The following is a 43,674-nucleotide window of genomic DNA, read 5'->3' on the forward strand; positions in this document are numbered from 1 at the left end:
TATACAGCAAGCACTGAACTATTGTCGATGATGGCGAACCATGCACCCGCGACCCAGCAGCGGCACTCCCGCCCCCGCGGAGCCCTCACGACACCCGCACCGGCGGGCGCGGTACAGTCGCAGAGGAAGCAGTTCCTCGAACATCCACCCGCACCCACACCAATACAACGGCACGGGCGGAAGTTCCCGCCAAAACCGTCAATATTCACCGGAACATCTAGGTTTTCTAGAGCATCCGGGCGCGGGTGTCGAAGAGTGCCAGCTCGTCGGGGTGGAGCTGGTGTTGCACTACATAGCTGGATTCCTTGATCCGCCACAGCCCCTGCCCGGTGCCCAGCGACGGGAGCAGCTTCTGCTCGGTGCCGGTGAGGCCCAGCGTTTTCGCGGTCACCCCGATCTGGTCGGACTCCTGCCGGTAGATGATCCTGGACTCCGCATTCGCCAGCAGCGAGTTCGCCAGCGACCGCATCGCCGACCCCTGATCGCCGACATTGTCGAGATCGGTGAGCTTGTGGAAGATCAGCAGGTTCGCGATCCCGTAGTGCCTCGCGAGCCGCCAGTGCGCATCCATCCGCTTCAGCAACGCCGGGTGCGACATCAGCCGCCACGCTTCGTCATACACCGTCCACCGCTGCCCGCCGTTCGGATCCAGCAGCGCGGATTCCATCCACGCACTGGAGCAGGTCATCAGCACCGAGATCAGTGTCGAGTTCTCTACCACCCGCGAGAGATCCAGGGTGATCATCGGCAGCGTCGGATCGAACGTCACCGTCGACGGCCCATCGAACAGGCCGGCCAGATCCCCGGAGACGAGGCGCCGGAGTGCGTGCCCGACCATCCGCCCGTCCTCCGCCAGCCGGTCATCCCCTCCCGGGTCAGGGGTGAGGATGTGGTCGACGACCATCGGGAGGATCGGCACCGACGCGTGAGACACGACCGCCTGCAACGCGATATCGATCACCGTGTGCTCCAACGGCGACAGCGACCGTTCGAGCACGGTCTCGGCGAGCGCCCCGATCAGATCCCGCCTGCGGGAGGCGACCATCGCCGCCCACTCGCTATCGGTCACCCCGCCCGGCCGGTACCCCTCATCCAAGGGGTTGAGCCGGTTGCGGAGGCCGTGACCGAGGACGATCGCTTTCCCACCGACGGCTTCGGCGACCGCGGTGTGTTCGCCTTTCGGATCACCCGGGACGTAGACGCGCCGCCCGAACGGGATCGACCTCGTGTAGAGCGATTTCGCGAGCGATGATTTGCCGCTGCCGACGATTCCCGCCAGCACTAGGTTCGGGGCGGTGATGATGCCCCGCTGGTAGAGCACCCACGGGTCGTACACGAACGAGCCGCCCGAGTACATGTCCTGCCCGATGAACACGCCGCGCGAGCCGAGCCCGCCCTCCGCGAGAAACGGGTACGCGCCCCGCAGCGCCGCTGACGTGTCCTGATGCGCAGGCACCCGGAACCCGCGATACGACCGCAACGCCGCAGCCCCCGCCTCACCGCCCTTGGGGAGGTAGTTCGTCGAGCGGGCCTCGGCCCGCTCCGCCGCGAGCTTCTCTTTCACGGCCCGGCGCTGCTCGGCGTGGTCGCGGGCGACGACCTGCCGGGCCGCGCGTTCACGAGCCTTGCGCTGTCTACGCCCGGCACCGTCTTCGACGAGCACGGTGGAGTACAGCTTCTTCGAACCGGGAGGCTTCGGAGTCATGAGCGCCTGCTTTCGTCAAAGGTCATCGACGAACAGGTACGGAACCACCGGGATGCCGTCCACCGCGCTGGGAGAATAGGGTCGTGGCTTCTCTCGACTTCTACAGCGATCGCAACGGTTCAGCTCCGCCGCGAGATCAGGACGAGCTTCCCGACGCGACCCGGCGGGGGCTGCTCAACCTCGTACAGAGCAAGATCGATGCGGACTGGTTCGCGCAGCGCTTCCCGGAGCAGTGTCTGGACGGGAACGGTGTCTGCGGCACCAACGTCGAGGCGCTCACGGTCGATCTGCAGGCCCTGATCCCCGAGCTTGGCTACCCGTTGCTCACCAGCAATGGCTCAGCGGACGAGGCCATTTTCGATCTGCTTGAGTATGCGGCTCAGCGGCTCAGTCTTCCCGAGCAGGACGGTTGGCATTCGTTCTATCGGCATTACGAGCTGAAGTTCGATCAGAAGAGAGGGCGTCGCAGCTTCCGGGAGGAAGTCAACCAGATGCTCTCGCGCGGCCGAGCGACCTTCGAGATGGACGACGCGCTGCAGATCCAGCGCTTTGGCACCCCGGAGGTGCGCGGAGTGCTCGCCGACCTGAACCCGAATACCCGCGACGCGGCACTCGACAAGCTCATCGTCGATTCGCGTGCCCTGTTCATGTCCTACCGGGAAGGCGACCGCAAGCTCGGCCTTGAGAAGCTCTGGGACGCTTTCGAGCGCCTCAAGACGATCGAATTTCCCGGTAACAAGAAGGCCAGCGCCCAGCAGCTCCTGGCGCACATCAACGATGAGCCGTTCCGCGAGCTCCTCGAAGCCGAAATGCGCGCCCTGACTAACATCGGCAACGGCTTCAACCTCCGCCATCACGAGACGGATAAGCATCAGGTACCGACAGAGGCCTACGACTATCTGTACTCGCGCATGGGCGGCCTGATGATCACGCTGCTCCGTGAGAGCGGCCGCCTCGCCTGATCAGATCCCGCGGCACAGCGGCAGTGCGGCGGCAACGAACGCTTGGGCTTGTTGGCCGACGAGGCGGCGGGTTTCGCAGGAGGCTTGGATTGCGGCTTGCTCGATCGCGGAGACGGCGGCTTCGAGCTCGTCGGCGGTGGTCGCGGACACGGCGATGAGGCCGGTGTATCTGAGTACGCCGTGCCCGCTGGTGAGGTCGGATTCCTGCTGGAGCACGTCCTGGTATTCGGCGGTCTGTTGGGCGTCTTCGATCTGCCCGACTTTCTGCCGTTGGGCGGCGTCGCTGATGTACTCGGTCTTCTTCTTCCGGATGTCGCGGGCGGCCTGGTCGGAGCGCACCGGGTCGCACAGCAGCGTGAACGCGCGCCGGATCCCGCTGGACAGCAGCACCGGGGCGAGGAATCCCGGGTAGACGAGGGAGCGCGGCCACTCGCTGATCCACAACACCACGTGGTGGGCGCTGTCGGAGCGGAGCCGATCCCAGGTCTCCTCGACCGCGACCGGGCCGGCGGCGGCGAGTTCCTGCCCGATATCGCCTGCCCGTTCCAGGGTCGCGGCGATCGCGGGATCGTAAGCGCTGCGGAGCATGATGGCGAGCTGGCCGGTGGTGTACCAGTCGGAGGGGTGGAGGTCGGCGGTGCGCAGCGCGGTGGTGAGGGTGGCCATCTCCTGCCGCAGCACGGCGGCGGCACCTCGGAGGCCGCCGCCCGCGGTGCGGATCGGGCGGGCGGCAGCGCGCATGTCGAGGGCGAGGGAGATGGTGGAGATGTGGCGTTCCCCGGCCGGGCCTGCCCGGTCGATGAGCTCCCGGTAGGTGCGGGCCACCCAGGAGTCGTCGTCGTGGCCCTGCTCCGCCCACCACTGGGCGAGCCCGGTGCCGGAATCGGGGACGGTGCGCTCGAGCACCTGCAGGCGGGCGATCCGCGTCGATCGGGACGCGGTGGAGAGCACGCGCCCCCAGGCGTGGACGCGGCGTTCCTGCTCGCCCGGGTCGAGCAGCACGAACGAGGGATGCGTCACCTCCAGCAGCACGGTGAGGGTCTGCCCGTGCGGGTCGTGCACCATCACCGCGTTTGTTTCCGGATCCTCGTATTGGCGTAGCGCGGCGGCGTCGCCGGGGAGCGCGAGCGTCCCCGCGGGGCGCGGCTTCACGATGCGCTTGCGGTACCGGGTCTGCCCGAGCAGCTGTCGCAGCAGCCAGTGCAGGGTGATCGGCACCCACTCGACGAGCTTCCGACCCCCGACCGGGATCGCGGCCAGGCCCAGCGCGGTGCCCCAGATCGGGGCCGTGTAGAGCGCGGCGGGGCCGCCCGCGTAGAGGGACGCGACGAACACGGCGACCGCGACACTCACGGCGATCACTTGCGGGAGGGACAGGCCGAGGATGATGCCGCGCTTGGTGAGGCGGGAGAACTTCACCGGGGACAGCTCGAACTCGGATGCGGAAGCGGGTGCGGCCATGACGGGCTCCTGAACAACGGGATACATTGCGGACGCCAGTCAGGTACGCCCCCGACAAGAGCCGAGGGCGGTGGTGCGCAGGGCTCCTGCACGCCACCGCCCGCATCGACGGACACCTTCACCTCCCTTCCAGTTCGGAACTCCCGGTCTATGGCTTCGGCCCGGCCGGTGGCGGTTTCGGCGCGTCCGGGGGTTTCGGCGGGTCGTTCTTCGGCGGCGCCGCAGGCTTCGGCGCACTCGGCCGAGGCGGGGCCGACGCATTCGGGGGTGGGGGCGGGTTCTGTCCCTCGGCGGCGGATCCGGCGTGATTGTCGGCGGCGCGGCCGATCGCGTCGCCGAGTTTCGGGCCGGCCTCGGCCGCGCCCTTGGCGATCTTCGCCGCCGCGACTGCGGCGATCCCGAGCGGCCCCGCCGCAGCGCCCGCACCCGCGCCACCGGCCGCTGCACCACCGGCTGCACCACCGGCTGCGCCGCCGCTCCCGGCTGCCGCGCCACCGCCTCCGGCAGCCCCGGCACCACCAGTGGGCGGCGGGGGCGGCTTCGGCGGCCCACCCCCAGCACCGCCCGGAGGAGGCGGGTTCCCGCCACCGCTGGAGCCGCCCGTGTCGCCCTTGCCTTCGAGAACGCGCGGCGGGGTCTTCCCGTCGGGCTTGCCGGGCATGGGGACGGGCCGGTTCATCGCCTGCTTCGATTCCTGTTCGGCGCTCATCGCGTGGTACATGTCAAAGCCGACGAAGCTGATGAACTTGTACACCATGTACGGGGCGAACGCGGCGATAAACATCAGCACGATGCCCGCGATCGGATCCGCAATCGAACTGAGGTCGAGGTCGATCGGGGCGTTGACCTGATTGATCGCGACGAGGAACACGATCACGATCACGAGCTTCGAGAAGATCAACGCGAGCACGAACGACGCCCACTTCCCGAACCACCCCTTCGTCACATCCCACGACGAGCCCGACAGCGCGATCGGCGCCATCACGACCGCGACCAGGATCAAGGCTTTCCTGATGAGGAGACTGAACCAGACGATCGCCGCCGCACAGATCGCCAGGAAGCTGAGGAAGATCGTGATGATCGCCCCAGCCCCGGGCGCGGTGAGGTTGATCGCGGTGAGGCCTGCGACCAGGACGCCGATCTTCCCGCCCATCTCCTCCAGGGTGGTGCCGGTGGCGTGGATGATGCCGATGCACAGCTGGTCGACGACTTCGAGCAGGGTCGCGGTGATCGTGATCACGAGGAACGATCCGAGCACGCTCTTGGCGAGCCCGAGCGCGGCCCTTGAGAGCGCGCCGGGGTCGCGGCGGATGAGGCCGGTGATCAGTTGCAGGCAGAAGAAGATCAGCATGAGGAAGATCGCGATCCCGAAGATCACGTTGTACACGCCGATGTAGTCGCCGCCGGTGATATCGACCAGAGTGGTCGCATCGAACAGCGCCCACACGCCCTGGAAGATCCAGGACGCGGCCTGCCCGATCGCTTGCGCGAGCCAGTCGAACGGGGCCGAAATCAGGGTCGCGGCGGTATCGCCGACGGTGTCGCAGACGTTCGAGATGATGGGGACATCGCAGATACTCACAACACCCCTCCCTCCAATAGGTCGAGGCGGTGGTCAGGAAACGGTCTGGCCCACGTTCCAGAAAAAGTTGATGAGCGTCACCGACGCGCCGGTGATGATCGCCGCACCGCACGAGATCAGCACCCCGACCTTGCCCCTGGACGACAAGTGCGGGTTCGAGCTGTTGGAGCCGAAGCCCCAGATCACGGCGGAGACGATCAGGGCGAGGACGGAGAGGATCAGGCCGATCGTCATCACCGCGCCGACGACGGTGCGCAGCGCGCTGATGCCGGGCAGGCCCGAGTCGTTCGGGTTGATGTCGATGTTCGCGGGCATGACCGCGGAAAGGGTGGTGAGAGTGTCGAGGACGGCAAGCATGACGGGCTCCTTCGCGGGCGAACGCCCCACCCCGGGACTGGGATGGGGTCACCTGGACAGGTGCGACCCCGGAGACGCGCGTTCAAAGGCCGTCGCCGAGGCGCAGCAGGAAGTTCATCCACGTCACCGCGGCCCCGGCGAACACCGCGGCGCCGAGCGCGACGAACACCCCGACTTTCCCTTTCTGCGCGGCCTGCGCGTTCCCCGTCGAGGACGACACCGCCCACACGATGCCGGAGATGATGAGCATCAGCACTGCGACGATCAGCACGAACGTGAGCAGCGCCCCGACGATCGACACCAGCGTGGATCTGCCGCCGACACCGCTGAGATCGGGGTAGACATTCTCCGCCCACACGACAACGAAACCGGGGACACGGGCGAAGGGGTTCATGCGGGGCTCCTGACAATGGCGGCGGCTCGGGCACCGATCAGGTGCGGTAGCCGGCCCCGCGGTCCGCATCCACCTTGTTCCGCTCAGGCCGCGCAGCCCGGGCCACCCCCAGTCGTCAGCGCATCGGCGCCCTCGACCTCGTGGCCGGCGAGCCACGGCTCGGCGTCGACGGCGGGCTGGGCGCCGCCGCCGGGGTGGACTTGGAAGTGCAGGTGGGGGCCGGTGGAGTGGCCGCTGCTGCCGACATCACCGATGTGCTGGCCCGCCGTGACTCGGTCGCCCGCGGCGACGTGGATGCCGTGTGCCCACATGTGGATGTACTTCGTGGCGACCTTCTCACCGCCGATGGTGTGCTCGATGGTGATCTGCCCGGAGAACCCGCCGAGCATGCCCGCATACGTGACCACGCCGTCGGCGAGTGCGACGATCGGGGTGCCGTCCGGGGTGGCCCAGTCGGTGCCGGAGTGGAAACTCGCAACTCCGGTGATCGGATCGACGCGCGGCCCGAACTGCGACGTGCGCGTATAGCTGCCCGTCGGCAGCGGGAACACCAGCCGCGTCGTCTCCGGAATCGTCTCATCCCCCGGCACCCCGCCCCCGCCGCCGCTTCGGCGGGTGAGGGCGTCGAGGATGGTGCGCGCGACCGGCTCATAGTTCTGATACCGGTCGGGGTAGGCGGAGACTTCGACGGCCTGTGCGGCTTCGCCTTTGTCCATCTGCTGCCAGCCGGGGATATCGAGCAGCCCGCGCGGGGACGGGTAGTTCGGGCCGTCGGGGCCGCCGTAGAACGCGCGCGCCTGATACTTCGGATCCATGAGCTCGGCGACCGTGCCCCACCCGGACTGGGGGCGCATCTGGAACAAGCCGAGACTGTCATGATCCGACCCGTTCCCGTCGTTCGGGAAGTCCCCGGACTCGGGGTAGGTGCCGGTGTTCGCGAGCTGCCGGAGCGTGGACTCGGTGAGCGCGGCCATCAGCGCGATCAGGATCCCGTCCCGCCCGACCCCGGGGGTGTTCGCGCCGGTGGTGATGATGGTGCCCGCGTGGGTGAGCTGCTGCTTGTTCAGCGTGAAGGTCGTGCCGTCTTTCGTGGTCACCTCCAGCTCGTCCGGGATGGGGCCGAGGGTGAGGCCGGAGGCGAGGCAGTGGGCCTGGTGGAGGACGGCCGGGTTCATGAGCACCCCGACGCTGAGTAGCCCCAGCATCGGCGCGAGCAGCATCCCGAGGACAGCGAAGACGAGCACCTTCCGCATCACAACCACCGGCTCGTCAGCGGAGGGGGTTGTCGAGCTGGGACAGGCGCAGCAGCTGGCACCGGTCGAACACCGGCTCGCAGGCGACGAACACGGTGAACGCGACCGGATGCGCACTCGAGACCGCATCGCCGTACCAGACGCCCTGCCGATGCCGCACCCCGTCGACCGTGTACGCGATCGTGCCGTCGGCGATCTCATCGCCTGCGGCGGCGACCGCTTCGTGCCACTGCTCGGGGACGAACACGTCCTCGATTTCGAGGTGCTGGCGGGTGCGGTACTCGGCCAGATCCCGCCATGTCTGCGCCGACGGGAAGTACCCGTCGAGATCCGCGATGAGGCCCGGGGTTTCGGTGCCTGTGGGGTCGGCGTCCTCGATCAGCACCGCCCGGTGATCGGCCGGGGTGAGGAGCGTGAACGTGTCCCACGCAAACAACGCCTCCGCGACCGCCCGCACATACTCCTCCGGGTCGTCCGTGCGCGGCAGCGACGGCAGCTCCCGTGCCCCGGGCTCCTCACCCGGCGCGCCGGGCGGCTCCGAGGCGCCCGGGTGCGACGAGCCGCCAGGGTCTTGCGGGGTGGGGCCGGTGATGAGGCCGTAGATGCCGATGCCGGTCAGGAGCAGCAGGATCAGGCCGGTAACGATGAGGGTGATGATCAGGCGGCGACGGCTGCGCTGGCGCTGATCGGCGTGCGGTGACGACATAGGAACGGCCTTCCGACGTGGGGGAACAACGGTCAGCCGATAGGTGCGCCACCCATCGCGAGGTCAGCGGGTCATCGAGGGCGGGACAGCCGGCCCGTCTCCGCTGGCCGGAGGCTCGGGGTCGAGGGCGGCTTCGCGCTCGCGGAGCGCCTCCGCCATCCCCGGGTCACGGTCAGGTGCCGGAGCAACCGGTTCTGGGTGCCAGGCGATGCGACCGTTCTCGGTCTGGGCGCGCATGACGAGGGAGACGACGTGGTCGAGGGAGGCGCCCGCCAGCCGCAACCACCCGCTCGCTTTCTCCGCGTGCTCCCACCCGGCCTGGCGGTTTCCGTCGTCGGTCGCCGCATGGGCACTGTGGCTGTGGTGCCAGGAGGCGAGCTGGTTCAGGGACTGCTGCACGCTCGTGAGCGCATAGTGCAGCGCGCCGAGCGTCTCGTAGGTGTCGGGCGGGTGGGTGATGTGCCGGGTCGCATGCGCCAGGCCGCGGGCGGCTTCGCCGAGCTCATCCGCGTCCTGCTTCGGATCCTCAAACGTCGGCATCAGCCACCTCCACGTCGTTCCGGGTTTCTCGGGAAGTACGCGCGATATCGAGGAAGCAGCCGGCCTGGACGATGCTGGTCTCCACCAGCTCCCACTGCTCGTCATCGGCGTAGGCGCCGAAGTCTTCGGGACTGTAGCGTTCCCACCAGCCGTGCTCGCGGCGCAGCAGATCGACGAGCTTGCGGATCTGATGCTTCTGGCGCAGCAGCGGATCCGCATCCGACCACCCCTCCCGCACCGCCGCCGCAGCGTCTTTCCGCAGCGGGGTGAGACGGCCGATCGCGCGGGTCGCTTCTTTCAGCGCGTCTTTCGGATGCTCCTGCGCCCGCACGAGCTGGAGTTCAGCGGCTGCCGCCTCTCGGATGGCGTCGGGCTCATCGGGGTGCCCGGCCCACTGCTCCAGCAGCGTGACAGCCTGGAGGAGTTTCACGCGCAGGTAGCGGCCGTTCACTTTCCCATCCGTGTTGAGCTCGAGCAGCGCCTCGGCGGCGGCCTGCCGCACCTGCGGGTGCTCAGTGTCGGAGGCGGCGATCTGTTTGAGCTCGACGACCTGATCGAGCATCCCGTGCGAGTCCCGCCCGGTGACCGCTTTCGCCGCCCGCACCCGCGTCTTCGCCCCTTCACCGCGCACCGTCTGCGGTGGTGTCGAATCGACACCACCGCCATCCTCAGTAGGGGCCGCTGCCTCACTGTTGTCGGGGTGGGCGCCGAATTGGGTGGCTTCCTGCTTGCGGGCGTTCTCCTCGGCGTAGAGCTGTTTGAGTTCGCTGTAGAGCTCGGCCTGCTCGATCGGTTTCAGCGCTTTGCGGAGGGTCTCCTCGTCGCGGATCGCGAGCACGTGGGAGAGCTTGTCGGACACGCCGTGCACGATCCAGATCGGGGTGACCCGGTAGCCGAGGCGTTGCTGCGCGGCCAGCACCCGCCGCCCGGAGATCAGCGCGTACTGCTCGGTGACCGTGGGCGGGTGGATCACCCCGAACCGTTCGATCGACGCGCACAGCTCGTCCAGATCCTCCTCCACGTCGCGGCGGAAGCTGTAGCCGACACTGATCTCGTCGATCGCGTGCTCCAGGACGAGATGCCCGCGACTCACGACCCACCCCGACTCTCCTGCATCCCGGACGCGGTACGGGAGGCGGTGACGAGTGACTCGTCGCGCAGCAGATCGGCGACGTCGTCGCCGAGGAGGACGCGAGCGAACAGGCCGTACTGGCCGCTGCGGCGGCGTTTCCCGGTCTGGGAGCCGACGACCAGGCGCACCAGCGCCGCCCACGCTTCCGGGGTGTAGCCGAGGCGGACGGCGATGTGGAGTTCTTTGGACACGATCTCCACCGCGGAGCTGCGGGAGGAGAGCCCGGTGACGCGGTGCGCGATGTAGTCCACGGCCTGCTCGACCGGGCGGGCCGGCCAGTCGGTGAGCACGAGGAACACGCACGTCGCCCGGATCACCCGATCGACGGAATGATCCTCCCCGCCGCCGTGCTGCACGAGGCTCGGGGCGTGCGGGTGGACGTCGTAGAAGAACTCCTCGTAGTGCCCGGCACGCATCGGCTCCTCCGCGGGCCGCTTCGACGGGCGGCGGGCCTTGTCCTGGCTGGTCATGTTCCGGTCGGCGTGCACCTCAGCGGCGATGCCGAGCGCCACCGCCCGGGTGATCACCGCCCACGGATCATCCGCGGCGAGCGTCGTGGGGGTGCGCATCGCGAGGAACGCCTCATACGCGGCGTCGGCCGGGTCGCGATGCCAGGCTTTCGCGATCGGCGTGTACTTCTGGGTCGCGTAGAGCATGAGCTCGGCCGCGACCGGGCTCGTCGCCCACGCGTTGTGCTCGTTGAGCTCCGTCAGCAGCACGCGCAGCCCTTCACCGGTCGTGAAATCCGGAACAGGGCCGGGCTGCTGAGCGGACTGGGGGTCTGGGTGGGGGTGCATAGCGACTCCTGAAAGAAACGAAGATCCGTCGACGAAAGACAGGTACGACCCCCAGCCGGTCGACGGAACACTCCACACCCCGAACAGCAGCAGGGGCTGCCGCGTGGAAGGCCGCACGGAACCCTCAGCCCGCCCCGCGCGGGGACGGCCCGTGGGTGCCGTGCCCGGCGTCGTGCCGGACGGCTGCTGGTCGAAGTAGTTGTGGGGGTCTACGGGTGTTCCGGTACTCGGGTGGTGCCGGAAGACGAATGGGTCATCGGCTCACCCCCGTCCGCCCGGCCACGGGGGCAAGCTCCCGGCCCGGACTGGTCGCAGCGGGTTCAAGCTCGTCCTGCCTGCGGGCGAGGCGCTCCTGCAACTGGGCGCGGCCTTCCCGGATGCCCTCCAGGGCGGCCTCGTGCAGCATCGCGTTCCACTTCGCACCCCGATCGACGACCGCGCCACCGGCCCTCGCGGCGAGATCCGTCGGGCGCACCCACTGCACCCCGCCACCGGCAGCCTCCGTTCGTGCATCCGGGTCGGCGAGGGTGGGATCTTTGTGCGTCGCCAACCGCGACACCGCCTCACCCTCGGTGCCCTCGGCAGCCTCAGCTGCGCGGCGTGCGGTGGCGGCCTCGTGGCGGCGGGCGGCGTCCTGCCGGAACGCTTCGGCGGTGCGGGTGGGGTCGGGAATCGTGGGGTCAGTCATGATCGGCTCCGTCCTGTCGCAACTCAGGTGCGTTCAGCCACCGGCCCACCGTCGTCGGATGCACCTGCTCCCGCGCCGCGATCTGCCGCAACGGCACACCCTTCCGGTGCAACTCCAGCGCCCGCGCCCGCGCCGCCTCCCGCCCCGACCGCGACCTACGCGCCACCACCGGTGCCACCCTCTCCTGATCCGCCGAAGCAGGCGCCACCAGCGGATCGGGCGCTGCCACCGAGCCCGTTTCGCCAGAATCGTCCTCGGCTTCGGTGCCGGTGGCGGCGTCGTGAGCGTCGGCGGAGCGAGGGAGGTCGTAGACGCGCGGCGGATCGGCTGGGTCGGCCGGGGTGGTGGGTGCTGGGCGTGGGGTGGCGTTGCGGGTGAGCTCGACGGTGAGATGCGTCATCGCGAGCAGCACCAGCGGCGGGATCGACGCGACTACCGCCGCGATCAGCGCAGGCACCCGCGCATCCGCGGCGATCACCGCGTGGGTGACATTCGCCGCGACCGAGACTGCCGCCCCCGCCGTCAGCAGCAGCCAGGCGAAGCGGCGTGCGGTGCGGGCGGAGTTGCGCAGCGCGACGACGCTGATCGTGGCTTCCAGGATCACGCCGTCGACGATCAGCGGCCACACCCACGCCTGCCCGGCGGGGATCCCGGAAAGGATCGCGAGATCCTGCAGCGTCGTGAACGACAACCAGAACGCGCCCAGCGCGAGCAGGATCGTGCCCGCCACCGCGACCCCGATCACCAGCCGCGACACGCCAGCTTCAGGCGCAGCACCCCGGCGCTCAGTGGCGTCATACGTGGCCGGGGCGTCCATGACCGTTATCTCCTGAGCCCAGACGACGCAGACGCGGCGCCCGGGCTCGATGTGGGCGGGGTGGGGGTGAGCTGGGTGGTGCGGTGCGCGGAGCGGATCGTCGCTGTGATCTCCCGCGCATCCAACGCTGCGGCGATCCCGGCGGGCTCGAGCACCGCCTGCGTCTCTGCGAGGCTCAGGCCGGCCTCGGTGAGACGGCAGGCCGCCCAGAACAGGCCCGCGTTCCGGTTGCCTTCCGGCAGCCGCGACACCCACTCCGCCAGTCGCCCCGCATCCACCACTCCGCCCGGCGCCGCCGATGGCGTCCGGGGTTCCGGGGTCGGGGTGAGGAGGTCGCGGATCGCGTCCGCGTCGACCGGGCGCGGGTGACGGCCGCGCGCGATCACCTCGTAGCGGCGGAGGCCGTGCTCGGTGAGCACCGTGGAGGGCGGGGCGATGATGTAGCCGCCGCGCCCCCGGAAATCCAGATGCGCCTGCCCGCGTGACCACGACCGCAGCTCGCGCCCCTGGCCGCTCGGGTAGTACAGGTGCAGCCCGCCCGACGGGGAGCGCACCGCCTGCGCCCACCCGTCGACGAGGCCGGCCTGCCGCAGCGAGCGCAGCTCCGGGAACCCGGTGCCCAGCGCGTGCACATCGATATCGAGGACATCGACACCGGTTCCGGTGGCGATCCCGATGTTCGCCTCCGGGGTGCGCCGCCACCACCGCTCCACCTGCCGCAGGTCGGTGGTCGCGTCGTGGAAGCCGTGCTCGGTCAGTGGGCGCTTTTCTCCCGGCGCGCACGGGAACACCGGCAGCCCGGCCACCGCATACACTGCTGCGGCGCCGTGCAGCGTGGCGGGGGTGTACGCCGGGAGTGGCGAGGCGATAGGGTCGAGACGAGACACCGGCACACCCCCTCCTCCTTGTAGCGTCGCGGCTTGCACGAGGTCTTCCAGAAGGTGCGGCAGTGATCCTGCCGGGGCTTGGGGAGAGTCCGCTCGCAAGCATTCTCTGAGAGCTCCACCATTACCCCGCCCCGGTACCTGGGTCGAGCGATCCCGGGCAGGATGCGCGGAATCGTCAAGAACCTGCGCCGTATCGTCAAACCCGCCAGGCCACCGCTCCCGCACAGCAGGCCGTTCGTGTGCTAGAGATCGCGGCCCGGCCCCCGGCTCGGAGGCGCAGCTCCGGGTTCGTTGTCGGAGGGCGGGTCGAGGTGGGTTTCGCGTTCGGCGAGGAGCTCGCTCAGCAGCACCCCGTGCTCGAGCCGCGTGGGTGATGACGCGTAGTTCTCGAACTCGCCGGGCAGCGCCCCGACGCGGCCCGTGGCCTGGATCGCGTCGTTGATCCGTGCGAGCACCGCGGCGGGGTCGTGGGTTTCGGTGTCGTGTTCGAGGATGCGGGCGATCTCGTTCATCGCCGCGCTGTCGTGCTCGGCCGGGGGAAACGCCGCGGAGGCGGTGACGCCGTCGCCGATCGGGACGCGGCCGACGACGAGCCGGAACTCGCCGTCCCCGTCGCGGCCGGTCGCGTCATACACGCCGGGCGGGAGCCATTCGTGCGCTTCCGACGCCTGCCCCACATACATGGCGCCGCGTTCGGGGTCGTCCGGGTCGATGACCCGCACGTCCGGGTCGGTGGTGTAGAGCATCGATTCCAGGCGCTGTCGCCACGTGCGCTCCATCAACGGGGCGCCCGGGCCGGACTTCTCACGCTCCACGAGCGCGCGGAGCGTGTGGATCGCGATGAGATCCGACGGCACCCATTCGCGGTAGAACTTCTCCGGCAGGTACATCGTGCGCGGCCCGCCCTCGGCCAGCAGCCCGTCAAGGGCGTAGTCGCGGCGTCGCGCGACCGCGGTGAAAGCCGCTCGCCACTGCGCGTGATCGGCGCGGTAGCGCATGTCCTCGTACTCGCCCTCGTAGGCCGGTGCGATGGTCACGAGGTAGTCGTCCCGTTGCGGTTCGTCCGGGAGGGGTTCGCGTTCGAGGAGGTCGATGAGCCCGTCACGCACCCGCTCGGTCTCTTTCAGCCGGGTGAGGATGCTGGGCAGCCGGGACGCGCTGACGGCGAGCGAGAGACACTCATCCCGCCACACGGCATGGGCCTCTTCGAGCCCGTCCACGTCCTCGCCCCCGTTCGGGAGGAGATAGTCCTCCTGGCGGGGTTCGGGCGGGAACATCTCAGCCACCATCTCCGGCAGCCCCGTCCCCTCGAACGGCTCCCACCCCTTCGACGGCACGAACACCCAGTCCCGAGCCGGCCGCTGCTGCTCGCGGCCGGGGGTCGGGATCCAGGAGACGATGTGGGAGACGTCGTCGCCGAACCGTTCGCCGAACACGCGGTCGCCGTCGGTGCGGAGCTGGTCGGGTGGGCCGGCGAGGTCTTCGATCAGCACCTCGCTCACGAGGTACCGGGCCTCGTCTTGGTCGCGGGCGCGGACGTCGAACTCGATCGTCACCCGGTGCAGATCCAGCGGTGCCGGGTCAGGCGGGGTCGGGTTCGGGGTCGTCGCATCAGACATGAGGAGTACTCCATTCGCAGTCAGGGAACAGGGGGTTCAGGCATCCGGGGTGAGGAAGCGGCGGGTACTTCCGGCGTAGGCGCGACCGGCTCGTGTTGTCGAGCCGATGCGGTGAACGTGCGCGGTACTGCCGAGAATCTGCGCCGCATCGTCATCTCCCCAGCTCCCGCCCCGCAGCAGGCGGCGACGCGGATGGCTCGGCGGGCTCGCCAGTGAGGGCCTGCTCCCGGGCGCGCAGCGCGTCCTCGAGATGCCGGGTTACGGCCGTATGGTTCGTGCCGTCGACGCCACCGGAGACGGGTACCCGGTGGAAGGAGTACGCCGGGTACGGGGTCGACTCGCGCAGCGCCTCCAACCAATCATCGACGTCCTCTGGCCACACCCAATCCTCAGGTGGCGGGAGCGTCTCCACGAACTCGGCGGCACCGGCGTAGAGATCCGCGTCGGTGAGCATGTCATGGATGGTCAGCGCGACGCTGCGCGCCAACGTCACCGGGTTCCGATCAGCGATCACCGTCGGGTCGACCTCCGGGTCGTCTGACCAGACGATCACCCCGAGCGACAGAAACGCGGCAGCTCTGGGGCTGGGCGTGTGCTCGGCTGGTTCACTCGTCATGATTCCTCCGCTCCTGGTGGCACCGCCTCGGTGCGACGGCTCTCTGTCTGCCAGGTACGGCACAGCCCGCCGCCTACTGGTCGAGGCGGGAGCGGATCAGTGGCAGGTAGTCGGCGTTCTTCTCCACCGCGATCACCTGGAACCCGGCAGCGGTGGCGGCCTCGATCGTGGTGCCCGAGCCCGCGAACGGCTCCAGCACGACCCCACCCACCGGGGTGATCAGCGTCACGAGCCACCGCATCAGCCCCAGCGGCTTCACCGTCGTATGCGACACCCCGAACGCGCGCGGCCGATCCGTAGCGGAGGGTTTCGGCTCGAACCGGAAGATCGGGAACTTCCGTGACAACGACTCGCCCTGCCAGCTCCCGGTCAGCACATCGAGCGCGTCCGCCTGCCCAGCATCCAGGGCGACGTTCGTGGGCCACCGGCCTTGTGCGAACCGGGCGCCGTCGATATTGATCCCACCGACCCCGTGCTCGAGAACGTTCAAGACGAGGCTGCCCGCCGGGGGTTTGCGGGCGATGATGATCGGCTCGAACGCCGGACGCAGCGCCGTGCCCCACCCCTCCCAGCGCGCCGCGTCCTCCGTGACCGGGGTGCCTTTCGCGAGCACGCTGCGAGTCGCCCCGAGCACGCCGTCGTGGTCGCTGCGCTGCACGATGCGGTCGGCGCGCTGCGCACCGTGGTGCTTATCGATCGCGTGCGCGAGATCCATGCTCTTGGGCATCCCAGTCGTGTGCAGCCACGCGATCTGATCGCGGATCTCGAAGCCTGCATTCTCCAGCCCGCGCACCATGCGATGCCACGTGCGTGCACCCCCGAACGCTGCAACATGCGCGCCCGGCTTCAGCGCCTGCAACGCACCAGCCGCCCACGCCGTGCACCACGCCTCGAACACCTCCGGCGCCCCCATCCGCGCAGTATCGACATGCGGCAGCGATTCCCGGAAGCCCGCCGTGTCGTCCCACGCCTGCCCGTTGAAGCTCAACCCATACGGCGGATCCGACACCAGCGCGTCCACGCTCCCCGCGGGGAGCAGCCGGAGGAGCTCGACCGCGTCGCCGTGATACACCGTCACCCGCGGCGTAGTGAGAACCGGGGCGGGAAGCGCGGCGTTGGGGTGCGGGCCGGCCGGGGTGGGGTCTGACATGACGGAAGCTCCCTGCTGTTCGGGCCTGTCCGCCGCCGTGTGCGACGAACCGGAACACCCAGCAGGTACGAACCGACCCGACCACCCCCAGCCCCCGGTAGCCGCGCCCACGACGATCCCGAGAACCCCTGCACCGCCACGCGCCGCCGCCACCCCGAGCGAGCTGCGCGACCCTGAAATCCCGAGCTCCGATCTCCCACACACGATCGGCAATCAACGTCAAACGCATGCAGCCGATGCGACTCATTTGTCCTGTCGGGGATTGCGTATCTGGCTCACCATTCTGAGCATCGCAACCCTTATCAACGTCAGGGCTGATGCCCGCTTGCCCCTCCTCGACGGCTGTATCAATTTCAATCGCAGACCGATGTGTTCGAGGTCGAACCGTGTATTTGCGCAGGGAGGACGACGGCTTTTGCTGCCATGGCCTTGCGGTACTCGACCCACTCCATCGACACTAGGCGTTCGCTGACGTGACGCCCCTCAACGGCATCCGGTATGCGGAGGCGTACGTACTCGGCGTCACCCCATATCTGCGCTTGAACGCTCGGCCGGCCACCGCGCTGCTCTTCCAACCTGCATAGGCGGCAGCCTCCGAAATGCTCATCCCGGTAACCGCGAGCGTCTCGGCCATGTGATCGACCCGCAACCGTGCAAGACATGCTGCCGGAGAGATGCCGAGCTGCCGCTGGAACAGACGCCGCAGTTGCGACGTGGACAACGCCACTTCCCGTGCAAGGTCATCGATCCGCCACTCCCGTCGTAGATCAGCTCGGAGCGCAGCGACTGCTTCCGCTACCGCATTCTGCGGTACCGCGGTAGGCATTCCTTCACCGGCGGCTCCAGCTGATCGACCGATGAAATGAACGAGATCCGCCGCAGCCGACATCAAAGCAATCTCTTGGCCCTGCGCACCCGCGAGTGCGATGAGACGTCGCACTCCAATGGTGAGCTCTCGCACTCCGTGGGTTCCGACCTGGAGACGACCAAACTTGGTCTCTCCAGCATGTGCGCGCCGGAGATGATGCACGAGAGGATGTGCCAGCGGAAGCCAAGGAAGCTGATCTCCCACATAGTCCGACCGAAGGTAAAGTGAGCCTGCCCGAACCGTGTCCTGGGCGACGCTATGGAACTCTGCTCCAGGTGGGATGACGAACACTGCGCCTGGCATGATGGCGAGACGCTGCTTGGCTGCATTAAGGCTGCCCCACCCTGAAAGTGTAATCAGGATCTTTATTGGTTCGAATCGGATGGGCTCAATCACTCCTTTGAAGGACTCCATTGCTGCCGATATCGGTGAGCGACTCCGCCCAAATACGGCATCTTCTGTGACCAGCCGCGAACCCGAAGGTCCCATGACTATCCGCTCATACTTGTCCGATCTCTGCATGACCGACATCCGAGTCTCCGAAGCCTCCAACTGTCATAGGTAGGCCACCCCGGCTGAGGAAAGGACTTTCATTGAAGGGCTGCAGCGATGGGTGGCCCTTCCTCTGTTGCTACAAGCAACGTCAGCCGAAGAAGCAGTTGTTCAGGCAGGGACTAGCTAATCCATTTCGCTTCGTCCGCTCCCCATGTGCGCAGTGCGGAGCGATACTCGCCTGGCCCGCCCGGGAAGCTGAGAACCGGGGGTGCGCAAGTGATGGCTACCGGGGCTTCCCTCGTCGCTGTCGCTAGGGCAACCGTCTGAGTCGGGAGGTCTTGTTCGGTGACTGCCCCGTCTGAGGCATTCGACGGGCCCGCGGACAGGAGCTCGTTCGCGATCCTCGCGAGGTTGATCTCGATCTCCATCGAGCCGCCGGCTGTGCGCTGCGCTCTGAGTACGGTGGCGATCGTCGCGGCTAGAAGATGCCCGGCGGAGTGGTCGAGCGCCTGCACGGGCAGCGCTCCGGGTGTTGCGCCGCCGTCCTTGCTTTCGAGGACGGCGATCCCGCTTGCCGCCTGCACCAGGCTGTCGAAGCCGCGTCGATCTCCCCACGGCCCCTGCGCGCCCCATGCCGAGAGCTGAGCCACGACGATCCCGGGGAATCGATGATGCAGCGACTCGACGTCGAGACCGTACTTCGCGAGCGCCGTCGGACGGTAACCGTGTACAACGACATCGGCTTCGGCGAGCAGCAGTTGCAACTTTGCGAAGTCTCGTCGCTCATCCAAATCGAGAAGGGTGCTCCGTTTCTGGTGCCCGGTATCGAGGTGCTGCCAGGATGCCTCGGGAAGCCTCGGCGAATCCACGCGCAGCACGTCAGCGCCGGCAACGGCGAGATCCCGGGTCGCAACCGGGCCAGCGATCACCCGGGTCAGGTCGAGCACGCGCACACCGGTAAGTGGAAGCTCGCCGCTCGCAGTCCAGGGGCGTGGGCGGGCGTCTCCCTGGGAGGTGTAGTGGACGGCCGGACTTCGTCCGAGCGTGAGGTACTGGGGATGCTGCCACCACTCAGACGGATCTCTCACTGCGATCGCCAGCGCGCCAACCTCAGCTGCGCGTGCTTCGAGGTCGAAGCGTGACCAGGGGCGCATCGCCGCTTCGATCGTCGCCCGCTCAGCCTGAGGCGAGATCCCGAGAAGGGCTGCGAGCCGTTCCGCGTGGTGAGGGTAGTTGCCGTGCGTCCGCACCCACCCGTCTCGGACTCTCCAGAATCCCGAGAGAGCCGCCCAGATGGATGGTGCCGAGCCGTTGATGCGGAACAGCTTCTCGCTGCCGAAGGACGCCTGTATCCGTGCCGCTGCGGGCGTGATCCGCCCGTTGCGGTGGGCGGTGCCTCGCTCCTGGCCGATCAGGGACAGCGCGAGGGATGCGAGGGCCACGCTGTCGTACGCGAGCTCGGCGACTCGCAGGCTCGACTGCCAGGCTGGCAGATCCGGTGCGGCGGAGAGCTGTTCGAGCTCGTGCGCCCCAAGACCGAGCTCGTCCGCAATTCTGCTGCCCACGTAGTGAAGCGCGGTCTGCTCGTTACGGGCGTCTGGTGACGGAGTTGCATTTTCGTATGCGGGTGTCTGTGCCATCCTCGGCACCTCCGGTCTTTTCGTTGTTTCAGTCAGCCTTCGTGAGACCCCTGCTGGTCTCCGTGCGATTTCGTAATGCAGAGATCACGGCAGCCATATCGTGGCCTGCGTGCCCGAGAGCTTCTGACTCTGCGTAGAGTTCGGTGCACACGTCGATAAGGGGGCTCGCGTTTCCCGTGCGGCGAGCCTGGCCTCGAACGAGACGGCTGTTCTTGAGCACATCGGGTATGGCTGCGTGCGGAGCCCAGTCCTCATGCGTGATTTTCGCGCCTTTCGAGCGCGAAACCGCCGAGGCCATCGGCCCTGAGTCCAGCACCAGCCGCAAGGTCTCGGCGTCGACGCCGTTCTCCTCTGCGAAGTGGAATGACTCGGCGAGCCCGGTCACGAGTGTGATGAGGAAGGTGTTCACGGCCAGTTTCATCGTGAGTGCGGCGGGCACGGGGCCGCACCGAACGACCGTGGAACTCGTCGCATGGATCAGGGGCTCCACCTGATCGAGTGAAGCAGCGTCACCTGAGATCATCGAGATCAACGTGCCGTCGATGGCGGGCTGCCGCGACCCCGAGACGGGGGCCTCGACGTATGCGCCACCCGCTTCGCGGATTCGCTGTGACAGCTCAGCTGAATAGGCTGGCGTGACCGTGCTCATCAAGACCACCGTCCGGTCTCGCAACCGCACCGAACCATCGAACTTGAGCACAGCGTCAATAGCTGATTCATCCGAGAGCATGACGAAGACGATCCGCGCACGTTCGAAAACCGCTTGTGCAGAATCCGCAACAATAGCTCCCGAGGCTTCGAGGCCAGCGCAGGCAGATCGTGTCCGGTTCCAGACGATGAGTTGTCGCTGCCTGAGCAGATTCGCGGCTATCGCCGATCCCATCAAGCCCAGACCGATAAAGCCGACCGGCTTGACCTCGGCAGGGGAAATCCCACTCATGGTTCTGGCCTCCTGGTGTCGTAGTCGTCGCGCGTGGGGCGAGGGCCGAAGCCGTCTCGTTTGACGAAGTAGAGGGTGCTTGCGCAGACGATGATGATGCCGATGGCAATGATTGCGAGCACGGTCAGCGTCGAAGCGTCGAGTTGTTCCAGCGCAGCTTCCAGCGTGTTATCTCGGGTACTGCAGGTTCCTGTCCCTCTGATCTCCTTCATGCAGACACAAGCGATGCAAGCTCGATCCCTGAGCATGATCAGCCCGAAGGAGATTGCGGCTAGCGCATCCATCATGGCCACTCCTCAACATCCGATCCAGTTTCCTCAAATCCGATCCAATCTCCCAGATTGCCTGGATGAGTAGTGCCAGTTTGAGTAAACTGGACTTATGATGTCTTCGGTCGGGCCGCGCCTCTCTGCTCGCAGTCTCCTTGGCCTGGTTGGCGAACTCGACCCCGCTCGCCCGGTCTACGAGGCGCTTGCGGATCGGGTGCGACTCCTGGTCATGGACGGTCGCATCCCCGTTGGTACGCGACTCCCGTCGGAGCGCGAACTCGCTGCCCAGGCCGGCCGAAGCCGCACCACGATCGTCGCGAGCTATCAAGCGCTGCGTGACGCCGGCTACCTGATAAGCCAGCAGGGTTCTGGAAGCCGCGTCGTGCTCCCCGAGGCCGAGAAGAGCGTCTCGACAGACCTGCGAACCATCGATTTCGCCCGCGCAGTACCGCCGCCGGTCGAAGGTCTGCGCGACGTGTTCGCCCAGGTCGGGGACCGCATGGTCGACGCGCTGGACGGCCCCGGCTTCGACCTGCTGGGAAGCCTCGGGCTGCGCAGCGCGATCGCGGAGCGCTACACCGATCGCGGGCTCCCCACGACGCCGGATCAGATCATGGTGACGATGGGGGGTCAGCACGCGATCTCGCTCATCGCGCACACCTTCCTGATGCGGGCCGATGTCGCCCTGATCGAAGCGCCTACGTATCCGCATGCCTATGACGCGCTGAAGCGTGCGGGTGCTCGACTGGTGACGACGCCGGTGACGACAGAGGGATGGGACATCGAACATCTCATCGATCTGCTGGCGACAGCGCGGCCGGCTGTCGCTTACATCGTGCCGGACTTCCAGAACCCCACGGGATCGTCGATGCCACCGGATTTCCGGGTGAAGGTCGTAGAAGCCGCTCGACGAAGCGGCACCCTCCTGGTCATTGATGAGACGACCGCGGATCTGAACATCGACCGGAAGTGGGACGACGGGCCGTTCGCCCGGCATGCGCGGAGGCGGTCGCCCTCGGACGGTTCGGGTGTGATCACTGTCGGGTCGATGAGCAAGTCCATCTGGGGTGGCCTGCGGCTGGGGTGGATTCGCGCCGATACTGCGGTGATTCGACGTCTCGCGCAAGCGCGACCGGCAGGAGACCTCGGGACGCCCCAGATGGAACAACTGCTCGGAGAGCAGATCGTGAGAGCGATGCCCGAGCTTCTGCAGCGCCGTCGCGAGCTGTTGACCGAGCATCGTGCGGTGCTCACTCGGTTACTGAGGCAGCATCTCCCGCAGTGGACGGTGCCCTTTCCCGATGGCGGGCTCTCGCTCTGGGTGCAGCTCGATGAGCCTGCGAGTTCCGCGCTGACGAGTCTGTGCGAAGCGCGAGGCCTCGCCCTGGTCGCTGGCCCGAAGTTCTCCATCGACGGTGCGTTCGAACGCTACATCCGGCTCCCGTTCACTTCGCCGGTCGCCGACCTGGAGCAGGGCGTACTGATGCTCACCGACGCGTGGGAGCAACTCACCGCTCCTAGAGCAACGCGGGCCGGCCTCTCCCGTATGCCGGCAATGGTCTAAGCGCTGACCAGTCCACTTCTCCCATCTGGATCGTGATCGCGTTCCTTGAGGCGTGCTGAACTGGGGCAGAGGGAGGAACCCAACATGCATCAGTTTCAGAGCACCTCAGGGGCGCTTCGGGAAGTCGAATACTCCGAAGTGCTACGCGTACCAGCCATGAGCGTCGGCACCTATTACCTGCCAGTCGGCGCGATCGACCCCCAAGGCCCGCATACGGAAGACGAAATCTACGTCATCCTCGAAGGACGGGGCATTCTGCGTACGGAAAGCGGTGACGGCTTGGCCGTGCCCGGTGCAGCCCTGTTCGTCCCGGCAGGCGAGCGCCACTCTTTCACGGCGATCACCGAGTCGCTGTTCATGTACGTCATCTTCTCCCCGGCAGAGGGAACCAACGCGAGGGCAGAAAAATGAGTTCGACCGTCGCGATCGTCACCGGCGGCAGCCGAGGAATCGGAGCAGCGGTCGTGCGCCGCCTGGCTGCCGCAGGCCACCACGTTCTGCTGGTCTACAGCCAGGACGACCACGACGCAGCGATGACCGCGGAACGCTGCACCACGGAAACCGCAAGGGTCGTGCCGTTCAAATGCGACATCGCCGCGCCGGGATCGGCCGAGGTCGTCTTCGACGGGGCCGCGCAGCTGGGGGTACCGGTGATCCTGGTCAACAACGCCGGTATCACCGGAAGAATCAACTCGCTCGCCGATTCCGATGCCGACGCGATTCGGCACGCGGTTGACGTCGACCTCACCGCCACGATCCTGCTCTGCCGCGAGGCGATGATCCGTTGGGCGGACGTCGGTCGAGCAGGGCAGAGAAGCATCGTCAACCTGTCCTCCGTCGCCGCGAAGACCGGATCGCCGGGGGAGTACGTCTGGTATGCGGCAGCGAAGGCCGGGGTGAACGCCCTCACCGTGGGGTTGGCCGTAGAAGCCGCACCTCACGGAATCCGGGTGAATGCAGTGAGTCCGGGCACGACGGCCACGACGATCCATGCGCGGGCGGGCCGCCCTGACCGTGCGGCCGAGGTCGGGGCGCGGTCGCCGATGGGGCGACCCGCTCAACCAGACGAGATCGCTGCCGCTGTCGAGTGGCTCGTCGGCCCCGAGGCCAGTTACGTCAACGGTGCGATTCTCGACGTCACCGGAGGAACGCGATGAGCCGGGAACAGCCCCGTGAAGCGACCTCAGCGGTGAACTGGGCTGTTTCGCCGGGCAAACCCGACCCGATCTTCGGCACCGGTGCAACCCGTGCCGAGAAAAGTCTGGCGAACATCACAGGCCTGGTCGGAGCAGCCGGAATCACCGCACTCGCCCTGGGAACGAACGCGTCTTGGAACTGGGCACAGTATGTTCTCGCCGCCATCCTCTCGTTCGACGTGGTCGGCGGCGTCATCGCCAACGGCCTGAACTCCGCAAAGCGTGACCACTTCGGTTCGCACGGTGAGACACCGGAATCCTTCGGGATGAAACTCGTGCGGCGACCGATCCTCTTCTCGGCTCTGCATCTGCATCCCATACTCATCGCCCTGGCGTTCGCTCCGACACTCTGGTGGTGGGGCGCTTTCTGGTATCTCTTCACCCTCGCGGGCACCATCGCCGTCCGACGTTCAGCGCTGTATCTCCAACGACCGGTCGCCCTGGCGTTCTGCGCACTCGCGGGCATCACAGCATTCTTCACACCGGCCCCTGACCTCTGGGAGTGGCTGCCCGTCCTACTCACCATGAAACTCGTGCTCGCCCACAGCGTGCAGGAAGAACCTTATCGGCCAGAGAGCGTCGGCTCACGAAAGTGACAGGGACGGATCGTGTGTGCACGAGAGTCCCTCGGAATCGTAAGGAGGTACCACGTGATCGAATCCGACTACGAGTATGAGGATGTCGCGATCGTCTGCGCCGATGGCGAGAAGATCCAGGCTCGGTATTTCTCCGCCACCGCACCGGCCTGCGACATCGAGCATGTTGCGATCATCGCCCCGGCGACCGGTGTGCAGGCCCGATACTACTGGCGATTCGCGAGTTACCTGGCTGAGAATGGAGTCACTACCCTGGTGCCCGACTATCGAGGCATCGGCCGCTCGGCACCGAACGCCCTCAAGGAGTACCGGAAAGCGAAGATTCGATGGCACTACTGGGGCACACGCGACCTTGAAGCCTGCATTCTCTGGATGCGCAAACGCCACGGAGCGCAGGCGCGGCTGAGCGCGGTCGGGCACAGCTTCGGAGGCTACGCGGCAATCCTCGCGGAGCACGCGTCTAAGATCGACCGGCTACTGATGGTGGGCGCCCAGCACGCGCACTGGCCGGATTACGAAAAGAAGCAGAGGTTTAGCCTATTTATCAAGTGGCACGTCTGTATGCCGGTGATTTCCCGAGCACTGGGCTACTTTCCGGGAAAGAGGCTCGGATGGTTGGAGAATCTGCCACAAGGCGTCGCCCTCGACTGGGCGCGTGGAGCATCGGACTACTCGAAGACGATCGGCCCCGAGGGAGAAGCGATACTGCGCCGAAGCGCGCGGCTGACGCTTCCGGTATTGGCGGTGAATCCAACTGACGACCCATATGCCACACAAGCAGCGGTGCGAAGAACGCTGAACTATCTCCCGCAAGCCGAATGCGAGGAGATCTATCTGCACCCTCGGAACCTCGATGTAGATGAGATCGGGCACTTCGGGCTTTTCCACCAACGCTTCCAAAACACATTCTGGACAGCAGCGTTCGGCTGGCTAACTGGCCACGCGGAACCAGGCCTATTCCACCTTTCGAATCTCGACAGCCTCGTTGTCTGGTATGAAGAAGAGGAGCAGAAATGACTCGACTGATCATCCGCAAACATGCTCCGGAAGGGTACGCCGCGGTCTCCGCGCTCGATGGCTACCTCAAACGTAATGTCGACCCGCTGCTGCTCGACCTGGTGAAGCTCCGTGCCTCCCAATTGAATGGGTGCTCCTTCTGTGTGGATATGCACGCCACCGACCTCGAGAATCAGGGTGCACCTATCCGGAAGATCTTCGCAGTAAGCGTGTGGGAGGAAACCAGTTTCTTCGCGGAGGCGGAGCGAGCCGCGCTGGCGCTGACAGAGGAGATCACCCACATATCCAATGGTGTGGACGAGCGCGTCTGGGAAGAAGCCGCCTCGGTGTTCAGCCAGAGGGAGCTGTCGGACTTGGTGCTAGCGATCGGCACAATCAACCTTTGGAATCGCATCGGGGTCTCGACTCATCTTGCGCCGCCACCGTTAGGCAACTGACACGCTAGTTTCGGTGTACCGTCGACGTTCTCGGGCTCTGTGCGCGCCGTACCTCTCGCGAGGCGGCGTCCGAGCTCACACCGACGAGCATGTGCGCACCTTCCGGGTGAGGTGGCTGCACGGTTGGCCGCACGCTTCTGGGAGGAGCCCTGTGATGTCCGAGACCACTGATCTTGCCGAGGTTGCACGCGCGATTGCCGAACAGGCTGCGAGGCTTGATCGCGGGAAGAGCGTCGTGCGTGAGCATCCCGAGCAGGTCGCCGACGTGCTGGATCCTCTCATTCGCACGCTGGATTCTGTGGGTCGGGTGATCGATGCGGCCAGTACCGCGTTCCAGGAGCACGGCGCGACCGTGGTCACGATGGGCGGGAATCAGGCTCGTGGCTCCGCTCAGGCGATGCGTGCTGGCGGGCTGCTGAGCGCAGCGTCAGCCCAGGTGCAGAGCCTGCGGAACACGCTGATGGACGCGGGGGCTGAGTCGTCCCTGTTGGCGTGCCCCGAGCATGATCCGCTCGCCGCTGAAGAGCTCAGCAACTACCGGCGGTTCCTTGAACAGCGGGAACGCCAGCTCGACCCGGATGCCGTGTCGCAGCCGACAGCTCCCGATCCGCGATCGCACGGCCCGATCGACCGCTCCTAGCTTCCCAGCCAACCTGCTGGGCGGGTGCTCATGACGGTGTCGATCCGGGTGATGACAGCCGGTGACGGGTACCGGTACCTGTTGAACTCTGTCGTCGCCGGGGATGGTGATCGGGATGCGGTGTCGGCGTTGACGAGGTACTACCTTGAAGCAGGCACCCCGCCGGGTTCCTGGCTCGGGGCCGGCCTGCCCGGTCTCACCGGGAGCATCACCGCGGGAACTTTGGTGAGTGAGGAGCAGCTGCGGCGGCTCATGGGGTACGGGCAGGATCCCAACACTGGTGAGCAGTTGGGGCGCCCGTACCGGAAGTTCGGCACCGCCACCGAACGCGCAGAACGCCGCATCGCGCTGCTCCCTGACTCGCTGCCGCCGGGTGAGCGGGCGGTGCAGCGGGCGCTGATCGAGGCGGAGGAGGCGCAGAAGCCGACGAGTGCGCCGGTGGCGGGGTTCGATCTGACGTTCTCGGTGCCGAAGTCGGTCTCGACGCTGTGGGCCGTCGCCGACGGTGGCACGCAGGCACTGATCGCGCAGGCCCATCACGCGGCGATCCAGGACGTGATCATGGTGCTCGAGCGTGATGTCGCGATGACGCGGGTGGGGGCGAAAGGGCCGCGCGGCGCGGTCGCGCAGGTCGAGGTGCGGGGTGTGATCGCGACGGCCTACGATCACTACGATTCGCGGGCGTCCGACCCGCAGCTCCACACTCACGTCGTGGTCGCGAACCGTGTCCAGGCCGTCCAGGATGGGAAGTGGCGCACCCTCGATTCTCGTGCCCTGCATGCCGCGGTGACTGGGCTCTCGGAGCACTACAACGCTGTCCTGTCCGACCACCTCACCCAGATCCTCGGCGTCGGCTGGGAGGCCCGCGACCGCGGGACGGGCCGGTCGACCGCGTGGGAGATCGCCGGGGTGCCGCAGGAACTCATGGACGAGTTCTCCTCCCGCACAAGGGATATCGAGCGGGTCAAGGATCGCCTCGTCGCCGAATACGTCGAGAAGCATGGCAGGCAGCCGTCGGGGAAGCTGTTGTGGCAGTTCCGGCAGCAGGCCACCCTTGAGACCCGGCCCCCGAAACAGCACTACTCGTTGAGCGACCTCATCACCGGGTGGCGGGAGCGTGCCACCCGCATGCTCGGCGAAGACGCCCCGACCTGGGCGACCGCACTCCTTGCTGAGGCGGTTGGGGAGCCGTTGCTGCGCGCCGACGACATCCCGCTCGACGTGCTCGATCAGGTCGCCGAGGTCGTGGTGGAGCAGGTGGGTGATCGGGCGGCGACGTGGAAGCGGTGGAACCTGCACGCAGAAGCGGTACGGCAGACGATGGGACTCCGCTTCGCCCACACGACCGACCGCGACCAGATCCTCCAGCGCATCGTCGACGCCGCCGAGCACGCCTCGCTCCGCCTCACCCCGCCCGAGCTCTCCTCAAGCCCGCCGGTGTTCCGTCGCCTGGATGGGACGAGTGTGTTTCGTCCGAAGGGTGGGATCGTGTTCTCCTCGGAGCAGGTGCTCGCCGCCGAAGACCGCCTCCTCACCGCCTCCCACGCGAGGACGGCGCCGACCGTGCCGCTGGCGTGGGTCGAGGGCGCGGCGCGGGAGCGGAACCGGGACGGGCACACCCTGTCTGCGGATCAGGAGCAGGCGATCGCGAAGATCGGGGTCTCCGGCCGCGCCCTCGACGTGCTCGTCGGCCCCGCGGGAACGGGGAAGACGACGACGATGCGGGCGCTTCGGCGGGCATGGGAGCGCCGCTACGGGGCAGGGTCGGTGATCGGCCTCGCACCGTCGGCGGGTGCCGCGGACGTCCTCGCCGACGACTTGGAGATCGGTACGGAGAACACGGCGAAGTGGTTGCACGAGCACCGCCGCGGAACCTGGAACCTCACGGCCGGGCAGCTCGTGATCATCGACGAGGCGTCGCTCGCGGGCACGTTCGCGCTCGACGCGATCACCACCCACGCCCAGAGCGTCGGGGCGAAAGTGCTGCTCGTAGGAGATTGGGCGCAACTGGCCGCGGTGGATGCGGGCGGGGCGTTTGGGATGCTCGTCCGCGACCGCGGCGACGCCCCCGAGCTGGTGGATGTGCGCCGCTTCCGCAACGACTGGGAGAAGCACGCCTCCTTGCAGCTCCGGGTTGGGGACGCCGACGTCATCGACACCTACCTCGGGCACGGTCGGGTGGTGCCGGGTGGGTATGACGAGATCCTCGAAGCCGCCTACCAAGCGTGGCGGGCAGATCAAGAGGCCGGGAAGACGACGGTGCTGATCGCTGAAACCCTCGACACGGTCTCCGAGCTCAACACCCGCGCCCGCACCGACCGCATCCTCGCCGGCCATGTTGCGCTCGACGGGGTGCGCCTCCACGACGGCAACGAAGCCTCCCGCGGCGACCTCATCATCACGCGCCGGAACGATCGCCGCCTCACCTTGGGGCGGGGGTGGGTGAAGAACGGTGACCGGTGGGAAGTCGCCCGCGCGAACGAAGACGGATCCTTGACGGTGCGGCGGGCGAAATCTCGGTGGCGCACCACGATCACGCTGCCCGCCGCCTACGTCGCCGAGCACGTCGAGCTCGGGTACGCCGTCACCGCGCACCGCGCCCAGGGCTCCACCGTCGACACCGCGCACGCGATCGTCCACTCACCCGAGGTCACGAGGGAGTCGCTGTATGTCGCGATGACGCGGGGTCGCGAATCCAACAGTGTCTATGTCGCGACCGATCAGCATCACCTCGAAGAGCACCAGCACCGCCAGGATCTGCAGCACACCGCCCGCAGTATCCTCTACGGCATCCTCCAGCACCCCGGCGCCGAGCTCTCCGCCCACGACACCATCACCGTCGAACAAGACATGTGGGGGTCGCTCGAGCAGCTCGCCGCCGAATACGACACCATCGCCCAGGCCGCCGGGCAACAACGGTGGATCCGGCTCCTCGAAACCGGCGGCCTCAGCCCGGAGGCGATCGATGAGCTCGTGGAGACGGACGCGTTCGGGATCCTCACGACCGAGCTGCGCAGGCTCGAAGCCGACGGCCATCACATCGACGACCTCCTGCCGCGCATCATCCACGCCGGGGGCCTCGAAGATGTGCAGGATCTCGGATCGCTGCTGCGCTACCGACTTCACCGCATCACCACCACCTACCCGCCCTCAACCCGCCGCGCGACCGGACGCATCGCCGGCCTCGTGCCCCGCGCCACCGGAATCACCGACCCCGACATGCGCCAGGCGCTTCAGGAGCGGGAGGAGCTCATGGAGCAGCGCCTCGACGCCCTCACACAGCAGCACCTCATCCTGCCGCCCTCCTGGGCAGCAGGGCTGGACGGGCTCACGCCGGAGGCCCGGGCGGTGGTGGTGCGGGCGGTCGCCGCGTACCGGGATCGGTGGGGCGTCACCGCGTCGAGCCCGCTCGGAACGATCCCGCTCGACGACGCGCAACGCATCGACTACGAACGCGTCCGAGCTCGACTCTCTGCGACGACCTCACAGGACGATGAGCCCGCCACGACGATGCGTCCGGCGAGCTTGAGTTCGCAGCGTCAGCTCTGAACGACCTCGTCTTACATGAGCCGGTCGACGGCGAGCCATGCGATGGCAGCAGGAGGGGCGAATGCGACCAGCATGATGACAGAGAGACGTAGTGTGCGCGGCCAACTGTCGAGCGCCGAGCGCACTGTCTTCCACCCGGCGTCGCTGAACCTGGGTCTGATCATCCGTACCACCTCCTTCTGGTTTCGCATGTGCCTTGCCGCCTTCTCCTACTTGCTCTTCTTCCGCTGTTTGGTGGGCTTCATTCGAACCTTCGGCGCAGCCGCCTTCTTGCGCTCGCGCGCCTGGGCTTCTTTCTGCGCGGTCTTCTGCCGTGCCGCCCGGGCCGTATAGCTGAACTCGCCGGTCAGGGAGTAGTAGGTCCTTACGGTCTTGCCCGTGGGGGAAAGAGGAGCTTTGACGGTCTCCTCTCGTGACATCAAGAGTCCGCGGTCTCTGAGCTCACTTACGCCGGTCTGTACTGATCTGGCTTTCAGGCCGTACCAGTCGTCCATGCGGTTGTAGGTGAACCAGCACTAATCCTGGTAGCTGGTTTCTTTCGCCACGACGAGCAGCACCGCGAGAGCAGGCAGGGACAGCTTCGCGAAGAGCTCCTGTGTCCAAAACTCATCGGGCAGAACGAAGTAGGTGTTCCAGCGGTCCTTCCGTCCGCCTGGAGCGGTATAGGCCTCTGCACCGTCTTCTCGTCGAGGAACGACGCGAACCAGACGGTCGTCACGCTTCCGCTCTTCGATCAGCCCGAGTTCCTCGAGTCTCTTCCACGATCGGGACAGGGTGGAGGGTGACCACGTGACGCCGTCTTTCGAGGTCAGCGCGCGAATCCAGGTCGCAGCCGCTAGTGGCTCCTGGTTCTCCTCGAGCCAGTTCCAGCAGGACACCAGCAGCAGGTACAGCAGCAGTTCCCGGTGGCGACGCCCCGTCACCATCCGTGCGAGTGTGCTCGCGCGAGATTGCCCCTCCTCGGGAAGCTGCACGAGGATATGCCGGAACTGGGCATACCCACGTCCCGAGAGCTTGGTCATGTACTCCCGAGTTTCGGCAGGTGTGGCCGCATCCGACTTACCACCTGATGCGGGCGTTGTGCTGGTCATGGCTCCATGAAATCACAACTGGCACCCGCAACCATTTCAGTCAGTATCCGGCCGATTGTCAGTTCGTGCGAGGTTATGCGACACCACCTTGCGACACTTCTCTGCGACATCAAGATGCAATGCCCTGCAATACCCGCTAGTAGCCGATCGGCAGGCACGGCTCGATCGACGCACAGGGGGAGGGCTGTCGATCAGGATCTCGCTCCGCTTCCTTTTCACGTCTGCTCTCGGCGTGTTGAGTCCACAGACCGACCGCTCGGTCCCGATGTCACTACTGAGCGCAAGAGCTCGCAACACCTACCGGATCGATGGGGTCAGACGTAGAATCGGGAACAGGCAGGAAGAACCACGCGCCGAACCCGTCGTTAGCGGGCGAAGCAGACCGCTCGCCACCACGCGGGCACTCACCACACAGGTCCAGCCGCACCGACATAGCTCCCGTGTGAAAGTGAGTCCCCGCCATGATGCTCTTCCATCGACTCTGGGACGACAGCATCCGCACCGGTAGATTCCTGCGCCGCTGGATGCCCACGAACATCCTCCTCGACAAGATCCGCACCCGCCGAGGCCTGAAATGGGGCATCCTCGCAATGCTCATCCTCGGCGGCGGATACATCTTCGCGGCCGCGATGTGCGTCACCCTTGTTCGGCACGACTGGCACGAAAGCCTCTACCTGTTGTTCGCCCTGTTGCTCTGGAACGGGTTCAAGTTCCTCTGGATCGGCCCGACCAGCCTCGCCCTCTTCACCAGGGAGCGCCTCCGCGAACGACGTGCTTCGGCCTCCGTGCAGCGAGTAGGGAACTCGGCGACGAGTGGATCTTCTCCAGACTTGAAGGATGCATCCTTCACAACTCGATAAAGTCAGCAAAGCTACCTCGCTACGCCACCACGTCCCGAGCGTGGAGGTGGCATCTCGTGGCTAGACCTCGCACCCCGATCGGCACCTTCGGCGTCATCGCGACCTCTCGCACCGCCCAGAATCGATACGTCGTCCGCACGAGATACCGCGACTGGGACGGCAAGAGCCGCCACGTCCAAGTCACCGCGGACACCCGCGCTGAAGCCGAACGCGCCCTGAAGAAGAAGCTCGCCGAGCGAGACCTCTTCCAACCAGGCTTCTCCGGCATGACCGCAGACAGCCCGTTCCCCGCACTCGTCTCCTACTGGTTGGAAGACATGGAGCTAGAGGATCGACTCTCCCGAACCACCCGGCTCCTGTATGAGCGGAACATGCGAACCCTCGTCCTCCCGTTCTTCAAGGACGTCACGCTCAGGGAGATCGGGGTCGCGCGCTGCGACTACTTCCTCAAGCAGCTCGCGAAGCAGAGCTACAACCGTGCCCGACAAGCGCGTGTCGTCCTGCGCCTCGCCCTCGCTCTCGCGGTCCGGCATGAGATCCTGCCGCGCAATCCGATGGATCACGTCTCGCGCCTCCGCCGTCCAGCGCGAACCCCGGACGTCTACTCGTGGGAAGAGATCGCAGCAATCCGGTCCGGTATCAGGACGTGGGAGCAGCGGGAGGTCACGGCCGGCCCTCGACCCGATGGGCAACTCGGTCAGATTGTGGAGGTGCTCCTCGGCACCTCTGCTCGTATCGGTGAGGTGCTCGCGATCCGTCTCGGGGATCTTGATCTCGACGCGCCGATCCCTGCAGTGCGGATCTGCGGCACGATCATCAGCAGGAAGGCGGAGCCCACTCATCGGCAGGACCATCCGAAGACAGCCCGCTCGGTGCGTCGAGTCGCCCTTCCGGGCTTCGCGCTCCGCGCAGTCCGGGCAAGGCTGGAACGGATCCGGTTCACCCACCCGGACGCACTGCTGTTCTCGACCCGTATCGGTACCCCGCACACGACGAACAACGTCCGGAGGCAGCTCCGCGACGTCATGGATCGAGCAGGTGTCCCCGACGTCACGCCGCATCGGTTCCGCCGCACCGCGGCCACCGCGATCAACGAGATCGGGGGGCTCCAGCTCGCATCCGAGCTGCTTGGGCACAGCGATCCCGCGATCACGCGAGAACACTACATACGCCGCAACGAGACCGTGAACCCAGCGACTGCTGGGTACCTGGAGCAGGCGTTCGGGCAGGCAGGATGAATGGGTACATCCTGCCTGCCGATCAACGACGGGGCCGCGACCCCATTCGTATCGCCGGTGGGGGTGGTTGACGTTAAGCTGGCCATACACCCCAAACCTGGAGCTTACGAGAAGATGTCGGACGAAAAGACGGTACTTACCGCTGAGGAAGCTGCTGCGCTCCTGCGCGTGAGTAGTAAGACTGTGCTTTCGCTGGCACGCTCCGGAGCTCTGCCCGGCGAGAAGGTCGGTCGGGCCTGGAGGTTCCTACGCAAGGATGTCCTGGCGTATGTCGGCGGAACACTTGAGCGTGGGGTGCGTCGATGAACTCATTGGCGACGCTTCCCGCCGACGACCTATCTCAACGGCTTGAGGAACGGCTGAACAGTCACGTAGATGACGACCCGGATTTTTGGTCGTTCAATGAACTGCGGAGTCGTTCAGGGAATCATGCTCTTTTTCAGTATCCAGCCATGATGGTGCCCGAGCTCCAAGGCGTTCTTCTTGACGACCTGACTGCTGTCGACCCGAACGTTTCGCTCGTTTATGATCCCTTCGCGGGCTCTGGAACTGTGATGCTCGAGAGCCTCTACCGAAACCTAGATTTTCACGGCAGTGACATTAATCCGCTCGCCATCTTGCTCTGCCAGGTCAAGGCAACACCGCCTAGCTTCGAGGATCTCAAAGCTGCTACCTCTGAAGTTGTAGCGGATGCAGAAACTCTGACCAACCTACCTGCACATGAATTCCCCGGGGTTGAGAAATGGTTCAAGCCGGAAATCCGTCTAGGACTGACACAGCTTCGCACCGCGATCCAGAAGACCGGGGACATCACCACCCGTCGTTTCCTCTGGATCTGCATGGCAGAGACCATCAGGCTTGTATCGAACTCTCGAATCTCGACTTTCAAGCTGCACGTCTACCCTCCTGACGAGGTTCAACGCCGTGGAAGCGACGCACTCAAAGCATTCGAGTCCGTCGCGCTTCAGAATGCAGATCGACTCAAGCTTCACTGGAGTCGTATGGCAGACGCGTCAGCATCCCAAAGAACTCCAACTGCGCTACTGCTCCCCGGGTCCGTCGTAAACCGTTGGGTTGCACCGAGGCAGGCCGACGCGCTTATGACCTCGCCGCCTTACGGGGACAACAAGACCACTGTTCCTTATGGGCAGCACAGCTATCTTCCCTTGTGTTGGATTGACACAGACGACATTCCTGGCGGATTCGATCGGTCTCTGCTTGAGAGTACGTCGAAGATTGACAGCGTTAGTCTCGGCGGATCGATCAAGGATGCAGAAAAGTCCCGTGCTGATCTAGTTGCCCATTCAGACGCGCTTGGTAGCTTCTTGGGTCTCATCGATGATGCGCCGCCTCTGCGAAAGAAGGTGCTGTCGTTTGTTCGAGATTATCGAGATGCATTGCAATCTCTGCGACCTCGACTGCGGGACGGCGCTTTTTGCTTCTTCACCTTAGGTGAGCGTCGCGTCGGAGGGCAGACCTTTCCGCTCGTCGACATCACCAAGGACTTGCTCGTCGCAAACGGGCACGAAATGGTCACTACGATCGAGCGGATTCTCCCGGGCTCTCGGAAGCGCATGGCTGCCAAGAACCGGCAGGGAACAACAATGGCTCAGGAGTGGATCGTGGTCACGCGTTCCCGGGCCGCAAAGCCGGGAGGTTCGTCGTAATGCCCCAGGGGACGGACGACGGCCAGCAGGAACAAACTGTAATGCACTTCGAAGTGCACCCATCAGTTCTATTCAAGCTCGGTGAGGATCTCATCACGGATGATGCTCAGGCACTAGTCGAGCTCATCAAGAACTCATATGATGCCGACGCGAAGGTTGTCCGTGTCGACATCGACACCGAAGGCTGGTATTCCCGGCAGACAGGTGAGCCTGTAGAGGAACCGAACAAACCGGATCCTGAAGTCGTCAGGGGGCGGCTTTCCGTGACGGACGACGGCACCGGCATGTCGCTCGAAGCCATCCGGTCCGGGTGGCTCACGGTTTCCTACAGCAAAAAACGTGAGATGAAGGCGTCTGGCCAGCAGACACCAGGAAAGCGCACCCCTTTGGGAGACAAAGGCCTGGGGCGCCTCGGCGTGCAACGCCTTGGCGCATTGGTCGTACTCACCAGCGTCCCACTCGATTCCGACGAGGAGCAAGCTCAGAACAAGGTCGGTACACTCCGCAACAGCGTCATCATTGACTGGTCGCAGTTTGCCGCCGCGGGAACTCTGCGTGCAGTCTCGCTAGACGTCACAACGTCCACCATTGAGGCGACGAAGACCGGAACAACCGTAAGTGTCCTCGGCCTTCATAACATGGGCTACTGGGAAGGGCGAGGAGAACTCGATCTCCAAAAAGAGCTGACCTCGATCCTGTCACCGTACGAGAGTGCCGCCGGTATCCGCTTCTTCATCAAGGTCAACGGCACCGAGATCGATATGAGGAGTGAAGCAAGGAGAGTTCTCGACGCGGCTCCTACCACTTTCAGGTTCACCTATGCGGACCGCATCCTCGAAGTGACAAGCTCCACATCGCATTCGATCTTGCGCGGCAGGAATCCAGAGGAACGCGCTGCATACAATCAGCTGATAGTTCCCGACGGAGGGTTTCGCTTCGTTGAATGGCTTCTGAGTAAGCACCCGTCTCGCGCAGCAGAGCTTGGTGCTGAGAGCGGTGATGATCGATACTTCTTGCGGTTCAAGAAGCAGGTGTCACTCGACGATGCCGTCAGCGTGAAAGTCTCATACAGCGACCCTGGGCGATTTTCGGGAGAGATTAGCTCTCTTAGCTTTGACCAGAACGATGAATCTGCGTTTGATAAAGCTTCCGACCTGCGGGAATTCGCAGAAGGCATCGTCGGTATACGCGTATTCCGCGACGGGTTCGGCATTCGGCTCGGTGAGGACTGGCTGGGCCTTTCTAAGCAGCAGACGACGGGAAGCTCCTGGTATGGCCTCAGACCGCAGAACTCGGCTGGGTATGTGAATCTGACTGCCGCTGAGAATGCTTCCCTCGAAGAAACCTCTAGTCGTGAGTCGTTCCGCGAAACGTCCGCCTGGCAAGGATTCTTTGGGTTGATGCAGCAGATAGTTGCGTTCGCACGAATCAGCCAAGAGTTTGTTCGGCGTAACTGGGTGATTTACCGACGCGAGAATCTCAGCCCCACTCAGCTCGATGAGACCGCAACGCCTGCTGAGATCACAAGACACATCAACAGTCAGCTACGTGAAGCGAACTCTGCGAGCATCCGTTCCAGAGAGGCCCGCGAGAAACTCAAGTCGCTTGATAAGACGGTTTCCGAGCTGAAGTCGTCCAAGGAAGACTCGTCTCGAGCGATCTGGACCGACCCCGCACTTCAGGCGGCCATCGATGCGGCCGCTAGTGATATCCGGGCAGTCGAAGCCGAACTCTCTACGCTCCTTGACGAGCTCGACCGGGTATTCAAAGTTGTCGTGGAGATTCGAGGCTCTGCGGATCTGCTCCAGGAGAAGATCAACGTAACCGAAGAACGAATCGGGCGCGCTTGGGAATCTGTTGCACTTGGCCTCAGTGCCGAGCTGCTCGCCCACGAGGTGGATCACATTGCCGAGCGTCTCCGCGGTCGCAGTCATCAGAATCTCGACTACCTCAAGAAACAAGTGCCGGCGGATGCAAGGTCACTCGCTTTTGCCGAGCATGTCAGGTCTTCATCGGCGGAGCTTCTGCGCCAAGTGTCCCGATTGAATCCTGCCCTGAGGTTCCGGCGAGACAGGAAGACTAGCTCCAAGATCTCCACGCTGCTGGCTACTGCTATTGAATACCACCGGGTACGTCTCGAAGTTGACAACATAAACGTCAGCGCCGTGATCGAGAAGGACTTCGACGTGATAATCAATGAAGGCAAGTTCTCTCAGATTATCGACAACCTGGTTCTTAACAGCGAGTACTGGATCCGTCGCCATCTACAGCAAGGGAGGATCGACGAAGGCAAGATCGTCCTGACGATCGACAGCCCCCGACTCATGGTCCGCGACAATGGTCCGGGAATCCCACCGGCCGTGCAGGACTCACTCTTTGACGCCTTCGTTACGACGAAGCCAGAGGAGCAAGGGCGGGGTCTCGGGCTGTTCGTGGTCACTCAACTCCTTGATTCAGAGGGCGCCTCTATCCGTCTCGGCGATCATAAGAACGAGTCGGGTCGTCCGGACACATTCGAACTCGACCTGCGGGGGATGATGCCCCCGGCTAACACGCATGGTTGATCACGGTACGCCACGGACTGCAGACGCCGCAGCACGGATGGCAGAACTACTAGCGGCTCTCTCAATCGAGACCGTGATTAGCGTCGATGATTCACATGCCCTCGGCTCGGCTGAAGGAAGCGCGGCGGAGGTAACAGAAGAGGTCGTCTCTTCGCCAGACCTACTTACTGTCGTCCTCGAGTCGCTAAGCGGCGTGGATCAGATGCTCGGATTCGAGTACGTAGACCCCGAGAACGAGTCCGCGGTCAACGATTTTCTCACTGAAAACTGGAGCTCCTTGACCAGGGAGACTCAGACCGAGTTGCTTACCGCTGCGCGGACACGACGCAGAGATCGAGAGGCCGAGCTCGGTGATGCCGACACAGTTACTGACTTGACCGCCCCAAAGCGCTTGGAAGACATCGTCGGCGAAAGCGCCAAGTTTGTTCAGGTGTCGTTGGCCGAGTGGAGATCTAACTGGTCAACCTTGGTGCAAGGCCCCGGCCAGGTTCTGGTTCTGATCGACCGTAGCTTCATCAACGAAGAAGGCGGGAACGAAACGACTGGTGAAGAGCTCCTCCGTGACCTTCTTCAGCAGGGGCTCGATCACGTCCGAGCGGGATTGCTCACCTTCACCGCTACAACAGAGGACGACGAGATTCGGATTACGCGTGAGCTGCGTGAGAAGCACCAAGCGCACGCCGACAAGATCGTGGCGATCGGCAAGTTTCGCCTAACAGAACCTGCTGAGTTCCCTGCGGCGATCCGGATGCTGCTCCTGGTCGCCGAGATCACCGCCTACCGCGAACTCGCAAAGACCGCATTTCAACAGGCCCACAGCGCGGTAGAAACGCATCTAGACGCTCTGCATGACTACACCCTGATAGGTGCCATCGCCGCGGCTCAGCAAGAAGGAACCTTCGAACTAGAGCACCCGCTTCGGCTCGCTCAGCAGGTCTATCAACAGGAGCTAGCGAACGCGGTGCGAAATAGCGAGATCTCTTCTCGGGTACTTCCTCGTTTCCGGGAAGGTTCGGTTGGCGTGTTTGTGAATGCGAGTGCGGCCGGGGAACAGATCCGAGAAGTACTGCGCGCGGACGTCTTCGTGCCAGGAACATACATCAATACTCTGGGGCTTCCTGTTGAGATTGGCGATGTCTTTCGAGTTGAGTCGGTCTATCCGGACAGCAAGACGAGAACGAAGGGTGACCCGCGATACTACGTTCTCTTGGCGCAGGCATGCGATATGTCAATTAGAAGCAATGGTGAGCGTTCGAACAATCTGGTAGACGTTCTGTTGCAGAGGTTGGAGACGATCGATGAGGAAGAACTACAGCAGGTTTTGCGGCAGCAACCAGTAGATACCCGGCGGCTCCAGCGTTTGATGAAGAAGCGTGAGCGGATGCATGTTCTAGGAGAGCTCGAAGAAACCAGCAACCAGAAGTGGGGTGTCAACTTTGCTCAGTCGATCGTCGTGCCCACCATTGCGATCGATGCGACTGTATTTCAGGCAGATGGATCCGCTCTGATCGAACCGGACTCTGATGAGCCCCGCCCAATGGCTTCCGGGTGGTTGAAGCGTCACGACCTCATCAAGAAGGCTGCACGGAGGATGGTCGCGGATTACGAAAAGGCCGAGCAAGCGGTTAAGAAGGTTAGTGGGAAGGAAGAACTCCTGCTGCGCTTAGGTGCTTCCCTTGCGACTGCAACTCTTGATCAGAATCGCGGAGTTACCGCTGTCATAGATTCCTCTGTCGGGACGGTGCGCTACGGGCTTCAACGCGTTAGCCGTATCCGGTCGGATATTGCCGTGAATATCGCCTCTCTCGCATCTAGCTATAACTCAAGGCCTGCTTTTGATGCGGCGCCTGTCACCGATTCCATCGGTTGACCTGTAATTTCGAGAGGCTGAGGGTTTGAAGAAGCAGAGACTGGTGTTGATGCTTTGACTGGCAAGGGGCGCCGACTGCTGGTTGCTGTGCTTTTGAACCCGCCGAAGGGTGGAGGGGAACGCACGATAGCGCATTTGCAAGTTGTAAGGGAATGCTTGAACTGCGATGTGGTGCAGATTGTGAATCTCTACCCCCATGCGACCAAGGATTTGGCTGGCCTGGGGCGGGTAGCCGGTGACACGAAGGACTGGATTGAGCAACGTCGCGTGATTTCAACGGCCCTTCGGCAAGCAGACGAAGTACTGCTTGGCTGGGGCGTGAGCCTGCCGACGGGTCCTGCGCGTGCGCGGATGATCGCACAGATTAGCTGGGCCGTTGACCAACTTCAATCGCTGGGAGTTGTGCCCTGGGTGGTCGGAGACGGCCCGAGGCATCCGTCGCGTTGGCACCAGTACGTTAGCGATCGTCACGGTCGCACGTCCGGGGGCTCGCTAGCCGAGCGTATTCGGGACAGCGTGGTTCAATTAAAGCTACCGTTGGTTTGATGAGGCGAAGCATGGAGCCTCCGGCCTCCAACTGACATCGGGACAAAACCGGGACCAGAATCATGCAATCGATGCAACCCTCGACATGAAATGGCCTGGTTTGACGGGCAGAGACACCCGGAAGATCAACGAATCGGCTCAAGCGGGATACCTGGGGGTCAAGGGGTCGCAGGTTCAAATCCTGTCAGCCCGACCGTTGTGATGTCTCAGGACATCACGGACAGGTGAACCCACGGAAACGTGGGTTCACCTGTTTTTGCTTTGGTAGTCCTTCCGGGTATCGATCGTGAACTCGGCGAGGACTTCCCCGGTGTGGGTGATCACGGTCGCGGCATGGTTGTGGACCAGGCAGATGATCTCGGTGCGGGCATGGGGTTGGCCGACGCCGAGGTGGCGCAGTTTCCCGGCGTAGCGGAGCGTGATGGATCCTGCCGCGTCGACGATGTCGTATCTCACCTGCCACACCCCGGGATCCTCCGGGGTTGCGGGTGCGGCTTTCGGGATCAGCTCGTACGCGAAGCCGGGAGTCTTCCGGCCGAGTGCGCGGTGGGGTCGGTCCTGGTTGTAGAACTGCCGGAACTGGTCAAGGGTCTCCTGCAACTCCGTCATGGTGCGGGTGGGGTGGTGGGCGAGGTACTTCTTCAGGGTTTGCCAGAACCGTTCGATCTTGCCTTGCGTGGTCGGTTTGTAGGGGCGCCCGTTCTTCTGCGTGCGGGCCTGCTGAGGGTTTAGTTGAGTCCGGGGTTTGTACCGCCAGACTGACGGCATCCATCATTATGATCTCGAACTCGACCGGTGTGAGCTTTCCCAGCCGGCGCTGACGACGTTTCCGGTGATACTTCCCCTCGATCCACGACACGATCGCGAGCCGCAGCTCTTGCCGGGTAGCCCACGACTTCCGATCGAGCACGTTCTTCTGCAACAGGCTGATGAAACCCTCCATCGCCGCGTTATCCCCGCACGCACCCACACGCCCCATCGACCCCGCAGACCATGCACCTTGAGAGCGCGTGGAAGCTCCGGGATCGAAACTGGCTCCCGCGATCCGAATGCACGATCGCTCCTGCAGGATTCCCGCGCTGCAACACGGCATTCTCCAGCGCGCGAACCGCAAGAGAAGCCTTCATTCGCTTGTCGATTGCGTACCCCACAATCCGGTTCGAGCACATGTCCTTGAACGCGCACAAGTAGAGCTTGCCCTCACCGGTCCAGTGCACGGTGATATCGACCAGCCACTTCTCGTTGAGTTGCTCGGCAGCGAACTCGCGCTGCACCAGATCATCTCCAACGGGAGCACCTGCACGTTGGTACCGGCGCTTGCGCTTTGAGATCATGGACTGCAGGCCCGCGGCTTTGCACAGCCGCCACACCCGCCGCTCGCTGATCTCATACCCGAGGTCGTGGAGATCATCAGCAAGGACCCGGTACCCGCCCTCGGGATCATCGGCATGGAGACCGCGGAGCACACTGATGAGATGTGCCTCCTTGATCTCGCGCGCGGATCGGGGTCGGCGCAACCAGCGGTAGTAACCCTGCTGACTGAACCCGAGGACCCGGCACGTCACCGCGACCGGCACCCTGACCCGGGTGCCGGCCTTGGCAAGCTCTTGGACGAGCGGGTAGATCATTTTGGGGGCGTGATATGCACCTGCGACAGATACGCCGCCGCACGACGCAGGACCTCGTTCTCCATCTCGAGTTCCCGGATGCGTTTCAACGCGGCGGACATCTCGCGCCGCTCATCGGGATCCGTTGGCGGGGTGATCCCGTGGGACTGGAACCTCTCATCACGTACCCACGCTTGGATCGCTGATCTGGAGATCCCGAGGTCTCTCGCGACTTGTTTCTGCGCGACCCCTGGTTCCACGAGCGCGACCGCATCACGTTTGAACTCGTCGCTGTAGTTCTTGATGGGCATGGCACTTATCCTTCCAGCACCGCGTAACAAGCGATGCAGTCAAGGACTCAACCAAACCCTCAGCAGACCCTAGCGCTTGTGGAGTTGATGGATCCAGGATCTTGAGATTCCGTAGGTGCGTGCGGCTTCGCGGTAGGACAGGCCTTGGTGCGTGATCGCGGTGATGATGAGTTGGTTGCGGTGCACTGTCCATGATGTCGTGAGACATCAAGTGGTTCGGTGGTGAGGTGTCCGGGATGTCGTGAGACATGCGTCCGGTATGTGCTGAAACCACACACTGTCAGCCCGACCGAGAGGTCCCGGAAACTCAAGGGTTTCCGGGACTTTTTCTGTAGGTGGATGTGATCCGGTCATCGAAAACCCATCACTTTGACGCCCTCACGGCCGTCTGGGGACGCCGCGCTCCGGCAGGGGAGCGACCGTGCCGGTTGCTCCCGGTTCGTGGGTGGGAGCAGGACGCACCTGTTCGGCATGGACACCGAACACAGCCCGACCGGCAACCCCTGGGGCCTGGAGCCGCTGCTCGATGTCGGCGAGCTCGCTGCCTATCTGGGTGTGCCCGTCTCCACCGTCTACGACTGGCGCACCCGCGGCCTCGGTCCGCGAGCGTATCGCTTCGGGAAGCATCTGAAGTTCGCGCTCTCCGACGTGCGGATCTGGATCGAGCAGCAACGCGACCCCGAGCCGCCAGCACCGGCGGACGGGCGGTGACCCGATGAGCCGCCAGCGCCTGACCATCGGCACCTTCGGGGAGATCGGCCACCTCGCGAGCCCCAGCGGGCGGGTCGTCGCGCGCGCCCGCTACCGCGACTGGGACGGCAAGACTCGGCTCGTCCAAGCCACCGGTGATACGCGGAAGTCCGCGGAGCGGGCGTTGAAGGCGAAACTCGCCAACCGGAGCCTGTTCCAGCCGTCGTCCTCGGCGCTCACCCCGGACAGCTCCTTCCCGGACCTGGTCGCGTACTGGCTCGAGGACCTCGAGCTCGAAGACCGGCTCTCCAAGCGAACCCTGCAGCTGTACGAGCGGAACATGCAGACCCTCGTCATGCCCGCCTTCGGGAACCTGACCCTGCGGGAGATCGGCGTCGCCCGCTGCGACCACTTCCTCAAACAGCTCGCGAAGCAGAGCTACAACCGCGCCAAGCAGGCCCGCGTCGTGCTCCGACTCGCACTCGGCCTCGCCGTCAGACATGAGGTGCTGCCGCGCAACCCGATGGACCACGTCTCTCGGTTGCACCGGCCGGCATCGACCCCCAACGCGCTGACACCGGCGGAGGTGAACGCGATCCGTGCTGCGATCGCGTTCTGGGAGGCCGGACGCTCGATCTCCGGGCCGAAGCCCGACGGACAGCTCGGCGCGATCGTCGAGGTCATGCTCGGCACCTCCGCCCGCATCGGCGAGGTCCTCGCCATCCGACGCCGCGACATCGACGTCACCAGCCCGACCCCATCCATCCGGATCACCGGCACGATCGTCAGCCACCGCGGCGAGCCGACCATACGACAGGACCACCCGAAGACAGCGAAGTCCAGGCGTACGGTCGCGATCCCGTCGTTCACCGCAGAAGCTGTGAGGCGCCGCATGACACGGCTGGAAGACTCGTCGCTCGACGCCCTGCTGTTCTGCAGCCGCGAGGGAACGCCGCTGACGACGAACAACGTGCGCCGCCAGCTCCGACATGTGCTCGACCTGGTGGGAATCACCGGGATCACGCCGCACATGTTCCGCCGCACGGTCGTGACCGCGATCAACGAGCAGGGCGGCGTCGAACTCGCTGCCGAACTGCTCGGCCACACGGACCCGAAGATCACGATCCAGCACTACATCCGCCGCAACGAGATGGTGAACCCCGCGACCGCCGAGATGTTGGATCGTGTCTTCTCAAAGGAAGAATGAGGAATGCTCTCCACCGCGGGGGACTGTCTGATTAACGGTGGATCTGGTCGGGCCTGACCGAAAGGAAGGGCGATGACCGATGTCATCGAGATGATCGATCCTGTGACGGGAGAGATCTTGGATGAGCAGCAGCTCGCGGAGCAGTT

42 protein-coding genes and 1 pseudogene are annotated in these 43,674 nt (G+C 65.1%); 18 read left to right on the forward strand and 25 right to left on the reverse strand.

Annotation, left to right across the window (positions count from 1 at the left end; genetic code table 11):
• Positions 1 to 226 precede the first annotated feature (226 nt).
• Positions 227 to 1,705: a putative type IV secretion/conjugal transfer ATPase gene (locus tag JD276_RS14550; protein ID WP_200116393.1), complete on the reverse strand. Its 1,479-nt coding sequence runs from the start codon at positions 1,703 to 1,705 to the stop codon at positions 227 to 229.
• A gap of 83 nt (positions 1,706 to 1,788) precedes the next feature.
• Between JD276_RS14550 and JD276_RS14555 the strand changes: the two genes are divergently transcribed.
• Positions 1,789 to 2,667, forward strand: a complete 879-nt coding sequence (locus JD276_RS14555; protein ID WP_054683681.1) for a hypothetical protein — start codon at positions 1,789 to 1,791, stop codon at positions 2,665 to 2,667.
• On the opposite strand, the gene JD276_RS14560 is transcribed toward JD276_RS14555, so the two are convergent.
• From JD276_RS14560 to JD276_RS14650, 19 genes are all read right to left on the reverse strand, one after another.
• Complete coding sequence (locus JD276_RS14560; RefSeq protein ID WP_200116394.1) at positions 2,668 to 4,128, reverse strand: SCO6880 family protein; 1,461 nt, start codon at positions 4,126 to 4,128, stop codon at positions 2,668 to 2,670. It abuts the gene before it with no gap.
• A gap of 148 nt (positions 4,129 to 4,276) precedes the next feature.
• On the reverse strand, positions 4,277 to 5,710 hold the full coding sequence (locus tag JD276_RS14565) for a conjugal transfer protein TrbL (protein WP_200116395.1): 1,434 nt from the start codon (positions 5,708 to 5,710) through the stop codon (positions 4,277 to 4,279).
• 33 nt (positions 5,711 to 5,743) lie between these two features.
• Positions 5,744 to 6,067, reverse strand: coding sequence for a DUF6112 family protein (locus JD276_RS14570; RefSeq protein WP_200116396.1), 324 nt, complete (start codon positions 6,065 to 6,067; stop codon positions 5,744 to 5,746).
• A gap of 82 nt (positions 6,068 to 6,149) precedes the next feature.
• A complete protein-coding gene (locus JD276_RS14575) occupies positions 6,150 to 6,461 on the reverse strand; it encodes a DUF6112 family protein (protein WP_054683670.1) in 312 nt (103 codons plus the stop codon).
• Positions 6,462 to 6,544: 83 nt separating this feature from the next.
• On the reverse strand, positions 6,545 to 7,714 hold the full coding sequence (locus JD276_RS14580; protein WP_200116429.1) for a M23 family metallopeptidase: 1,170 nt from the start codon (positions 7,712 to 7,714) through the stop codon (positions 6,545 to 6,547).
• A 16-nt stretch (positions 7,715 to 7,730) separates the two neighbouring features.
• Complete coding sequence (locus JD276_RS14585; RefSeq protein WP_200116397.1) at positions 7,731 to 8,420, reverse strand: hypothetical protein; 690 nt, start codon at positions 8,418 to 8,420, stop codon at positions 7,731 to 7,733.
• Between the two features lie 63 nt (positions 8,421 to 8,483).
• Positions 8,484 to 8,960: a hypothetical protein gene (locus tag JD276_RS14590; RefSeq protein ID WP_200116398.1), complete on the reverse strand. Its 477-nt coding sequence runs from the start codon at positions 8,958 to 8,960 to the stop codon at positions 8,484 to 8,486.
• Positions 8,947 to 10,053 (reverse strand): ParB/RepB/Spo0J family partition protein, encoded by a 1,107-nt coding sequence (locus tag JD276_RS14595; RefSeq protein ID WP_200116399.1) that lies wholly within the window; start codon positions 10,051 to 10,053, stop codon positions 8,947 to 8,949. The genes JD276_RS14590 and JD276_RS14595 overlap by 14 nt, the downstream gene beginning before the upstream one ends.
• Positions 10,050 to 10,889: a hypothetical protein gene (locus JD276_RS14600; RefSeq protein ID WP_200116400.1), complete on the reverse strand. Its 840-nt coding sequence runs from the start codon at positions 10,887 to 10,889 to the stop codon at positions 10,050 to 10,052. The genes JD276_RS14595 and JD276_RS14600 overlap by 4 nt, the downstream gene beginning before the upstream one ends.
• 253 nt (positions 10,890 to 11,142) lie before the next feature.
• Positions 11,143 to 11,577 (reverse strand): hypothetical protein, encoded by a 435-nt coding sequence (locus JD276_RS14605; RefSeq protein WP_200116401.1) that lies wholly within the window; start codon positions 11,575 to 11,577, stop codon positions 11,143 to 11,145.
• Positions 11,570 to 12,394, reverse strand: coding sequence for a DUF2637 domain-containing protein (locus JD276_RS14610; protein WP_200116402.1), 825 nt, complete (start codon positions 12,392 to 12,394; stop codon positions 11,570 to 11,572). Before JD276_RS14610 ends, JD276_RS14605 begins: the two co-directional genes overlap by 8 nt.
• Positions 12,395 to 12,399: 5 nt before the next feature.
• Complete coding sequence (locus JD276_RS14615; protein ID WP_197280928.1) at positions 12,400 to 13,287, reverse strand: bifunctional DNA primase/polymerase; 888 nt, start codon at positions 13,285 to 13,287, stop codon at positions 12,400 to 12,402.
• A gap of 236 nt (positions 13,288 to 13,523) precedes the next feature.
• On the reverse strand, positions 13,524 to 14,900 hold the full coding sequence (locus JD276_RS14620; RefSeq protein ID WP_200116403.1) for a hypothetical protein: 1,377 nt from the start codon (positions 14,898 to 14,900) through the stop codon (positions 13,524 to 13,526).
• Between the two features lie 151 nt (positions 14,901 to 15,051).
• Complete coding sequence (locus tag JD276_RS14625) at positions 15,052 to 15,516, reverse strand: hypothetical protein (protein ID WP_200116404.1); 465 nt, start codon at positions 15,514 to 15,516, stop codon at positions 15,052 to 15,054.
• A gap of 73 nt (positions 15,517 to 15,589) precedes the next feature.
• Positions 15,590 to 16,537: a DNA methyltransferase gene (locus JD276_RS14630; RefSeq protein WP_307866597.1), complete on the reverse strand. Its 948-nt coding sequence runs from the start codon at positions 16,535 to 16,537 to the stop codon at positions 15,590 to 15,592.
• A 586-nt stretch (positions 16,538 to 17,123) separates the two neighbouring features.
• The gene (locus tag JD276_RS16415; protein WP_200116406.1) at positions 17,124 to 18,065 is read right to left on the reverse strand and encodes a helix-turn-helix domain-containing protein; all 942 of its coding nucleotides are present in this window, start codon (positions 18,063 to 18,065) and stop codon (positions 17,124 to 17,126) included.
• A gap of 143 nt (positions 18,066 to 18,208) precedes the next feature.
• The gene (locus tag JD276_RS14640; protein ID WP_200116407.1) at positions 18,209 to 19,669 is read right to left on the reverse strand and encodes a CoA transferase; all 1,461 of its coding nucleotides are present in this window, start codon (positions 19,667 to 19,669) and stop codon (positions 18,209 to 18,211) included.
• 28 nt (positions 19,670 to 19,697) lie between these two features.
• On the reverse strand, positions 19,698 to 20,609 hold the full coding sequence (locus JD276_RS14645) for an NAD(P)-dependent oxidoreductase (RefSeq protein ID WP_200116408.1): 912 nt from the start codon (positions 20,607 to 20,609) through the stop codon (positions 19,698 to 19,700).
• Positions 20,606 to 20,896, reverse strand: coding sequence for a hypothetical protein (locus JD276_RS14650; RefSeq protein ID WP_200116409.1), 291 nt, complete (start codon positions 20,894 to 20,896; stop codon positions 20,606 to 20,608). The genes JD276_RS14645 and JD276_RS14650 overlap by 4 nt, the downstream gene beginning before the upstream one ends.
• Positions 20,897 to 20,990: 94 nt before the next feature.
• On the opposite strand from JD276_RS14650, the gene yczR reads away from it, so the two are divergent.
• The 8 genes from yczR to mobF all read left to right on the forward strand — a co-directional run bounded on the left by yczR (position 20,991) and on the right by mobF (position 29,877).
• The gene (gene yczR, locus JD276_RS14655) at positions 20,991 to 22,442 is read left to right on the forward strand and encodes a MocR-like transcription factor YczR (RefSeq protein ID WP_230767174.1); all 1,452 of its coding nucleotides are present in this window, start codon (positions 20,991 to 20,993) and stop codon (positions 22,440 to 22,442) included.
• 84 nt (positions 22,443 to 22,526) lie between these two features.
• Positions 22,527 to 22,853 carry a cupin domain-containing protein gene (locus JD276_RS14660; RefSeq protein ID WP_200116410.1) on the forward strand — a complete coding sequence of 109 codons (327 nt, stop codon included), beginning with the start codon at positions 22,527 to 22,529 and terminating at the stop codon, positions 22,851 to 22,853.
• Entirely contained in the window at positions 22,850 to 23,599 is a 750-nt protein-coding gene (locus tag JD276_RS14665) for an SDR family NAD(P)-dependent oxidoreductase (RefSeq protein WP_200116411.1), read from the forward strand. The genes JD276_RS14660 and JD276_RS14665 overlap by 4 nt, the downstream gene beginning before the upstream one ends.
• Complete coding sequence (locus JD276_RS14670; RefSeq protein ID WP_200116412.1) at positions 23,596 to 24,234, forward strand: hypothetical protein; 639 nt, start codon at positions 23,596 to 23,598, stop codon at positions 24,232 to 24,234. Before JD276_RS14665 ends, JD276_RS14670 begins: the two co-directional genes overlap by 4 nt.
• Positions 24,235 to 24,288: 54 nt before the next feature.
• Positions 24,289 to 25,251: an alpha/beta hydrolase family protein gene (locus tag JD276_RS14675; RefSeq protein WP_200116413.1), complete on the forward strand. Its 963-nt coding sequence runs from the start codon at positions 24,289 to 24,291 to the stop codon at positions 25,249 to 25,251.
• Complete coding sequence (locus JD276_RS14680) at positions 25,248 to 25,688, forward strand: carboxymuconolactone decarboxylase family protein (RefSeq protein WP_200116414.1); 441 nt, start codon at positions 25,248 to 25,250, stop codon at positions 25,686 to 25,688. The genes JD276_RS14675 and JD276_RS14680 overlap by 4 nt, the downstream gene beginning before the upstream one ends.
• Positions 25,689 to 25,842: 154 nt before the next feature.
• Positions 25,843 to 26,328 (forward strand): hypothetical protein, encoded by a 486-nt coding sequence (locus JD276_RS14685; protein ID WP_200116415.1) that lies wholly within the window; start codon positions 25,843 to 25,845, stop codon positions 26,326 to 26,328.
• A 30-nt stretch (positions 26,329 to 26,358) separates the two neighbouring features.
• The gene (gene mobF, locus JD276_RS14690) at positions 26,359 to 29,877 is read left to right on the forward strand and encodes a MobF family relaxase (protein WP_200116416.1); all 3,519 of its coding nucleotides are present in this window, start codon (positions 26,359 to 26,361) and stop codon (positions 29,875 to 29,877) included.
• A 209-nt stretch (positions 29,878 to 30,086) separates the two neighbouring features.
• Here mobF and JD276_RS14695 read toward each other — a convergent pair whose 3' ends face one another.
• Together JD276_RS14695 and JD276_RS14700 are read right to left on the reverse strand one after the other, a co-directional pair.
• Positions 30,087 to 30,371 carry a hypothetical protein gene (locus JD276_RS14695; protein ID WP_200116417.1) on the reverse strand — a complete coding sequence of 95 codons (285 nt, stop codon included), beginning with the start codon at positions 30,369 to 30,371 and terminating at the stop codon, positions 30,087 to 30,089.
• Between the two features lie 21 nt (positions 30,372 to 30,392).
• Positions 30,393 to 30,968, reverse strand: coding sequence for a hypothetical protein (locus JD276_RS14700; protein ID WP_200116418.1), 576 nt, complete (start codon positions 30,966 to 30,968; stop codon positions 30,393 to 30,395).
• A gap of 524 nt (positions 30,969 to 31,492) precedes the next feature.
• Here JD276_RS14700 and JD276_RS14705 point away from each other — a divergent pair.
• The 7 genes from JD276_RS14705 to JD276_RS16470 all read left to right on the forward strand — a co-directional run bounded on the left by JD276_RS14705 (position 31,493) and on the right by JD276_RS16470 (position 39,713).
• A complete protein-coding gene (locus JD276_RS14705) occupies positions 31,493 to 31,828 on the forward strand; it encodes a sulfate permease (RefSeq protein WP_200116419.1) in 336 nt (111 codons plus the stop codon).
• A gap of 56 nt (positions 31,829 to 31,884) precedes the next feature.
• Positions 31,885 to 33,066, forward strand: a complete 1,182-nt coding sequence (locus tag JD276_RS14710) for a tyrosine-type recombinase/integrase (protein ID WP_200116420.1) — start codon at positions 31,885 to 31,887, stop codon at positions 33,064 to 33,066.
• A gap of 114 nt (positions 33,067 to 33,180) precedes the next feature.
• Positions 33,181 to 33,372: a helix-turn-helix domain-containing protein gene (locus JD276_RS14715; RefSeq protein ID WP_200116431.1), complete on the forward strand. Its 192-nt coding sequence runs from the start codon at positions 33,181 to 33,183 to the stop codon at positions 33,370 to 33,372.
• Positions 33,369 to 34,733: a TRM11 family methyltransferase gene (locus JD276_RS14720; protein WP_200116421.1), complete on the forward strand. Its 1,365-nt coding sequence runs from the start codon at positions 33,369 to 33,371 to the stop codon at positions 34,731 to 34,733. Before JD276_RS14715 ends, JD276_RS14720 begins: the two co-directional genes overlap by 4 nt.
• Complete coding sequence (locus JD276_RS14725) at positions 34,733 to 37,297, forward strand: sensor histidine kinase (protein WP_200116422.1); 2,565 nt, start codon at positions 34,733 to 34,735, stop codon at positions 37,295 to 37,297. Before JD276_RS14720 ends, JD276_RS14725 begins: the two co-directional genes overlap by 1 nt.
• 73 nt (positions 37,298 to 37,370) lie before the next feature.
• Positions 37,371 to 39,167 (forward strand): hypothetical protein, encoded by a 1,797-nt coding sequence (locus JD276_RS14730; protein ID WP_200116423.1) that lies wholly within the window; start codon positions 37,371 to 37,373, stop codon positions 39,165 to 39,167.
• Positions 39,168 to 39,254: 87 nt separating this feature from the next.
• Positions 39,255 to 39,713, forward strand: coding sequence for a hypothetical protein (locus tag JD276_RS16470; RefSeq protein WP_504739343.1), 459 nt, complete (start codon positions 39,255 to 39,257; stop codon positions 39,711 to 39,713).
• A 246-nt stretch (positions 39,714 to 39,959) separates the two neighbouring features.
• Here the strand turns inward: JD276_RS16470 and JD276_RS14740 are convergent, their stop codons facing one another.
• From JD276_RS14740 to JD276_RS16420, 3 genes and pseudogenes are all read right to left on the reverse strand, one after another.
• On the reverse strand, positions 39,960 to 40,481 hold the full coding sequence (locus JD276_RS14740) for an integrase core domain-containing protein (RefSeq protein ID WP_200116425.1): 522 nt from the start codon (positions 40,479 to 40,481) through the stop codon (positions 39,960 to 39,962).
• Positions 40,465 to 41,631, reverse strand: a pseudogene (locus JD276_RS14745) (IS3 family transposase); the annotation flags it as partial. The gene JD276_RS14740 and the pseudogene JD276_RS14745, both read right to left, overlap by 17 nt.
• A 69-nt stretch (positions 41,632 to 41,700) precedes the next feature.
• The gene (locus tag JD276_RS16420) at positions 41,701 to 41,817 is read right to left on the reverse strand and encodes a sigma factor-like helix-turn-helix DNA-binding protein (RefSeq protein ID WP_200116426.1); all 117 of its coding nucleotides are present in this window, start codon (positions 41,815 to 41,817) and stop codon (positions 41,701 to 41,703) included.
• Between the two features lie 285 nt (positions 41,818 to 42,102).
• Here JD276_RS16420 and JD276_RS14755 point away from each other — a divergent pair, with 285 nt between their 5' ends.
• Both JD276_RS14755 and JD276_RS14760 read left to right on the forward strand, forming a co-directional pair.
• Entirely contained in the window at positions 42,103 to 42,342 is a 240-nt protein-coding gene (locus tag JD276_RS14755; protein WP_200116427.1) for a helix-turn-helix domain-containing protein, read from the forward strand.
• A gap of 4 nt (positions 42,343 to 42,346) precedes the next feature.
• Positions 42,347 to 43,528 (forward strand): tyrosine-type recombinase/integrase, encoded by a 1,182-nt coding sequence (locus tag JD276_RS14760; protein ID WP_200116428.1) that lies wholly within the window; start codon positions 42,347 to 42,349, stop codon positions 43,526 to 43,528.
• Positions 43,529 to 43,674 lie beyond the last annotated feature (146 nt).

Source organism: Leucobacter chromiisoli, assembly GCF_016522505.1.
In the GTDB taxonomy this organism is placed as follows: domain Bacteria; phylum Actinomycetota; class Actinomycetes; order Actinomycetales; family Microbacteriaceae; genus Leucobacter; species Leucobacter chromiisoli.

What these genes read in the sequence shown, in the direction of transcription:
- JD276_RS14725 (WP_200116422.1), top strand. Translation starts at nt 34,733, where the DNA reads ATGCCCCAGGGGACGGACGACGGCCAGCAGGAACAAACTGTAATGCAC.
- JD276_RS16415 (WP_200116406.1), bottom strand. Translation starts at nt 18,065, where the DNA reads ATGTCGGTCATGCAGAGATCGGACAAGTATGAGCGGATAGTCATGGGA.
- JD276_RS14570 (WP_200116396.1), bottom strand. Translation starts at nt 6,067, where the DNA reads ATGCTTGCCGTCCTCGACACTCTCACCACCCTTTCCGCGGTCATGCCC.
- JD276_RS14575 (WP_054683670.1), bottom strand. Translation starts at nt 6,461, where the DNA reads ATGAACCCCTTCGCCCGTGTCCCCGGTTTCGTTGTCGTGTGGGCGGAG.
- mobF (WP_200116416.1), top strand. Translation starts at nt 26,359, where the DNA reads ATGACGGTGTCGATCCGGGTGATGACAGCCGGTGACGGGTACCGGTAC.
- JD276_RS14660 (WP_200116410.1), top strand. Translation starts at nt 22,527, where the DNA reads ATGCATCAGTTTCAGAGCACCTCAGGGGCGCTTCGGGAAGTCGAATAC.
- JD276_RS14590 (WP_200116398.1), bottom strand. Translation starts at nt 8,960, where the DNA reads ATGCCGACGTTTGAGGATCCGAAGCAGGACGCGGATGAGCTCGGCGAA.
- JD276_RS14605 (WP_200116401.1), bottom strand. Translation starts at nt 11,577, where the DNA reads ATGACTGACCCCACGATTCCCGACCCCACCCGCACCGCCGAAGCGTTC.
- JD276_RS14650 (WP_200116409.1), bottom strand. Translation starts at nt 20,896, where the DNA reads ATGATGGATGCGCTAGCCGCAATCTCCTTCGGGCTGATCATGCTCAGG.
- JD276_RS14670 (WP_200116412.1), top strand. Translation starts at nt 23,596, where the DNA reads ATGAGCCGGGAACAGCCCCGTGAAGCGACCTCAGCGGTGAACTGGGCT.
- JD276_RS14760 (WP_200116428.1), top strand. Translation starts at nt 42,347, where the DNA reads ATGAGCCGCCAGCGCCTGACCATCGGCACCTTCGGGGAGATCGGCCAC.
- JD276_RS14645 (WP_200116408.1), bottom strand. Translation starts at nt 20,609, where the DNA reads ATGAGTGGGATTTCCCCTGCCGAGGTCAAGCCGGTCGGCTTTATCGGT.
- JD276_RS14620 (WP_200116403.1), bottom strand. Translation starts at nt 14,900, where the DNA reads ATGTCTGATGCGACGACCCCGAACCCGACCCCGCCTGACCCGGCACCG.
- JD276_RS14695 (WP_200116417.1), bottom strand. Translation starts at nt 30,371, where the DNA reads ATGGACGACTGGTACGGCCTGAAAGCCAGATCAGTACAGACCGGCGTA.
- yczR (WP_230767174.1), top strand. Translation starts at nt 20,991, where the DNA reads ATGATGTCTTCGGTCGGGCCGCGCCTCTCTGCTCGCAGTCTCCTTGGC.
- JD276_RS14625 (WP_200116404.1), bottom strand. Translation starts at nt 15,516, where the DNA reads ATGACGAGTGAACCAGCCGAGCACACGCCCAGCCCCAGAGCTGCCGCG.
- JD276_RS14705 (WP_200116419.1), top strand. Translation starts at nt 31,493, where the DNA reads ATGCCCACGAACATCCTCCTCGACAAGATCCGCACCCGCCGAGGCCTG.
- JD276_RS14610 (WP_200116402.1), bottom strand. Translation starts at nt 12,394, where the DNA reads ATGGACGCCCCGGCCACGTATGACGCCACTGAGCGCCGGGGTGCTGCG.
- JD276_RS14700 (WP_200116418.1), bottom strand. Translation starts at nt 30,968, where the DNA reads ATGACCAGCACAACGCCCGCATCAGGTGGTAAGTCGGATGCGGCCACA.
- JD276_RS14580 (WP_200116429.1), bottom strand. Translation starts at nt 7,714, where the DNA reads ATGCGGAAGGTGCTCGTCTTCGCTGTCCTCGGGATGCTGCTCGCGCCG.
- JD276_RS14720 (WP_200116421.1), top strand. Translation starts at nt 33,369, where the DNA reads ATGAACTCATTGGCGACGCTTCCCGCCGACGACCTATCTCAACGGCTT.
- JD276_RS14640 (WP_200116407.1), bottom strand. Translation starts at nt 19,669, where the DNA reads ATGGCACAGACACCCGCATACGAAAATGCAACTCCGTCACCAGACGCC.
- JD276_RS14685 (WP_200116415.1), top strand. Translation starts at nt 25,843, where the DNA reads ATGTCCGAGACCACTGATCTTGCCGAGGTTGCACGCGCGATTGCCGAA.
- JD276_RS14680 (WP_200116414.1), top strand. Translation starts at nt 25,248, where the DNA reads ATGACTCGACTGATCATCCGCAAACATGCTCCGGAAGGGTACGCCGCG.
- JD276_RS14715 (WP_200116431.1), top strand. Translation starts at nt 33,181, where the DNA reads ATGTCGGACGAAAAGACGGTACTTACCGCTGAGGAAGCTGCTGCGCTC.
- JD276_RS14740 (WP_200116425.1), bottom strand. Translation starts at nt 40,481, where the DNA reads ATGCCGTCAGTCTGGCGGTACAAACCCCGGACTCAACTAAACCCTCAG.
- JD276_RS14755 (WP_200116427.1), top strand. Translation starts at nt 42,103, where the DNA reads ATGGACACCGAACACAGCCCGACCGGCAACCCCTGGGGCCTGGAGCCG.
- JD276_RS14585 (WP_200116397.1), bottom strand. Translation starts at nt 8,420, where the DNA reads ATGTCGTCACCGCACGCCGATCAGCGCCAGCGCAGCCGTCGCCGCCTG.
- JD276_RS14600 (WP_200116400.1), bottom strand. Translation starts at nt 10,889, where the DNA reads ATGCACCCCCACCCAGACCCCCAGTCCGCTCAGCAGCCCGGCCCTGTT.
- JD276_RS14550 (WP_200116393.1), bottom strand. Translation starts at nt 1,705, where the DNA reads ATGACTCCGAAGCCTCCCGGTTCGAAGAAGCTGTACTCCACCGTGCTC.
- JD276_RS14560 (WP_200116394.1), bottom strand. Translation starts at nt 4,128, where the DNA reads ATGGCCGCACCCGCTTCCGCATCCGAGTTCGAGCTGTCCCCGGTGAAG.
- JD276_RS14665 (WP_200116411.1), top strand. Translation starts at nt 22,850, where the DNA reads ATGAGTTCGACCGTCGCGATCGTCACCGGCGGCAGCCGAGGAATCGGA.